At 60.9% G+C, this 56365-nt stretch carries 56 protein-coding genes (1 of these 56 cut by a window edge); 26 read left to right on the plus strand and 30 right to left on the minus strand.

Translation table 11 applies throughout. From position 1 onward, the window contains the following. Positions 1-77: 77 nt before the first annotated feature. The 6 genes from tsaB to NW846_RS07190 all read left to right on the plus strand — a co-directional run bounded on the left by tsaB (position 78) and on the right by NW846_RS07190 (position 4065). Positions 78-761, plus strand: coding sequence for a tRNA (adenosine(37)-N6)-threonylcarbamoyltransferase complex dimerization subunit type 1 TsaB (gene tsaB, locus NW846_RS07165; RefSeq protein WP_414346320.1), 684 nt, complete (start codon positions 78-80; stop codon positions 759-761). Positions 762-797: 36 nt separating this feature from the next. After that, positions 798-1355, plus strand: coding sequence for an elongation factor P (gene efp, locus NW846_RS07170; RefSeq protein ID WP_011430134.1), 558 nt, complete (start codon positions 798-800; stop codon positions 1353-1355). A 67-nt stretch (positions 1356-1422) separates the two neighbouring features. Beyond that, a complete protein-coding gene (gene accB / locus NW846_RS07175; RefSeq protein ID WP_011430133.1) occupies positions 1423-1902 on the plus strand; it encodes an acetyl-CoA carboxylase biotin carboxyl carrier protein in 480 nt (159 codons plus the stop codon). Positions 1903-2002: 100 nt separating this feature from the next. Next, positions 2003-3040: a DNA polymerase III subunit delta' gene (locus NW846_RS07180; RefSeq protein ID WP_228375473.1), complete on the plus strand. Its 1038-nt coding sequence runs from the start codon at positions 2003-2005 to the stop codon at positions 3038-3040. A gap of 24 nt (positions 3041-3064) precedes the next feature. Next, positions 3065-3676 carry a glycerol-3-phosphate 1-O-acyltransferase PlsY gene (gene plsY / locus NW846_RS07185; protein ID WP_011430131.1) on the plus strand — a complete coding sequence of 204 codons (612 nt, stop codon included), beginning with the start codon at positions 3065-3067 and terminating at the stop codon, positions 3674-3676. 29 nt (positions 3677-3705) lie between these two features. After that, positions 3706-4065, plus strand: a complete 360-nt coding sequence (locus NW846_RS07190) for a gamma-glutamylcyclotransferase (protein ID WP_041438264.1) — start codon at positions 3706-3708, stop codon at positions 4063-4065. On the opposite strand, the gene NW846_RS07195 is transcribed toward NW846_RS07190, so the two are convergent. The 11 genes from NW846_RS07195 to NW846_RS07245 all read right to left on the minus strand — a co-directional run bounded on the left by NW846_RS07195 (position 4062) and on the right by NW846_RS07245 (position 14195). Further along, positions 4062-6251, minus strand: a complete 2190-nt coding sequence (locus NW846_RS07195) for a cation:proton antiporter (RefSeq protein ID WP_414346325.1) — start codon at positions 6249-6251, stop codon at positions 4062-4064. The two genes, NW846_RS07190 and NW846_RS07195, sit on opposite strands and share 4 nt — an antisense overlap. A 233-nt stretch (positions 6252-6484) precedes the next feature. Next, positions 6485-6847, minus strand: a complete 363-nt coding sequence (gene minE, locus NW846_RS07200; RefSeq protein ID WP_011430128.1) for a cell division topological specificity factor MinE — start codon at positions 6845-6847, stop codon at positions 6485-6487. Positions 6848-6937: 90 nt separating this feature from the next. Continuing rightward, entirely contained in the window at positions 6938-7744 is an 807-nt protein-coding gene (minD, locus tag NW846_RS07205; RefSeq protein WP_011430127.1) for a septum site-determining protein MinD, read from the minus strand. Continuing rightward, positions 7741-8493, minus strand: a complete 753-nt coding sequence (gene minC / locus NW846_RS07210; RefSeq protein WP_414346330.1) for a septum site-determining protein MinC — start codon at positions 8491-8493, stop codon at positions 7741-7743. The genes minD and minC overlap by 4 nt, the downstream gene beginning before the upstream one ends. A 149-nt stretch (positions 8494-8642) precedes the next feature. Beyond that, positions 8643-9149: a hypothetical protein gene (locus tag NW846_RS07215; protein ID WP_011430125.1), complete on the minus strand. Its 507-nt coding sequence runs from the start codon at positions 9147-9149 to the stop codon at positions 8643-8645. Between the two features lie 104 nt (positions 9150-9253). Continuing rightward, positions 9254-10462, minus strand: a complete 1209-nt coding sequence (locus NW846_RS07220) for a VLRF1 family aeRF1-type release factor (RefSeq protein ID WP_414346333.1) — start codon at positions 10460-10462, stop codon at positions 9254-9256. Between the two features lie 87 nt (positions 10463-10549). Next, the gene (locus tag NW846_RS07225; protein WP_228375472.1) at positions 10550-11236 is read right to left on the minus strand and encodes a transglutaminase-like domain-containing protein; all 687 of its coding nucleotides are present in this window, start codon (positions 11234-11236) and stop codon (positions 10550-10552) included. A gap of 45 nt (positions 11237-11281) precedes the next feature. After that, positions 11282-11401: a transglutaminase N-terminal domain-containing protein gene (locus tag NW846_RS07230; protein WP_228375471.1), complete on the minus strand. Its 120-nt coding sequence runs from the start codon at positions 11399-11401 to the stop codon at positions 11282-11284. 694 nt (positions 11402-12095) lie between these two features. Further along, positions 12096-12266, minus strand: a complete 171-nt coding sequence (locus tag NW846_RS07235; RefSeq protein WP_011430123.1) for a hypothetical protein — start codon at positions 12264-12266, stop codon at positions 12096-12098. Between the two features lie 115 nt (positions 12267-12381). After that, complete coding sequence (gene pgl, locus NW846_RS07240; protein ID WP_414346337.1) at positions 12382-13113, minus strand: 6-phosphogluconolactonase; 732 nt, start codon at positions 13111-13113, stop codon at positions 12382-12384. Positions 13114-13187: 74 nt separating this feature from the next. After that, entirely contained in the window at positions 13188-14195 is a 1008-nt protein-coding gene (locus NW846_RS07245) for a phosphoribulokinase (protein WP_414346339.1), read from the minus strand. A 317-nt stretch (positions 14196-14512) separates the two neighbouring features. On the opposite strand from NW846_RS07245, the gene NW846_RS07250 reads away from it, so the two are divergent. The 4 genes from NW846_RS07250 (at position 14513) to NW846_RS07265 (ending at position 20889) form a co-directional block, all read left to right on the plus strand. After that, entirely contained in the window at positions 14513-15403 is an 891-nt protein-coding gene (locus NW846_RS07250; RefSeq protein WP_011430120.1) for a ferredoxin--NADP(+) reductase, read from the plus strand. A 128-nt stretch (positions 15404-15531) separates the two neighbouring features. Then, positions 15532-18153 carry a leucine--tRNA ligase gene (gene leuS, locus NW846_RS07255; protein WP_414346341.1) on the plus strand — a complete coding sequence of 874 codons (2622 nt, stop codon included), beginning with the start codon at positions 15532-15534 and terminating at the stop codon, positions 18151-18153. 298 nt (positions 18154-18451) lie between these two features. Continuing rightward, on the plus strand, positions 18452-19471 hold the full coding sequence (locus NW846_RS07260; RefSeq protein ID WP_414346343.1) for a hypothetical protein: 1020 nt from the start codon (positions 18452-18454) through the stop codon (positions 19469-19471). A 173-nt stretch (positions 19472-19644) separates the two neighbouring features. Beyond that, on the plus strand, positions 19645-20889 hold the full coding sequence (locus NW846_RS07265; protein WP_414346346.1) for an AI-2E family transporter: 1245 nt from the start codon (positions 19645-19647) through the stop codon (positions 20887-20889). 44 nt (positions 20890-20933) lie between these two features. On the opposite strand, the gene pth is transcribed toward NW846_RS07265, so the two are convergent. Beyond that, positions 20934-21611, minus strand: a complete 678-nt coding sequence (gene pth, locus NW846_RS07270) for an aminoacyl-tRNA hydrolase (protein WP_414346349.1) — start codon at positions 21609-21611, stop codon at positions 20934-20936. 158 nt (positions 21612-21769) lie between these two features. Here pth and NW846_RS07275 point away from each other — a divergent pair, with 158 nt between their 5' ends. Both NW846_RS07275 and NW846_RS07280 read left to right on the plus strand, forming a co-directional pair. Continuing rightward, a complete protein-coding gene (locus NW846_RS07275) occupies positions 21770-22990 on the plus strand; it encodes an HD domain-containing phosphohydrolase (protein ID WP_414346352.1) in 1221 nt (406 codons plus the stop codon). A 265-nt stretch (positions 22991-23255) separates the two neighbouring features. Then, positions 23256-24377 (plus strand): methyl-accepting chemotaxis protein, encoded by a 1122-nt coding sequence (locus NW846_RS07280; protein WP_099812180.1) that lies wholly within the window; start codon positions 23256-23258, stop codon positions 24375-24377. Here NW846_RS07280 and NW846_RS07285 read toward each other — a convergent pair. Then, positions 24374-24784, minus strand: coding sequence for a DUF4359 domain-containing protein (locus NW846_RS07285; protein WP_240527379.1), 411 nt, complete (start codon positions 24782-24784; stop codon positions 24374-24376). The two genes, NW846_RS07280 and NW846_RS07285, sit on opposite strands and share 4 nt — an antisense overlap. Positions 24785-25039: 255 nt before the next feature. On the opposite strand from NW846_RS07285, the gene prfB reads away from it, so the two are divergent. Then, a protein-coding gene (prfB, locus tag NW846_RS07290; protein WP_143596961.1) for a peptide chain release factor 2 occupies positions 25040-26168 on the plus strand; the annotation gives its coding sequence in 2 pieces (ribosomal slippage) (positions 25040-25111 and positions 25113-26168; 1128 coding nt in all). Here prfB and NW846_RS07295 read toward each other — a convergent pair. From NW846_RS07295 to NW846_RS07305, 3 genes are all read right to left on the minus strand, one after another. Beyond that, a complete protein-coding gene (locus NW846_RS07295; protein ID WP_011430112.1) occupies positions 26165-27166 on the minus strand; it encodes an o-succinylbenzoate synthase in 1002 nt (333 codons plus the stop codon). The genes prfB and NW846_RS07295 overlap by 4 nt on opposite strands. Before the next feature lie 575 nt (positions 27167-27741). Then, a complete protein-coding gene (locus NW846_RS07300; RefSeq protein ID WP_414346355.1) occupies positions 27742-28602 on the minus strand; it encodes a Tab2 family RNA-binding protein in 861 nt (286 codons plus the stop codon). A gap of 17 nt (positions 28603-28619) precedes the next feature. Beyond that, the gene (locus tag NW846_RS07305) at positions 28620-29099 is read right to left on the minus strand and encodes a VOC family protein (protein ID WP_011430110.1); all 480 of its coding nucleotides are present in this window, start codon (positions 29097-29099) and stop codon (positions 28620-28622) included. Positions 29100-29358: 259 nt separating this feature from the next. Here NW846_RS07305 and NW846_RS07310 point away from each other — a divergent pair, with 259 nt between their 5' ends. Continuing rightward, positions 29359-30486, plus strand: a complete 1128-nt coding sequence (locus NW846_RS07310) for an energy transducer TonB (protein ID WP_414346358.1) — start codon at positions 29359-29361, stop codon at positions 30484-30486. A 24-nt stretch (positions 30487-30510) separates the two neighbouring features. Here NW846_RS07310 and gloA read toward each other — a convergent pair whose 3' ends face one another. Beyond that, positions 30511-30945, minus strand: coding sequence for a lactoylglutathione lyase (gene gloA, locus NW846_RS07315; protein ID WP_011430108.1), 435 nt, complete (start codon positions 30943-30945; stop codon positions 30511-30513). A 66-nt stretch (positions 30946-31011) separates the two neighbouring features. On the opposite strand from gloA, the gene gcvT reads away from it, so the two are divergent. Further along, complete coding sequence (gcvT, locus tag NW846_RS07320; RefSeq protein WP_011430107.1) at positions 31012-32148, plus strand: glycine cleavage system aminomethyltransferase GcvT; 1137 nt, start codon at positions 31012-31014, stop codon at positions 32146-32148. Here the strand turns inward: gcvT and NW846_RS07325 are convergent. Next, positions 32132-33088 (minus strand): sigma-70 family RNA polymerase sigma factor, encoded by a 957-nt coding sequence (locus tag NW846_RS07325; RefSeq protein WP_011430106.1) that lies wholly within the window; start codon positions 33086-33088, stop codon positions 32132-32134. The genes gcvT and NW846_RS07325 overlap by 17 nt on opposite strands. 522 nt (positions 33089-33610) lie before the next feature. On the opposite strand from NW846_RS07325, the gene NW846_RS07330 reads away from it, so the two are divergent. Next, a protein-coding gene (locus NW846_RS07330; protein WP_414515396.1) for an IS630-like element ISSoc15 family transposase occupies positions 33611-34557 on the plus strand; the annotation gives its coding sequence in 2 pieces (ribosomal slippage) (positions 33611-33947 and positions 33947-34557; 948 coding nt in all). 218 nt (positions 34558-34775) lie between these two features. Here the strand turns inward: NW846_RS07330 and NW846_RS07335 are convergent. Further along, on the minus strand, positions 34776-36101 hold the full coding sequence (locus NW846_RS07335; RefSeq protein WP_414515653.1) for a hypothetical protein: 1326 nt from the start codon (positions 36099-36101) through the stop codon (positions 34776-34778). Between the two features lie 239 nt (positions 36102-36340). On the opposite strand from NW846_RS07335, the gene ccsB reads away from it, so the two are divergent. The 3 genes from ccsB (at position 36341) to tig (ending at position 39578) form a co-directional block, all read left to right on the plus strand. Next, positions 36341-37348, plus strand: coding sequence for a c-type cytochrome biogenesis protein CcsB (gene ccsB, locus NW846_RS07340; RefSeq protein WP_041438997.1), 1008 nt, complete (start codon positions 36341-36343; stop codon positions 37346-37348). Positions 37349-37432: 84 nt separating this feature from the next. Next, positions 37433-37816 (plus strand): lipopolysaccharide assembly LapA domain-containing protein, encoded by a 384-nt coding sequence (locus NW846_RS07345; RefSeq protein ID WP_011430103.1) that lies wholly within the window; start codon positions 37433-37435, stop codon positions 37814-37816. An 88-nt stretch (positions 37817-37904) separates the two neighbouring features. Further along, the gene (tig, locus tag NW846_RS07350) at positions 37905-39578 is read left to right on the plus strand and encodes a trigger factor (protein WP_011430102.1); all 1674 of its coding nucleotides are present in this window, start codon (positions 37905-37907) and stop codon (positions 39576-39578) included. A 69-nt stretch (positions 39579-39647) separates the two neighbouring features. On the opposite strand, the gene NW846_RS07355 is transcribed toward tig, so the two are convergent. The 6 genes from NW846_RS07355 to hisG form a co-directional block, all read right to left on the minus strand. Next, positions 39648-40772, minus strand: coding sequence for an extracellular solute-binding protein (locus tag NW846_RS07355; protein ID WP_099812185.1), 1125 nt, complete (start codon positions 40770-40772; stop codon positions 39648-39650). After that, positions 40744-41202, minus strand: coding sequence for a Holliday junction resolvase RuvX (locus NW846_RS07360; RefSeq protein WP_049749742.1), 459 nt, complete (start codon positions 41200-41202; stop codon positions 40744-40746). Before NW846_RS07360 ends, NW846_RS07355 begins: the two co-directional genes overlap by 29 nt. Beyond that, entirely contained in the window at positions 41199-42578 is a 1380-nt protein-coding gene (locus NW846_RS07365) for a DUF3084 domain-containing protein (protein ID WP_414346563.1), read from the minus strand. The genes NW846_RS07360 and NW846_RS07365 overlap by 4 nt, the downstream gene beginning before the upstream one ends. A 409-nt stretch (positions 42579-42987) precedes the next feature. Beyond that, positions 42988-43281, minus strand: coding sequence for a hypothetical protein (locus NW846_RS07370; protein ID WP_414515655.1), 294 nt, complete (start codon positions 43279-43281; stop codon positions 42988-42990). Positions 43282-43293: 12 nt separating this feature from the next. Further along, the gene (locus NW846_RS07375) at positions 43294-44088 is read right to left on the minus strand and encodes a photosystem II manganese-stabilizing polypeptide (protein ID WP_011430097.1); all 795 of its coding nucleotides are present in this window, start codon (positions 44086-44088) and stop codon (positions 43294-43296) included. 199 nt (positions 44089-44287) lie between these two features. Then, the gene (hisG, locus tag NW846_RS07380) at positions 44288-45037 is read right to left on the minus strand and encodes an ATP phosphoribosyltransferase (RefSeq protein WP_011430096.1); all 750 of its coding nucleotides are present in this window, start codon (positions 45035-45037) and stop codon (positions 44288-44290) included. A 262-nt stretch (positions 45038-45299) separates the two neighbouring features. On the opposite strand from hisG, the gene NW846_RS07385 reads away from it, so the two are divergent. Together NW846_RS07385 and NW846_RS07390 are read left to right on the plus strand one after the other, a co-directional pair. Continuing rightward, positions 45300-46421: a sugar phosphate nucleotidyltransferase gene (locus tag NW846_RS07385; RefSeq protein WP_011430095.1), complete on the plus strand. Its 1122-nt coding sequence runs from the start codon at positions 45300-45302 to the stop codon at positions 46419-46421. Next, the gene (locus NW846_RS07390) at positions 46399-47145 is read left to right on the plus strand and encodes a GvpL/GvpF family gas vesicle protein (protein WP_041438253.1); all 747 of its coding nucleotides are present in this window, start codon (positions 46399-46401) and stop codon (positions 47143-47145) included. Before NW846_RS07385 ends, NW846_RS07390 begins: the two co-directional genes overlap by 23 nt. On the opposite strand, the gene NW846_RS07395 is transcribed toward NW846_RS07390, so the two are convergent. Next, the gene (locus NW846_RS07395; RefSeq protein ID WP_041438250.1) at positions 47124-47516 is read right to left on the minus strand and encodes a hypothetical protein; all 393 of its coding nucleotides are present in this window, start codon (positions 47514-47516) and stop codon (positions 47124-47126) included. The two genes, NW846_RS07390 and NW846_RS07395, sit on opposite strands and share 22 nt — an antisense overlap. A gap of 192 nt (positions 47517-47708) precedes the next feature. Here NW846_RS07395 and NW846_RS07400 point away from each other — a divergent pair, with 192 nt between their 5' ends. Further along, on the plus strand, positions 47709-48350 hold the full coding sequence (locus NW846_RS07400) for an exopolysaccharide biosynthesis protein (RefSeq protein WP_414346569.1): 642 nt from the start codon (positions 47709-47711) through the stop codon (positions 48348-48350). A gap of 157 nt (positions 48351-48507) precedes the next feature. On the opposite strand, the gene NW846_RS07405 is transcribed toward NW846_RS07400, so the two are convergent. The 3 genes from NW846_RS07405 to NW846_RS07415 form a co-directional block, all read right to left on the minus strand. Then, a complete protein-coding gene (locus tag NW846_RS07405; protein WP_414346572.1) occupies positions 48508-49728 on the minus strand; it encodes an S-layer homology domain-containing protein in 1221 nt (406 codons plus the stop codon). 500 nt (positions 49729-50228) lie between these two features. After that, on the minus strand, positions 50229-51143 hold the full coding sequence (locus NW846_RS07410; RefSeq protein WP_011430091.1) for a S1 RNA-binding domain-containing protein: 915 nt from the start codon (positions 51141-51143) through the stop codon (positions 50229-50231). A 153-nt stretch (positions 51144-51296) separates the two neighbouring features. Further along, positions 51297-51737, minus strand: coding sequence for an RrF2 family transcriptional regulator (locus tag NW846_RS07415; RefSeq protein ID WP_011430089.1), 441 nt, complete (start codon positions 51735-51737; stop codon positions 51297-51299). A 129-nt stretch (positions 51738-51866) separates the two neighbouring features. On the opposite strand from NW846_RS07415, the gene NW846_RS07420 reads away from it, so the two are divergent. Both NW846_RS07420 and NW846_RS07425 read left to right on the plus strand, forming a co-directional pair. Next, positions 51867-52862: an AAA family ATPase gene (locus NW846_RS07420; RefSeq protein WP_011430088.1), complete on the plus strand. Its 996-nt coding sequence runs from the start codon at positions 51867-51869 to the stop codon at positions 52860-52862. A gap of 53 nt (positions 52863-52915) precedes the next feature. Next, positions 52916-53326 (plus strand): hypothetical protein, encoded by a 411-nt coding sequence (locus NW846_RS07425; protein ID WP_099812188.1) that lies wholly within the window; start codon positions 52916-52918, stop codon positions 53324-53326. A 58-nt stretch (positions 53327-53384) separates the two neighbouring features. Here NW846_RS07425 and NW846_RS07430 read toward each other — a convergent pair whose 3' ends face one another. Next, positions 53385-53816: a DUF1818 family protein gene (locus NW846_RS07430; RefSeq protein ID WP_049749741.1), complete on the minus strand. Its 432-nt coding sequence runs from the start codon at positions 53814-53816 to the stop codon at positions 53385-53387. Positions 53817-53882: 66 nt separating this feature from the next. On the opposite strand from NW846_RS07430, the gene NW846_RS07435 reads away from it, so the two are divergent. Next, complete coding sequence (locus NW846_RS07435; RefSeq protein WP_414515658.1) at positions 53883-55592, plus strand: SpoIID/LytB domain-containing protein; 1710 nt, start codon at positions 53883-53885, stop codon at positions 55590-55592. A 16-nt stretch (positions 55593-55608) separates the two neighbouring features. Then, a protein-coding gene (gene era / locus NW846_RS07440; RefSeq protein WP_414515660.1) for a GTPase Era crosses the window boundary here: on the plus strand, positions 55609-56365 show its 5' portion. Its footprint extends 356 nt past the window's final position; 757 of the gene's 1113 nt are visible here — the first part of the coding sequence; the start codon lies at positions 55609-55611; the stop codon falls past the right edge of the window.

A 56365-nucleotide genomic window follows, 5' to 3' on the forward strand; every position in this document is an offset into this window, starting at 1 on the left:
AGCGCGAAGATTGACAACCTAACCTTAAATCATCCGTTAAGTTCTGTCAACTACCTCGCTTGATCCTGAGAGAGGCCATGTCAGTTCCCCGCTGGATTTTAGGGATCCACACCACCACGCCTGTTCTGGGCTTGGCCGTGTTGCCGCTGGAGGAGAAGCTGGGGGAGAGCCGCAGCCGGAGTTGGTGGCTGGATCGGGAGATGGCGGCGCAGTTGCACCCTTGCCTGAAGGAGTTCTTGGCCGGCCAGGACTGGTCGCAGATGGCGGGGATCGCTGTCGCTCTGGGGCCGGGGAGTTTTACCGGCAGCCGTTTGGGGGTAAGTGTGGCGCGGCTGTTGGGCCAGCAGTTGCGCATTCCGGTGTTCGGCTACTCGACTTTGGCGGTTCTCGCCCGCCAGGTGTGGCAGGAGCAGGGATCCCCGCCTCAGCCGCTGACGGTGGCGGTGCAGATGGACGCCAAGCGAGGGGAGCAGTATGGTGGCGTGTACCGGCTGGGGCCAGAACATTGGGTTGCCGAAGTGGCGGATCAGATCTGGGAAGAAGCGGCTTGGCAGAAGGTTCTGCGGCAGTGGCCCCAGGCTCTGGTCGTCGATGCTGCCGACTGGGTGGATCCGGCGCCTGTGCTGGCGTTGGCGGAACTGGCCCGCGCCGACTTCCAAGCAGGCTTGCGCTCTTCCTGGCAGACGGTGTTGCCTCTTTACGGACGTCAGCCGCCCATTGATCTCAGAGAGCTGAATCGGAGTGCCCCGCAGCCGGGGTAAGATTGGGAAGTCTGAGCAACGGATCCCTGTGCTGACATGATCTCAAGCAACGACTTGCGCCCCGGCGTCTCTGTGGAAATTGATGGCGCTCCCTACAAGGTGATCGAGTTTCTGCATGTGAAACCCGGCAAGGGCGCGGCCTTTGTGCGCACCAAGCTCAAAAATATGCAGACCGGCAACGTTGTGGAGAAAACCTTCCGCGCCGGCGAGATGCTGCCCGCCGCCACTATTGAAAAAGTGAATATGCAGTATCTCTATTCAGAAGGGGACAATTTCGTGTTCATGGACATGGAGACCTACGAACAGGCTCCCCTCAGCGCTGCCCAAATCGGCTCTGCCGTGAAATACCTGAAAGAGAACATGGAGGTGGCCATCCTGCGCTGGAAGGGGCAGGTGATCGATGTGGAGCTGCCCAACACCGTTGTCTTGGAAGTGGTGGAAACCGACCCCGGCGTGAGAGGAGATACGGCAACAGGGGGAACCAAGCCCGCCAAGCTGGAGACCGGCGCTGAGATCCAGGTGCCTCTGTTTATTAAGGTGGGAGAACGGGTGCGTGTCGATACTCGCACCGACACCTATATAGGCCGCGAGTGATGGCTCCCCCTCTTCTTGCCGCTGGGCTGCCGTTGTGGACAGGTGATGCATCAGGAGTAATCTTCCCTTGGATGTTGTCAATTGGCAGGAAGTTCGCCTTCTGCTGGCCGCTCTGCAGGAGAGCGACGTTACCGAGCTAATCCTGGAGTACAAGGATTTCCGCCTCACCCTGCGCAAAGGGATCCCGGCTGGCCTTGCTGCTGCTGCCGCTGCTCCGCCCGCTGCCCCGCCGCCAGAACCCCCCCCTGCTTCCCCTGCAGAAGCTCCCCCTCCTGAGAGCGCTCCTAAGCCTGCCCCCAGCCACTGGGTGGAGGTGACGGCGCCGATGGTGGGCACCTTCTACAGCGCTCCTGCCCCTGGAGAAACGGATTTTGTGCAGGTTGGCCAACGGGTGAACAAGGGCCAAACTCTCTGCATTATCGAAGCCATGAAGCTGATGAACGAGATAGAAGCTGAAACGGCGGGCGTGGTGAGGGAGATTTTGGTGAGCAACGGCCAGCCGGTGGAATTTGGCCAAGTTTTAATGCGACTGGATCCCACCGGCTAACAACAAGGCTGGGGCAGAGATAGGGAGGGATCCCTTGGTGGAGGAGGGGCTGTGGCAATTTCTCTTGCCGACCTTTGCCTGCGACTAGGCAACTTTGCCGATGCTTCAGCCCAGAGCTGCCGAGATGGTTGAGGGAGTCACGGTTCTGCCCCCCCAGCACATCGTCGGGCAGGAGCTGGCGGCGCGGCTGCTCGTGGCGGCCTTGGAAAAGGGGCGGGTGACCTCAAGCTACTGTTTCTTGGGACCAGAAGGGGTGGGACGGAGCCTGATGGCCCGCTGGTTTGCCCAGGCCCTCTTCTGCGAGGCCAGCTCAGGGATCCCTTGCGGCCAGTGCTCCAACTGCCGTTGGCTCCTCGCAGGCACCCATCCCGATCTCCACTGGGTCAGCCCCACCTATGTCCACCAGGGCCGCCTGATAGCAGCAGACGCCCCGGAGGCACAAGCTCTGCAGCGGCGCTCCCCGCCGCAAATTCGCCTGGAACAGGTGCAGGAAGTGGTTCGCTTCTGTGCCCGTAGGCCAATGCACGCCCGCCGCTCGCTAGTTGTACTGGAGGGAGCGGAAACCCTGACAGAAAGTGCGGCCAATGCCCTGCTGAAAACCCTGGAGGAGCCTGAGCCGGCCCACATCGTTCTTATCGCCTCCCACCACTCGCCTACCCCCCCTCCCCACCCTTTGCCACCGACGCTGCTGTCCCGCTGCCAGATGGTGCCGTTTCGCCGCCTCAGCTCGGCAGAGATGGAGCAAGTGTTGACAGCTTTGGGCTGCCCGGAGCTGCCCGGGATCCCTCGCTCTGAGCTAATTGCCCTAGCCCAAGGCAGCCCTGGACGGGCGCTGGCCGCCCAGCAGCACCTGCAAAGCCTTCCGCCGTCACTGCTGCAGGACCTAAGACGCTGGCCCCACTCGCTGCGGCAGGCGCTGGAAGTGGCTAGGGCAGTGGCTGCTCTCGATTTGCCGGCGCAGCTGTGGCTGATTGACTATCTGCAGCAGCAGTTCTGGGCGCAGGGATCCCGCCAGGCCATCCGGCAACTGGAGCAGATTCGCCAACAGCTTTTGCAATTTGTGCAGCCGCGCCTTGCTTGGGAGGTCAACCTGGCCGGATTCGACAGCAGTGGCAACCCAAGCCCTGTGGCAAAGTGAGGAGAGAGCGTTCAAGACGTGTCTATGCCTGCATGGCTTTCCGCCCTCCTTGCCGCCCTTGGAGGCTACCTGCTGGGATCCATCCCCACCGGCTACTGGGTGGGCCGTTGCTGGGGTGGGATCGACCTCCGCCAAGCGGGATCCGGCTCAACGGGGGCAACCAACGTGTTGCGGACAGTGGGCAAGGGGCCGGCGCTGCTGGTGTTGCTGGTGGACGCTGCCAAGGGAGCGGCAGCGGTGGCGCTGGGATCAGCTCTGGGCTCGCCGTGGTGGGTGGTCGTGGCGGCCTTGGGGGCGGTGATCGGCCATAGCCGCTCCTGCTGGCTGGGCTTCAAGGGGGGCAAGTCGGTGGCCACCAGCCTGGGGATCCTGTTGGCCATGGCTTGGCCGGTAGCCCTGGCTACCTTCGGTGTCTGGCTGCTGGGGATCGCCCTCACCCGCATCGTCTCGTTTAGCTCCCTGCTGGCGGCGGTGGCGGCGCCGCTCTTGATGTGGGCTCTGGGCCAGCCTCTGCCGTATTTGCTGTTTGCCTTGGCAGGGGGGGTTTATGTCATTGCTGCCCATCGCCGCAACATCGAACGCCTGCTGGCCGGCTCGGAGCCGCGCATCGGCCAAAAATGGGCCCAATCCCCCTGATCCCGGTTGTCGAAGTTGCGTAGCTTTACATGGAACCCTCCACCGTGGTTTTTGTCTACGGATCCCTGCTGCGGGGCGGCCAGTACCACAGCCTGCTGCAAGGGGCAGAGTTTTTGGGCCCAGACAGCCTCAACCACATTGACCTCTACGATCTCGGCCCCTACCCGATGGCCGTTCCTGGCCGCAACCGGCTCTACGGCGAGCGCTACCGCATTCCCTTGGGCCTGTTGCCCCGCCTAGATGAGCTGGAAGACCACCCGCGGCTATACGAACGGCAGTGGGTGCAACTGGAGAGCGGCACCTTTGCCTGGGTTTATCTGGGTCGGCCTGAGCAGGTGCAGGGGTGTCCCCTCATTCCTAGTGGCCGCTGGCTGCCCTGGGACCCCTAGAGATCGAAGTGGAGCTTGACGCCCTCAACATACTGGGGCAGTAGCTCGGCTGAGGGTGGATCCCATTCTGGGGGATCCAACTCTCTGGCAGAGGGAGCAACGGCCTCTACGGGGCTGGACGTGCGCTCCAGGTAGTAGATGCAATCTCCGCGTCGCCAGATGCCCGGCTCCGGCAGGTAGAACAGCCGACCGACCTGGGACGACTTGCCCTTCTCCCCAAACCAGCCTCCCAGACGCTGCGGACGCACCAGCAACAAAGGCAGGCAGAGATCGGCTTTGATGCGGTAGGCGAACTGATCCCGCAGCCGCTCCAACGTGGGATCCTCTAGCCCCATCTGGGCCGAAAAAGGGTTGAGCAGCGCTGAGCGCGCTGCCGCGATCGACTCCTGAGCCGAGGCCGCGGCGGATTGGGGGGGCTTCAGGCCCAGGTCCGCCAGGGTGGGCAGGGTGATCGAGCGCAGCTCGGCCCGATTGGCCTCCAGGTAGCTGGCCCAGCGCTGCAGTTGGGAAAAAGGGATCGGCAGGGTGCGGATCCCTTCCGAGATGGGCATCTCCGGCAGCAACACCGTCCAGATGGCGGCAGAAACCGAAAGCTTCACCATCAGCTCGGCAATGGCCCAGTTCACCTGCGGATCCAAAGTCAGGATCAACAGAGTTTCCGCATGGTCGATATCGGCCTTCAAGAAGGCTGACTCGCTCAGCACGGCTTCCTGCAAAGATCCGGGCAGCACCTGGCCAGGTTCCTCTGAGGACTCCGTCCCGCTGACGCCAACCGGCAGGGCTTTGGAGCTGCCATTGCCGCTGGCGGGGTGGGTCCCTGAGGTATGGCCGGCTTTGTGGCCGTTGAGCTCGGCGGGAAGATTGGCGGTGCGCTCGCGCAGACGGGATCCCGACGGCAGCGGCAGCACCTCCACCGCCTGGTTGAGGGAGCGCAGCAACTGGGCCAACTGGCCGACCAGCGGATGGTTGCCGATGATCACCGTAGAACTCCCCTGATCCAAGCCCAGCCAGCGGGCCACCCAGGCAGCGGTCAGCCCCTGCACCGTCACCGTGACCGAGATGGTCAAAAACACCAGCGCCTTGAGGGCATCCCCCCCGGTAATGCCCCGTTCTGTCAGCAGAATGGCAAACAAGGAGGCCACCGAAGCCGCCACAATGCCCCGAGGAGCCAGCCAAGCCACAAACAGCTTCTGCCGCCAATTCAGGTCGCTGCGCCAGGTACACAGCCACACGCTCAAAGGACGCACCACCAGCATCAGGCAGAGCACCGTGGCCAAGGCTCCCCACCCCAGCGCAAATACCGCCTTGAGCGAGAGGGTGGAAGTCAGCAGAATAAACAACACCGAGATGGCCATCACCACCAACTGGCCGTGAAACTGGCGCACGCTCCGCTCGGCAATGGCCGCCTTCTGCCGCACCACCAACCCGGCCATCACCACCGCCATTAGACCCGCCTCGGAGCGCAGCGACTGGGCCAGGGCAAACACCCCCAGCGCCCCCGCCAGCACCACCGAGTTGCGCAGCTCCTCCGTCAAAAACTGCCGCGACCAGAGCAGGAAGGATCCCATCAGCCAGCCCCCCAGCGCCCCCACCGCCGACCCAATGGCCAAGCGGCTAGATAGCTGCTCTAGGGCCAGCAAGAAACTGGGGTGGCCGGAGAGCACCACCTGCAGCACCACCACCGCCAAGATGGCCCCCACGGGGTCGATGAGCACCCCTTCCCCCTCCAGCAGGGTGCTGACGGCGGAATCGACCCGCACCCGCTTCAGGATGGGGTTAATCACCGTCGGCCCCGTCACCACCACCAGGGATCCAAACAAAAAGGCCAGGGGCCAGGGAAACTCCCCCAAATAGTGGGCCGCCAGCGCTCCCCCTCCCAAGGTCAAAAGGGATCCCAGCAACACCAGATTGCGCAAGCTGTCGGAGACCTGGTTAAGGCGTTGCAGCCGCAGGTTCAGCCCCCCCTCAAACAGGATCAGAGCCACCGCCAACGACACCAGCGCCTCCAGGCCAGATCCCATGATTTGGGGACGAACCCAGCCCAGGCCATCTGGCCCCAGCAGCACCCCAAACAGGAGCAGGAAAACAATGCTGGGCACTTTAACAAAATTGGCCAGGACTTGAGCCGCGATCCCGGCCACCAAGGCCAGCGTAAACAGGATCGTCAGCTCAAAGGAGTTTTCCATGCCGAGGCTCAACCTCCCTTAGCGCGAACTCCGTCCCGGCGACTTTGTCCTGGTCAGCATTGGGGCCACAGACGGTTTACCATGAGCAGGCTGCAAACAGCTACAAGGCACCCCCGGCCGGGACAGACACAAGTGGGAGCAAAGAGAAGGCATCTTGGCGAACGGACGCAGCCTAGGCGGATGTAACACTCTATGTAACACCTTGAATTACTGCTCCCTGAGTCTAGGGTAGCTCAGGGAGAAGGCGAGCTCAAATGGCCGCCCTCGGATGGGGCCGCTCCGGGATCCTGTTGTGGGTTCTCCCCTTCACAGGAATTGAGGCGGGCCTCCGCCAGGGGCTTGACACGGCGAATGGGGAGGTTGGCGATCAGGGCCGTCGTCCCCCCTTCTGCCGCCAAGTGAAACTGCATCCCCTCCGAATCCAGCTCCACATAGCGAGATACTACCCCTAAAATCTCCAGGCGCATCGCTTCCAAGGCTGCCGGGGTGAGGTCGGCGCGGTCGTGGGCCAAGATCAGTTTCAGGCGCTGCTTGGCTTGCTCGCGGCTGTTGCCGGAGTGGCGGGAAAAAAGCTGATCCAAGAAATCGAGAAGCATGGGCTTTATTGAAGGTGCATAGCAGGGAAAGCAAAGACTCCAGGCAAAGAGGATGATCCCGTTGAGATGGAGCTCAAGAGCCGTTGAGATTCAGAGCACCTTTTGGCTGAAAAACCGCTTGGCCTTTTCCCAGAAAGACTCGCCCAAGCTGGCCAACTTGGGAAATTCCACCGTCTCCCCTTCCAGCCGTCGGGCAATGCGCTGGATGGCCTGGGCAGCCTGAGTCGGGTTGGCCGAGAGGACTAGGGGCTCCCCTTTGTTGGTGGAGACGATCACCTCCCGGTCTTCTGGAATGATACCCACCAAGGGGATGGCCAGCACCTCCACCACATCTTCCACTGCCATCATCTGGCCAGCGGTTACCATATCGGGGCGCAGGCGGTTGACGATTAGCTGGATAGAGGAAATCCCTGCCGCTTCCAACAAGCCCACCACCCGGTCTGCATCCCGCACCGCTGCTACTTCGGGCGTAGTTACTAGCAGGGCTGCCGTTGCCCCCGCAATGGCATTGCGAAACCCTTGTTCAATTCCCGCCGGGCAGTCGATCAACACGTAGTCATGGCTGCTGGCAAGCTTTTCCATCAACTGCCGCATCTGATCCGGGCTGACTGCCGTTTTGTTGCGGGTTTGGGCCGCCGGCAGCAACGCCAAATTGGGGGTGCGCTTGTCCTTCACCAATGCTTGTTCAAGGCGGCATTCCCCCGCAATCACCTCCAAAGCCGTGTACACCACCCGATTCTCTAGCCCCAGCAACAAGTCCAGGTTGCGCAGGCCAAAGTCGGCATCCACCACCACCACCGAGCGACCCAAGCGCGCCAAGGCAGTGCCCAAATTGGCCGTTAGGGTGGTTTTCCCCACTCCCCCCTTCCCAGAGGTGACGACGATAACTCGGCTCATACCCCCCTCCGCAGAAAATCCTGAAGGCTGGCAATGCAGATGACACCCTCCTGCAAGTAAACCACCTCTGGCGTGTTGGGAGGGGATCCGCCCTCGGGTGGACGGGCCACCTGATCGGCAATGCGCAACTGAGTTGGCTCCAACTGTAAGGCCAAGATCACCGCGCCTCTATCCCCCTCAGCACCAGCATGCACCAGCCCTCGCAGCCGTCCCCAGACCCAAATGTCGCCGCCGGCAATGATCTCGCCGCCGGGGTTGAGATCCCCCAGCAGAAAAACCGAGCCACGGTGGCGCACCGACATCCCCGACCGCACCGTGGACCGCAGGTAGAGGGGAGTAGTATCCGGGGAGACGGGGGGAATCGCCTCCAAGGGGGAAGATTGTTCCACAGAATAGCCTAGGGTCGCCGCCGCGATCGCCGTCCCTCGGGATCCGGTTTGGACGCGCCACAAGGACAACCGATGCCGCGACAACAAGACGGCCAGAGTTTGTAGGGTGGGCAAGTCCAGCTCTCGCTCTTGGCACCACAGGGTCAGGGGGGCCACTCCTGCCCAGTAGGGTTTGCGGCTGCGCAATTGCCACACCAAATCGTCCCAGACTTCTTCCCAAGCCAGGGTGGCGGGCAAATGCAGATGGATCCCTTGGGCATCGCATCGAAAATAAACACCCCTTTCGGATCCCCGCGGATTAGAGGATGAGGTCGGCGAGACTGCAGAAATTTCCGGGTTCCATGCCGGGGATCCCATCATGGCTGCCCAACGATTTGCCTCAATACAAAGCCTTATCCTATTCCATTCGCCCAACGTCGGGAATGCGCTGCAGTCTATGTTGAGCTATCGGGGCCTTCTACACTGCTACCCTCGGGGCAAAAGGTTGAGAGCAGTGAGCTGCAGTCCAATCAGTCAAAATAGAAGAGCGTAACCACCTTGTGTTGCTCCTCAGCGTGCCTGCAGGCCTCCAAAAGCGTGACGCTGTCGTGGAAAACAAAGCAGATCAACTGCTGGCACTTGCTGACGATCTCTAGGTTGCACAGGCGGCTGGCCTCCGCCAGGGGCAGGTGGTCATTTTCGGGGTGCTCCACCAGATGCAGCACCTGCTCCAGGCTGGCCCGCGACTCTGCCGGCTGTCGCTCCAGGCTTTGGGGCAGGATCACCGTCAGGGATTTCATGTCCGCCCGCATGGCTCCGCGAATCACAGCCAGGTTGGTGCCAATGGCCCCGGACGTGAGGATGCGGTTGCCGGTAAGGGCCAAAGCGTAGCTGAGGGTTTCGATGAGGTACTGGTGGGTGATGGGCACATGGCGACTGCCCAGAATGGCTATCCGCTTTGGCCCCACTTGCTGAATCGCAGCCAGCTCTTGCAAAAACGTATCAACGCTGGTGGGAAGATCAATAGACTGGGTCAACGGGATCCCTCAGAAAACTTTTCAGAGGTGGGCTAGGCTATGTTAGCCTACACTGCGGCTTCAGGATCCAGCCAGAGAGCTGCTCGACCCGGTTGGAGCGGCCTCTACCAGCGCAACAGCGCGGCTGCTCCTTGAAACTCGTGGAGCAAGCGGTCTTCGGCCTCGCCGCGGACAAACTCCAGCCTAGCGCCGAAATCGCGGGCCAGCACCCAGACCTGATCCCGCAGCGCCACCGGTTGCGGCTCTGGGCAGAGGAGCTGGGCCATCTCTGGGGTTCCTCCCACCGAGCCGTCTGGGCAGCGCCAGATGGTGGCCTCTAGCCTCCAGGGCAAGACAAGGATTTCCACCCGGCCTAGCTGGAGGGCGTCCAGCACCGCATCTAAGCCCCAAGCGCCGGGCTGCTCTCGAATCCGCTCCAACAACGCCAGTTCCCCTCGGCGCTCAGCGGCCTCCAGGACGGGTACCACTCGGTCGAGGATGTCTTGCGGCGTCGGTGTGTGAAGGTTGGCGGGGTGCCCCACCCGGGCGACGATGCGGTTGCGCAGGCCGCGGTTGAGATAGCCCTCGAAGTGGGACACCTGCCAGGCTTCGCCCATGAGCACCAGCCGCTCAATGCCCAGGCGATCCACTGCCTTATCCAGGGCGGAAGCCAGGCGCAGGTAGAGCTTGTGCATCCAGAGGCTGACCTTGGCCGCCTCCCGCTCCTTGGGGGAAAGCTTGTCGAAGGTGCCACCGCTGCGGGCGCGACGTTCGGCAACGGCATTTTCAATGCGGCCGGCCAGCTCCTGCAGTTCCTGCCATTCCTCGGCGCTGATGTTGGCAAAGATTTCCGTGTCCTCTCGCAGTTCCCCCAAGAAGAGCTCGTAAAAGCGCCACCTGTTACCAGACAGGTGCAACACCCCACCCCGCTCGTATTCATCAAAGGCAAAGAAAAGGGGCGTGAGGTAAGGTTCCCCCCAGCGGGCCTCCACCCGCCCATGGGCCAGATCCACCACCGGCAGCTCCACCTGCAGGTCGATTCGGCGCAGCACTGGCTTGCCGGCGGGATTGCGGCTGGCAAAAAGAACCAGGGTGCGGGCCGAAGGGCGCTCCTGCTCCACTAGAGCAAGGACTTGCTCGCAGAGGGAGTTATCAGGCTTGCTCTCCTCCCTCTCCAGCAGCTCCTTGAGGGTATTCTTGATGCGTCTCACCCAGGCGCGGCCAGCATTTTCGGGACGGGCAGGGTTGATGTCGGCGTATAGCGAGAGCACCGGCGTGCTGCTGTCGCTAAAGGCAGCTTGCAGATCCTGGATCAGGGTGTTGAGTTCGTCCATGGTTTTCAAGAGAGGGCTCGGTTAGAACTAGAAGCTAGCAGAATATCACGGCAGGAGAGACGCTGACAGGGTTCTCAAAGGATCCCGCTAGGATATGGGGCTCAGTTGGGCTTGGCTCTGCAGGGCGGATTCCGCCTCGATGTGAATGGTGTAGTCCATCTTGCTGTGAACGCCTCTGCCCAGCCAGTGGCCGTAGATGGGGCCGGCATCTTTGGGGTAGGCACTGGCCGCCAAAGCCACATGGCCATCGGCCACGGCCAGCCCTTGGGTGGGATCGAACCCCCGCCAACCGGCCCCCGGCAGATACACCTCTGCCCAGGCGTGCAGGTGGCGGCGGACAGGCTCTGCGGGCTCTTTGCCGGTTGTGCCCTGGAGTTCCAGGTTCTCTTGCAACGGCGGGCCGACCTGGTAGCTGCTGACAAATCCTGCCGCCAGACCTACTGCCCGACAGGCCTCCATCAACACCAGCGTCAGGTCACGGCAGGAGCCGGTTTTGCGCTGCCAGGTCAAGCCGGCGGGCGAGGGATCCCCCTTTTCCCGCAGGATGTGACGGCACTCGGAGTAGATGCGTTGGTTGAGCGCCGGCAAAAAAGCCGTCGTCTCCCCCTGCACCTGATCCCACAGCTCCCAGGCCAGGCTTTGGATGCCAGCATCCGCCTGCGCCGTCCGATAAGGCTGCAATTGAGCTGCCAGCGTGCTGGGATAGTCAATCGGAAGATGGGTAGCCCAATCGCAGAGCAGATAGTCAAAGGGATTCTCCCGCAGGGTGAGCACCGTGGCCTGAGTTTGGACGCGCAGATGTTCGGTGGGATCCCCAAACTAGAGCTGAACCGCCGCGTTGCCATCCAGATCCACCAGCTCCGATTGGCCTGCCGGCGGTGGATCCACCCGCAGCTCAAAGGCCAAGAGGGTTTGGATCCCGTTGCAACGGGGCCGCAACCGCTTTGAACTTGCACAGGCTTGCCCCAGGACGGTCAACAGACAGGTTTTGTCGCAAGTCTTAGTCGCTCGTCTGTGCTACAGTTACCCAAAATTGGCGATCAAATATAGGTGGGGCTTTGCCTTGGGCAAGTGTGCAGGGGCGCATTGACGGTGCCTTGGAGGTTTGCTTGTGGCCTGGGTGTCGGGTCAGCAGGACGGAGGTTTTAGCTTCTGGGGGTGCGGAGGTGGATAAGCCCCGACTTGTACCCCCCTACTGGGGGGCAGTCAGGGTCGGGATACAGCCACCCCCGCAAAAATATCGTAGAATCAGATTGGCTATACAAGACGGCATTGCCGGAATCTGGTATAGCCCCGCGCTAGAGCATTCCGCGGCTGCATGCCTAACGGCACGGCACAGCCGGACGCAGAAGGTTCTCGCAGTAGCTCCCCGTTCGCGTCAGCGGCGCGGAGCGCTTTAGGGTGAGAGACGAGAGTATGTCACTCGGTGAAGGCGTCACCCTACCTTCGAGGAGCGGCGGTTGGCAAGGGCGTCGTCCGAGCTGGGGAGGCAGCCAAAGCATCTGAGGGAGCCTGCCGGAAAGCTCTCCTGCTGGAACTCCTGTAGCCGTCCGCTGCTCAAGCGACCAGACTGCCACAGGAGGCTGGGCTAGGCTCTGGCCTGAGGATTTGGCGAAGCGGTGCAGCTTTCCTCTCACTCGAGCTGGACTTGCCCCTTCAGCAAAGCCAAGATCAGCCGATCAATTGCCTCCAGATCCAATTCGTCGTAAAGCCGCTCCTGGAGGAAATGGCAGATTTGGGATTCTTGGCGGCGGCTGAGGTAGGTGCTCTGGAGAACCGATTCGACAATGAGTCGAATGGACATGGGGCAGCGCTCCAAACTCAACTACCCCCATCAAATTCGAAGGGAAGGGATGCAGCGGTGATCCAGGTCAAATCGCCATCTTCAGCCAGCGCTTTTTCGGCAGCAATTGGCCGGACTAGCCGAGCAAGGCCACCGCGGGCAGGGGCAGTTCAGCCGCTGCCGCCGCATCCAGCAGCCATAGCAGCCGTCCTTGGGGGTTGAGGCGCTGGCAGGGCAGGTGGGCCTCCGTTGTCAGCGCCTCCTTGACGATCGCGGCTTTGCTGGCCCCCGTTACCAAAACCACCACCTGAGCCGCCCTGTTCAAGACAGGGTAGGTCAGAGTCAGGCGCGGCTCCTCCCCTTTTTGGCCCACCGTCACCCAGCGGTGTTGCACCTCCAGGGCGGCTGTACCGGGAAATAAGGAGGCCGTGTGGCCGTCTTCTCCCACTCCCAGCCAGATCAGATCAAAGGCAGGGCATTCGGTGCCGAAAATCTGCTGCAGGGTCGCCTCGTACTCCGCCGCATCCCGTAAGGGATCTCCTGAGTGGGTGGGCATGGGAAAGACTTGGGAGGCGGGAACCCCGACCGTATCCAGCAGGATCCGCCGTACCATGCCGTAGTTGCTCTCGGGGTGATCCGGGGGAACGTAGCGCTCATCCCCCCAGAACAACCAGGTTTGCTGCCAAGGGATCCCTGGCGTCTGGGTTAAAGCGGCATACAACTTTCGCGGGGTGTTTCCTCCTGCCAAGGCCACCGTAAAGCGGCCCCGTTGACGGATGGCCGCCGCGGCCTGCTCTTGCCAGATCTCGACCGCCCGCCGGAAAAAGGCTGTTCCCTCCGGCCAGATTTCCAACTGGAACCCTTGCATGGATCGCCACCTATCGCCGCTTGCCCAACTGCCCGAGCCAGGTCAAGGGATCCCCTTCACGCAGAGGCCAAACCTTAGGAAGCAACCGCCAGCTCTTTGGCTTCCGCCTGAATCTTCTCGTAGAGGGCCCGCAGCTTCAGGCCCACGATTACCTGGATGAGTCCAGAGCCATTGCGGGATCCCGGATATTCGGGGTGCTTGCGCAGCAGCTCCGTCAGCTCGCCGTAGTAACGGGTCGACAGGTTGCTCAGGTGGTTCTCGATGTAGATAACCTCTTCCAGCTTGTCGAAGGTGCCGTCAATTTCCAACACCGAAACCGGCTGGTCGAAGTAGGTGGAAGGGCCGTAGTGCAGGCGAATGCCTGGGTAGGAGCAGGTCAGCTTTTTGCCACAAGGGATCCAGTCGATGGTGGAGCCTTCGTCGAAGAGGTAAACATGGTCGAAATACCTCACCCCCTCCTGCTGGATCATGCGCACCCGCAGCACCTTGTGCTCCGGATCCAGCTCCGGCAGCAGCTTGGTGGGCAGCACCTCGATGACTACATCGGCATAGCGCTTCTGCACATCGACGTAGGCCTCGAAATCGGGGCGGCGGGCCTCAATGGAGCGCAACACATCTTCATAGGTGTGGCCCCGCTCGGCCATGTCCCGCTTCACCTTCCAGGCAATCTTGATCTCCGGCGCCAGATCCAGATAGACCTTGAAGTCCAGCAGCTCCCGCACCCGCTCGTCGTACATGGGGTGAAGGCCCTCCAAGACGATGATGGGGCTGGGATCCACCCGCTCCGGCGGGTCAATGAGCCCTGTCTCGTGGTTGTAGATGGGCTTCATCACGCTCTGGCCATTTTTGAGCGCCTTGGCCTGCTCGTACATGAGGTCGAAGTTGTTGGCGCGGGGATCCAGCGCCGTAATGCCCTTCTCTTTGCGCTGGTAGCGATCCAAGGAGTGGTAGTCGTCCAGACAAATGGTGGTAATGAGATCCCGGCCAAACAAGTCCCCCAACCGCCGCAAGAACGTGGACTTGCCACAGCCAGAATCTCCGGCAACACCGATCATTACAATACGTTCAGGACTGCTTGCCATGGGAACTCCTTGGGGATGGGCAGGGCAAAACTGAGAGGAAGCCTCTAAAAAAGTTACTGTTCTTTATGGTCTTGCATATTACCACAAGACGCTCCCCCACAACCGAGCTTGAGGCCAGAGAGGCGGGCGGCGTCAAGGAACAATTTAACAAAAACTGCCTGTTTCCCGGCGACGACTGAGGAGAAGAGAAGTTTTCCGGGCGGGCTTTCTCAGGATCGGCCTGGGGTGTTCCCCTCCGGCAAGTTCCCTTCGGGCGGGCGGGCTGCTAAGGTGTTTGCTAGAGAGTTTTCTCCCATTGCCAGGAGCAGATCGCCGTTATGGTTGCCAGCGCCCAAAAGCGAGAAGTTGTTGTCAATCTGTACCGTCCCAACGCGCCCCTGATCGGCCAGTGTGTAGAGACCTACTCCCTTGTGGGGGAAGGGGCACCCGGCCTGACCAAGCACATTGTGCTCAGCCTGCCGGATCCCAACTACCGCTACCTGGAGGGCCAAAGCGTTGGCATTATTCCTCCTGGCGTAGATGACAAGGGCAAGCCCCACAAGCCCCGCCTCTACTCCATTGCCTCTACCCGCTATGGCGACGATGGCGAGGGGCGCACCGTTTCTCTGAGTGTGAAACGGGCCGAATACGTGGATAAGGAGACAGGCCAGCCGGGGGTAGGGGTCTGCTCCGGCTTCCTCACCGATCTCAAACCCGGCGACGAGGTGATGATCACCGGGCCCTCGGGGAAAACTTTTTTGCTGCCGGAAGATGAGAACGCCAACCTGATTTTGATTGCCACCGGCACCGGCATCGCCCCTTTTCGCGCCTTCATCAAGCACCTGTTTGAAGAGGATCCCAACTATCAGGGCAAGATCTGGCTGTTTTTTGGGGTGCCCACCACGTCCACCTTGCTCTACCACGGGGATCTAGAGGCCTGGAAAGCCCAGTATGGGGATCGCTTCCGCGTCGATTACGCCATCAGCCGCGAACAGCAAACCCCCGACGGCAAAAAGATGTACGTGCAAAACCGCATGGCCGAGTACGGCCCCGAGCTGTGGGAGATGCTGCAGCAGCCCAACACCTACACTTACATCTGCGGCCTCAAGGGAATGGAGGACGGCATCAACAGCGTCATGGCCCCCCTTGCCGAGCAAGCCGGTCAAGACTGGAGCAAGTTCCAGAAGGAGCTGAAGAAGGCCAACAGGTGGCACGAGGAAACCTACTGAGGGGATCCCTTTGGGTTAACTGGTTTCCGGTGGATCCCGTCGGCGCCGGGGATCCGCAAAACATGCCAAAATGCTGGTATCTTAGCCCACCTGAAGCCGAGAGCTGTTCTCCCCAGGAGCCCTAGACTGTGGACGCGCGCTACAATCCTCCGGCCATCGAAAGCAAGTGGCAGGCCCACTGGCGTGAACTCGGGTTGGATCGCACGCCGGAGCTGACGGCGGAAAGCCGCAAGTTTTATGCCCTGTCGATGTTCCCCTACCCCAGTGGCAGCCTGCACATGGGGCATGTGCGCAATTACACCATCACGGATGTGATTGCCCGCCACAAGCGGATGCAGGGGTACGCGGTGCTGCACCCCATGGGGTGGGACGCTTTTGGCTTGCCGGCAGAGAACGCCGCCATCGATCGGGGGATCCCGCCGGCCAAGTGGACTTACCAGAACATTGCCCAAATGCGGGATCAACTGCAGCGGCTGGGGCTTTCCTACGACTGGGAGCGGGAGATCACCACTTGCGCCCCCGACTACTACAAGTGGACGCAGTGGCTCTTCCTGCAGTTTTTCAAAGCGGGCCTGGCCTACCAGAAGGAGGCGCCGGTGAACTGGGATCCGGTGGACCAGACCGTCTTGGCCAACGAGCAGGTAGATGCGGAAGGGCGCTCCTGGAGATCGGGAGCTCTGGTGGAAAAGCGCCTCCTCAAGCAGTGGTTTCTCAAGATCACGGCCTATGCCGACCAACTGCTGGCTGACCTGGAGAAGCTCTCCGGCTGGCCGGAGCGGGTGCTCACCATGCAGGAGAACTGGATTGGCCAGTCGGTAGGGGCTAGAGTTCTCTTCAAAACCGAAACAGGGGAAGAGCTGCCGGTGTTTACCACCCGGCCTGATACCCTCTGGGGAGCCACCTTCATGGTGCTGGCGCCGGAGCATCCTTTGGTGGAGAAGCTCACCACCCCCAAGCAGCAGGCTGCCGTCACAGCCTACCGGGCCGAGGCCGCTGCCCGCAGCGAGATCGAGCGCAGCGCTGAGGATCGGGAAAAGACGGGCGTCTGGACGGGATCCTACGCCATCAACCCCGTCAACCAAGAGCGCATCCCCATTTGGATTGCCGACTACGTGTTGATGGGCTATGGCACAGGAGCCATCATGGCCGTGCCGGCCCACGACCAGCGGGACTTTGAGTTTGCCCGCAAGTTTGGCCTGCCCATCAAGCTGGTGGTGCAGCCGCCTCAGGGTGGGGTGGAGACTGCTGAAGATCTGCAGGCGGCCTGGACAGGGGAGGGGGTGTTGATAAACTCCGGCCCCTTGAACGGAATCCCGGTGGGCAAAGGCCCGGGGCAAAGTGTAGAAAGGGCCATCGCCTGGCTAGAAGAGCAGGGGCTGGGAGAACGGCAGGTCAACTACCGCCTGCGGGATTGGCTCATCTCGCGACAGCGCTACTGGGGCTGCCCCATCCCGGTCATCCACTGCCCCCATTGCGGCATTGTGCCGGTGCCGGAAGAAGATCTGCCAGTGCTCTTGCCAGAAGATGTAGAGCTGACGGGGCGAGGCGGATCCCCATTAGCCCAACTGGAGGAGTGGGTGAAGGTGAAATGCCCCACCTGTGGTGCGGAGGCCCGCCGGGAAACGGACACCATGGACACCTTCATCTGCTCGTCCTGGTATTTCCTGCGCTTTAGCGATCCCCGCAACGACCGCGAGATCTTCCGCAAGGATCTGGTCAACGCCTGGCTGCCGGTGGATCAGTACGTGGGTGGCATCGAGCACGCTATCTTGCACCTGCTCTACGCCCGCTTTTTCACCAAAGTGCTGCGGGATCTGGGGTTGCTGAATTTCGATGAGCCCTTCTCCCGCCTGCTCACCCAGGGGATGGTGCAGGCGCGCACTTACTACAACCCCAACAAGTCCGGCAAGGATCGCTGGATCCCTACTGCATTGGTCAAGGATCCCAACGACCCGCGGGATCCGGAAACCGGCGAGCCCCTGCAGGTTATCTACGCAACTATGTCCAAGTCCAAGGGCAACGGCGTGGATCCGGAAGAGGTGCTGGCCAACTACGGGGCAGACACAGCCCGCATGTTCATCCTCTTCAAGGCGCCGCCGGAAAAGGACTTGGAGTGGGACGATGCCGATGTGGAAGGGCAGTTTCGCTTTCTCAACCGCGTCTGGCGGCAGGTGTACGAGTTTGTTGTTCGCGGTAGCGGGACGGAGTCCTTGCAGGGCAAAGCCGCCGAGCTGCTGCAGGCCAAGGTTGAAGCAGGATCCCTGACCAAAGCGGAAAGGGATCTGCGCCGCGCCGTGCACACGGCCATCAAAGAAGTCAGCGAGGACTTGGAGGAGTACCAGTTCAACACTGCCATTGCTGGGCTGATGAAGCTGAGCAACGCCCTGGCTGAAGCCGAGATCCCGGACTCGCCAGTCTATGCGGAAGGGATCCGCACCTTGGTCTTGCTCCTAGCCCCCTTTGCCCCCCACATGGCTGAGGAGCTGTGGCAGGCCCTGGGCGGCACCGACTCAGTGCATCGCCAGGCTTGGCCTACCTATGACCCGGCGGCCCTAGTGGCCGATACGGTAACGATTGTGGTGCAGGTCAACGGCAAGCTGCGCGGCTCCTTTGAAGCCCCTGCCGATGTCACGCCCCAGGAGCAGGAGCGGCTGGCTCTGCAATCGGAGGCGGCGCAGAGGTATCTGCAAGGGATGACGCCGAAGAGGGTCATTGTGGTGCCGAAGAAGCTGGTTAACCTGGTTGTCTAACTCTCATAAACTACCCCACTGTATGGACGGGTGGGGTTGCCCCGCTTACCTGACGGCAAGGCTTTTGTCTCTTCCTCTGCCCCAGTTGCCTCATGGATCCCGTGTGGGGCTCTCAGCTCCTGTAGCCAGCAAAGAATCGTCGCGTGGAGTTGGTCGATCTGGCCGGCGGCAGGATCCCCTGGGGGGAGTTTCCGAGTGGTGGCGCAGGACGGGCATTGCCGAAAGTCTGGACACTGCGGCTGTGGCGAACTAGCTTAGAGGCAACTCTTTTTTCAAGCTATTTCGTGGGGTGGGATCCATGCTGAGGCCCAGTCTTTTGTTGTCCGGATCGGCGCTTTTGGGTTTGCTGTCTTGGCTGTGTTTGAGCGGCGAATGCGGCTGGTTGGCTTCCCTGCGCAAGGGACGGGGCGCTGTCCCTGAAGTTGCCTCGGCGCCAGCGCAGAGTGTTCAAGTGACGGCATTTGCCGATGAACCCGATCCTGAGCTCCTGCTCAGGCAACAAGCCCAACTGCAAGCCCAAGTACGGCAGCTTGAGCAGCACTCTCAGGCGCATCAGTTGCTGGCGCAGCGGGGGATCCCTCTTTCCACCCAGGCTGGCGAGCGTTTTCACTTGGATCGCGTCTATCTGGCGCGGCTAGCTCAGTTTCTGGAACAAGAGCCGGGGAACGCGCAGCTCTATCTGCAGCGGGCTCAATACTTCTGGGATCGGTTGCAGAGCGATCCCCTGGCCTTGCCCGAGCCGGAGCAGGCGGCTGTCGTTGATCACCTGATGCGCAGAGCGCTACAGGATCTGGACATTGCCATTGCTTTGGATCCCTATTTGCCTGAAGCTTACTTGCTCAAGGCCAGAATACAACACGAGTATTTTGGGGAGCTGCAGCAGGCTTTGGCAACTTTGTCCCCTCTGGATCGCATTGCCTATCGCAACCCCCAACTCCACTTGTTGCGCTCTCGCATCTGGGCCGAACAGGGACATCTGGAATCGGCGTTTGATGTGTCGCACCTGGCCATCGAGCTGGCCAAGCAAAACCAAAGCTCTGCCGATCTTTTCGATGCTTATGTCCATCGCGGCCTGATGTGGGCCAGCATTTGCGACTTCAACTTGGCCGTTCAGGATTTCAGCCGAGCTATCGAGGTGCAGCCGCAGCAAGCCGAGGGCTACTACCACCGCGGCATGGCACGCGCCTATCAGGGAGAGGATAGGGCCGGTGCCGCTGCCGATCTGGGCCGTGCTTTGACGCTGTGGCAGGCTGCAGGCAGAGGATCCCCAGAGCTGCTGGAATATGTAGAAGCAGTACGGATGGAACTGTTGCGGTAACTCCACTGCTAGCTGGTTTTCTGCTGCGGATCTTTGTCTGGGCTATTGAGTAGAGAGGTTGCGGGTTTGGCGTCTTTGGGCAAGGGGCGTTTGGCAAGTTCGGCTAAGAGGATGGTAGAGCCGTCTGTTACCCCGGGGGACTGAAACGCCCCCCTTGAAGAGAGCCCAGCCAGATGATGAGCCGAAGACAGCTGACCCTCTCCGTCTCCTCCATAGCCCTGGTAGTGGCCACAGGGATGCTGCTGCTGTTGCTGTGGCAACTGCGCAACCTGGTGGTAACTGTGATGATCGCGGTGGTGGTGGCGGCGGCGCTGGCTCCCCTGGTGGATCTGGCGGAGCGGATGCGGATCCCCCGTTGGCTGGGGGTGGTGGTGGTTTATCTGAGTTTCATTGCCGGGATTGCCGGCTTGGCTCTGCTCATGGGTCCGACGGTGGTGACCCAGACCCAGCGGCTGCTGGCAAGGTTGCCCTCTTACCTGGAGCGGCTCCAACTGTTAGCAGACACCTGGATTGCCGATCTGGCAGGGGTGGATCCGACGGCGCTGGACTACTTGAACCAGTTGCTAGATCCGCAGTCGCTGATGAACTGGGCAGTTCGCTCAGGACAACAGTTGCTGGTGCAGTCCTTCGATTTCACCCGCGGTCTGCTGGGCGGCCTGTTGACCGTAGTGCTGACCCTCTTCATTTCCGGTTATATGCTGGTGAGCGGCTCTGACCTAGTGCAGGGCCTGGTGGAGCTGTTCCCCTACCCCTGGAATGAGCGGTTGGCCCAGCAGGTGCAACCGATGGCGCAACGTATGGGGGGCTACATCCAGGGGCGGGTCTTGGTCTCGGCCATTTTGGGGGTGATGATTGCCGTCTCGCTCCGCTTTTTGGGCCTGTCGGAGTTTGCGCTGGCGCTGGGGGTAATCGCCGGGTTTACCAATCTGATTCCCTTTATCGGCCCAGTCTTGGGATCCCTGCCGGCTTTGGTGGTGGCCATCGTCCAAGGGGGCTGGACTTTTTTGTGGGTGCTGATCCTGTACGTTGCCGTGCAAAACCTGGAAACCTATGTGTTGGATCCCTTGTTGGTGGGATCCTCGGTGCGGGTGAAGCCCTTGTATCAATTGCTGGCGGTGCTGGGGGGCACTCAGTTGTTGGGCATTGTTGGGGCGGTGATCGCGCCCCCCTGGGTAGCCGGTATGGCGGTGCTGCTGGAGAACCTTTATCTCAAGCCCAAGCAGGAGGCAGAGCTGCGCGCCAAGCTGTGCGCTCAGGCCGCCGAAGCCTCCGGTTCTCTGGCTTGGCGAGGGATCGGTAGCAACCTGGAGGGATCCTTGCCCTCTCCTGCCACTGGGGAAGCCGACTCCCTGACGCGGCCAGGCGGTTCTGAGGAATTGCCGCGGGTGGAAGATCGCGTGGCCGGACGCAGTCCTTGATGAGGCGACTTTGCTTAGTCAGACAGCGGGGCGGGATCCCGGCATCAGCTTTCTCCGGGCGCAGTCTTGGCTGGGTTGAGAGGAGCTGGCTGATCTTGCCGATCTGGCCCAGAGAAATCCAAAGGGTTGAAGCGGTTCATGGCCGTCTTCAATCCTTCTTGCAAGCAACACTCCACCGCTGCCACTGCCGCCCTTAGAACCCGGTCCAGCACTGCCTGCTCAGCGGGTTCAAAGCTCCCCAAAACATGCCCAACCCTGTCTTGGTGGCCTTTGGGCTTGCCCACGCCCAGGCGCAAGCGGGGGAAGGCTTCGCTGCCCAAGTGCTCAATGACAGACTTCATGCCGTTATGTCCGCCGGCGGAGCCAGATCCCCGCAGCCGCAGGCGACCCAGGGGCAAGTCCATATCGTCGTACACCACCAGAACCGAGGCAGGATCCAACTTGTACCAATCCAACACCGCCCGCACCGCCTCGCCAGAGCGATTCATGTAGGTCTCCGGCTTGAGCAGGCGCCGCTTGCCCCCCAGGGCAAAACCTTCTCCGTAGCTGCCTTGGAACCGCTTTTCCAGAGCTAATGGGATCCCCCAGCGCTCTGCCAACTGATCCACCACCATAAAGCCGCAGTTGTGCCGGGTGTTGGCATACTGCGGGCCAGGATTGCCTAGGCCAACGATGAGCTGGAGGGCAACCTCATCTGGCTGCTGGGTCTTGACCTGGGTCACAGCGTCTCTTGCCTCCCTAGGTAAAGTAGAGTAGCAGAGTTCCTTTGGATAGGCGGCCCTAGCCTCATCGGAGCAGCGGCAGGATCCCTGCTAGAGCTCTGACATCGCTCCATTGGGAACGCTTCTGAGAACACTCGTAACCCGGTGGAGGACAGGTTATGTCCCATGGGCCTGCTGCCTTCGATCTCTGTCTTGGCGAAGCTGAATTCGAGGCCGTTGCTGCCTTGCGCTTGAGTCAGCGGCTGATCCAAGTGGGGATCGCCCTTTCTTCGGAAACGGATTTAAGGCGCCTGCTGGAACTGATTGTTGCCCAAGCCCGCGAGCTGACGGGTTGCGATGGCGCCAGCCTGTTCATCCGCGAAGGGGAGGAGTTGCGCTTTTTTGTAGTCAAGCGCAACGAGGAACTGCAGGATCTGCACCTGCCCCTTACTCCTTCTAGCATTGTGGGCTATGTGGTGCTCACCGGGGAGAGCTTGAATCTGCCGGACGTTTATCAACTGCCCCCCGACCTGCCCTACGCTTTTAACCCCCAGGTGGATCGGCAGACCGGATATCGCACCCGCTCCCTGCTCACTGTGCCGCTGCGGGATCCCTCAGGAAACATCCTCGGTGCCCTGCAACTGTTGAACCGCCTCAGGCCGGATCGCCCTGCTGACCTGGCGCCCGACCAGGTGGCTGACTGGAGCCAGCCGTTTTCTGAGCTGGAAGTCCAAGTGGCCGAAGCCCTGGCTTCCCAGGCGGCGGTTGCCTATCAAAATGTGCGCTTGCGGGAAGAGCTGAAAGCTGCTCACCTGGAAACGATTTTCTGTCTGGCCCAGGCTGCCGAATACCGGGATCAAGACACCGCCTTTCACCTCAAGCGGATGAGCCATTATTCCCGCATTCTCGCCAAAGAGTTGGGCCTCTCCAGCCATGAACAGGAGCTGATTTTCTACGCCAGCCCCCTGCACGATGTGGGCAAAATCGGGATCCCGGATGCCATCTTGCAAAAGCCAGGCCCCCTCACCCCCGAAGAGCGCCTGATTATGAACCGCCACCCCGAGATTGGCTACGAGATCCTCAGCCAATCCAACTCGGAGCTGATGAAAAAAAGCGCCATCATTGCCCTCACCCACCACGAGAAGTTCGATGGCAGCGGCTACCCGCGGGGCCTTAAGGGAGAAGAGATCCCGCTGGAAGGGCGGATCGTGGCTTTGGCCGATGTCTTCGACGCTTTGGCCAGCCGCCGCCCCTACAAAGAAGCTTGGAACCTAGACGAGATCTTTGGCTTTGTGGAGAGCCAAAGCGGTAGCCACTTCGATCCCCACGTAGTGGCCGCTTTTACCCGTGGCCGCGGCGAAATTCTAGAGATCTACCACCGCTACCAAGAGCCTCGCTGAGCTCAGAGCCGGCCAAATCGCGGATTTGGAGTATCCCCTCTTGCCGGGATCCCCACTCGGCAACGGGAAAAACCCGCCTTTGTCTTTTTTTTCAACCGATCCCCAGCCTGCGACCGTAGCCAGGGAACGAGATCCCAAGGCAAACTAAATGCAGTCGGCAGTAGTCTCCTGGCAAGCCGACCAGAGCCACTTTTGTGTGTTTCCCAATACATAGCACATCTACTGGCTACCTGTCTCGACCCAAGCTGCGCCGAGGATCCCTGTGATGGCTACCCTGACCAATCCGCCCACTCCCACCCTCTCGATCCACACCAAGCTGCGCGATCTGGCCCTGGTGGACTTTCAGGTGAGCGAGTCCACCCCTTGCGAGAACGTGGTGCGCCGCCTAGAGGATGACAGCAGCCTTTCGGGGGTGATCGTGTTGGATGAGCGGTCACAAGTGCAGGGGATGCTGACCCGGCGCGCCATTTTGGAGTGGATGCTGAGCAAGCCCTACGGCCTAGACGTGTTTTTGAAGCGGCCCATCAGCTCGATGGTGGAGTTCCATGGCCGGGGTTTTCTCCTTCTGTCCGGCGACTGCGATGTGTTGCAAGCGGCCAGCCAGGCCTTCCAGCGGCCCCAAGAAACCATCTACGACCCGGTGGTGGTGCAAATTGGCCCGCAAGACTACCGCCTTTTGGATGTGCCGGTGCTGTTGGTGGCCCAGTCCCAGGTATACTTGGCCACGCAGCAGAGGCTGCGGGAACAGCAGGAGGAGATGAAACGGCTCTTGGCCGAGCTGGAGCAGGAAAAAAACCGCAGCCTTCAGTATGCCCGCGATCTGGAGCGGCAAAAAGCCGAGATCCTCAGCCAAAACCTGGCTTTGGATCGGGAGCGGCGCCAAGCCCAGCAGCGCTCGGAAGAGCTGGCCCGCCTCAACGCCCGCATCATCGAGATCAGCTCGGTGCTCTCGGAAAAGGGCAAATCCACCTTTGCCGCCACCTTTGCCGGGGTAGAGGCGGTGCGCCGCCTATTTCAGGACATTGCCGACAGCAACCGGGAGCTCTCCCGCGAGCTCAAAGAAATCAACACCATCGTTGACTTGATCGTAGAGGTGGCAGGCTATATTCGCCTGCTCTCCTTTAATGCGGCTGTGGAGGCCAACCGCAGGGGTGGGGGCGGCGGTTTTGGTGCCATTGCCCAGGAGATCCGCAAATTGGCGGGGCGCACCACCGAAGCCAGCAACCGCATCCGCGGCTTGGCAGAGCGCATCCAACGCCAAAGCCAATCCACCCTGCAATCGGCTCAGGCCAGCGCCGAGATGGTGCAATCCCTTTACCAGCAGGCGCAGTCGGCCCAGGCAGCCCTGGAGGAATTGCAAGCGCTGTTGGAGCAGGCCCAGGTTTAGCCCTTTTGGGGAGTGGTTTTGCCCTCGCGGATCTCATAGGTATAGAATTGCCCTGCCACGGCCAAGGTTTCAAAGTGGTAGGTGGGCAGGGAGATCCCCAGCGGGCCAAAGTTAAGCAACGACAAATCGGTGCTGTAGAGGCTGAAGAGGATGAAGTTTTGCCGGCGGGTCTGGCGCAGAAACAGCTCCACCAGCTCTGGTTGCAGCTGTTGCACAAGGGCGTGACATTCCTCAATGAGGGTGGGCAAAAAAGCTGGGATCTGGGCGCAGTATTCCCGTGTAGCATAGGCAGCCAATTGGTCTCCTGCGTAGGCTCCGTACTCTTCCGGGGTGGGATTGGTGATGGCCAAAGCAGCCACCCCCCCAGCCAGAACCAGTCCGGAAAGCAAGGAAAAGACCCTCAGCATAGCGGCCTCCGAAACAAGATTTTCCATTCTGCTACGGGCTTGAGGTGCTCCGACAGGGATCCTTCGGCAAAAGCCATCGCCCAAGGCCGCTCTGTCGCGTCCTAGAGCCGGCGCGGGATCACCCAATTGGCCAGGAATGCGGTTCACAGTGTTGCAGCAAACCTGCAAAAGAGCTGGATCCCTTGGTTGAATTGCCAGCCTACAGGCTAGGATGAGAGCCGAAGCGCAGCTTGATGCTCTCTCTTGATGCTCTCTATGGAACTGGCCGATCTGAGACGCACCCTAGAATCGCTCACCTCGCGCCTGAGCAGTGCTCAGGACTATCTTTGACCTGCCCCACCTGGAGCAGCAGATCGCCATTTTGGAGCAGGAAGCAGCGCAGCCGCAGTTTTGGAACGATGCCGAGGCGGCCCGCCGCCACCTGCAACAGCTCAACAGCCTCAAGGCCTCCTGGGATCAAATCCACCGCTGGAAGGATCGCCTAGAGGATGCTGCCAGCGCCTTGGAGCTGCTGCAAGAAGACCCGGACCCGGAGCTGTTGGCCGAAGTGTCCGGATCCCTGGCGGCGGTGGAGCGGGAGCTCGGCCAATGGGAGCTGCGGCAACTGCTTTCGGGCCCCTACGACAAAAACGGCGCCATCCTCACCATCACCGCTGGCGCGGGGGGAACCGATGCCCAAGACTGGGCGGAGATGCTCCTGAAGATGTACACCCGCTGGGCGGAAAACCAGGGCTACAAGGTCACGCTTTCGGAATACTCGCAAGGGGCAGAGGCCGGCATCAAGTCGGCCACCCTGCTGATTGAAGGCCCCTATGCCTACGGGTATCTTTCCGCCGAGAAGGGCAACCACCGCATGGAGCGCATCAGCCCCTTTAACGCCAACGGCAAGCGCCAGACCAGCTTTGCCGGCGTTGAGGTCATGCCTATCCTGGAGGAGGACAATGAGTTCGAGCTGAGGATGGAGGATCTGGAGTTCGAGACTTCTCGTTCCGGCGGGGCAGGGGGCCAAAACGTCAACAAGGTGGAAACGGCGGTGCGGGTTATCCACAAGCCCACCGGCATTGCCGTGCGCTGCACCGAAGAGCGCTCCCAACTGCAAAACAAGGAGCGGGCCATCCAGATCCTGAAGGCGAAGCTGATCGAGCTTGAGGAAGAAAAGCGCCGGCAAAAGCTGGCCGAGATCCGGGGTGAGATGGTGACCCAGGGCTTTGGGGGTCGGATTCGCACCTACACTTTCGATCCCTACAAGTTGATCAAAGACCACCGCACCAACGCCGAAACCTACAATGTCGAGGCGTTTATGAATGGCGAACCGGAGGAGCTGATGCACTTTATCCAGGCCTACCTGCGGCAGGAACGGGCCAAGCAAGCCGCCGCCGTCTAGGGCTGGCTGTGGCGCTCCCACACCGCCTGCATCAGGGCTGCCCGCTCCTGGGCTGAGAGCGTGATCAGGGTGAGGGGATCCCCTTCCTGGAAAAACTCCCCCACCCCCCATCCCAAGGCTCTGGGATGGGCTGTTTTTGCCTGCAGGGATCCCGCCCAAACTAGGCCATGCCAAGCGCCGATGGGCGTTTCCAGGGCGGAGGAGAAGGCCAAATCTAGGCTAGGGTGTTGCCTGAGGTAGTCCCTAAGGGCAAGGCAGGAGCCAACCAAGGAGGGCTTGACCACCAGGATCCCTTTCCAGCCGGCTTGGTGGACAGCTTGCAACTGCTCCAGCCCAACCACGGACTCATCCAAGGCAATGGGAGTCTGAAACTCCCAGCTCAGCCGGCTTAGATCGGCGTGCTGCGCTGGTGGCAAGGGCTGCTCGAAAAACTCAATCTTGCCTGGCCACTCTTGGTTGATCCGGTCACAGAGGGCCAGCCAGCGCCGCGCCCCTTCCAGACTCAGCCCCCCATTGGCATCCAGGCGCAAGCAGGATCCTGCGGGCAACTGCTCCAGCCAGCTTTCAAGCTTTTTCACCTCCTGCTCGAGAGGCTCCACCCCCACCTTGACCTTGTAGGCGGGGTAGGAACCTGAGGGTGGGGTTTTCCCAAAAAGCCCACACCAGGAAAGCCCGGAGAGATCCCTTGCCAGCCAGCCGGGATCCCGACAGGCCAGCCAGGCGCATTCCAGCCCAAAGCGCGTGGCGGGCAAGGTTGCCGGGATCTTCTCGATCTCTGCTTCCGACAGCTCAGGGGGTAACTGCTGACAAAATGCCAGCGCTTCCTCTACGGTCTCGCTGCCCAACCAGGGGATGGGGGCAATCTCCCCATAGCCCTGACCTCCCGTCTCCGCGTCCGTCAGCCGAACCAGGATCCCTTCGCGGATAGACCACAGGCCGTAGCGCGTGCGCAAGGGCTGGCGGAAAGGCCGCCGGTATCGGCAAAACGCAAAGCGCATGTTCAACACCTGGGGATCCCCGCTGCTAGTTTCCCCCCAAGGAAGGGGGAGCCGCTTACTTGGCCAACCTACACCCTATCTAGGGATCCCCCGGAAGGGGGAACTTGAGGACGCGTGGCTAAAGCAAGCCCGGGAGTTCTTAAACTCCCTGGGCGTTTCCAATTTCTAGGGATCCCCCCGAAGGGGGAACTTGCTCATAGTGGACTTTTCCTGGAATCCCATAGAAGATGGTTTCCAATTTCTAGGGATCCCCCCGAAGGGGGAACTCTACCCCTATTAAACCCAAGCAGGGCAAGGAATGCAAGGCCTATTTGCGAGGGGGTCGGTCGAAGGTGGCAAAAAAGGGCCCCGAAGAGGGGGGGTGAGAGGCCTGAAAGCCTTGTGGCGCAAGGCATCGAGCGGGTCAACGAAAGAATCAGCCTTTGCGGGTTTTGGCGAGGCGCTCGCAGAGGCGTTGATACCATTTTTGTGTTGCCTCGCAAACATAGCTAGCCTGAGGATTCACGCAAGGGTTTGCTGGCTGCCCAGGCAACTGGGGCGGAGCGAGTGGCGGGGCAGACAGGCCGACAACTGTTCTAGAGAGGGTACTGCATCAGCCAAAAGCCGGCGAAGGACTGGGCCCGGAAATCGCTCTGGATGGCAAGGAAATGGATCCCTTGGGCTTGGCGTTGTCGCTGGGCAAAGCCTTCTGCCTCCGCCCGCAGCTTTTCATCTTTTTTTAATTGCGCAAACAGATAGCAATCGTTGAGGCCAGCCTCGAACAGCAGCCGTCCCTCGGCAACATGCAAATAAGCAGGCTCCATACCGCTCAGCCAAGCTGCTATGGGCAAAGCCCGCCGCGAGGCAATCACCAAGCCGGGAATGATCGTGTCCGGCGCCCAGGCCTCCCAGTTCACCGGGAACAGCTCGCCGAATTCCATTGGCCAGGTCTCGGCTTCCCGCAGATCCCTGGCCCGCAGCGTCACGAACGCCCAGCGCTCCCCCTGCAACTTATCCGGCAGGGGGATGGGATCCGGCGGCTCCGGCTCTACAGGGGGCTCAGGGCTGTAGGTGAACTGGGTTTCTTGGGGGTAAACCTGCTCTGCCCGCTCTCGCATCCAGGCCTTGAGGGCATAGACCCGACGGCTGGGCAGCATGGGGATCCCGGCGGCGTTGCAGGCCCGCTGCAAGATGGAGCTCATGCGGGCTCGGAAGACGCGAATGGCTGCAGGCGGCTGGGGGGCTGCCTCCAGATAGCCGCGCAACTGTTGGGCTACCCAGCTGCTATTGACCTCTTGGTTGCTGCAGTACTTGGCCTGGCGCAACTGGCCGCTGGCATCGCAGACCAGCAGCTCCCAAACCCGCCGCCCCTGCCCATCCCGCAGTGGGACGGCGTTGAAATCCATCTGCCAAATGGGGCCGCGCCCAGGGCTAGAGTGTAGGGGTTGAGTGGCCAAGGTGTTCCTCCCGTTTGCTACGCACTGCTGGGAGAGCGATCCGGAAGCTGTTGGCCTGAGGGATGGAAAGCAGTATCCCCGACCAAAGCCCATTCCCGCTCTCCAAAAATGGCGGCAGGGTAGCGGTAGTACTTAAACTCCAGCAGGTTGTAGAAGGGATCCTGCAAAAAGAAGGTGCCGTGCTCCAGGGGGGTGCCGACAAAGCGCCAGCGTGGCTCCTGATAGAAAAGCAATCCCCGCGTGCGGGCCCGCTCGGCCAGCGCCTGCCAATCTGCCTGGGCAGGGAAGATCAGGCCAAAGTGGCGGGGGTAGATGCCCCGCTGGGGCGTCAGCTTTTCCTGGGTGAGGTGGGCCACCAGTTGATGGCCATACAGGTTCAAGATGACGGCGGCAGGGGTTTCTCGACCGACCTCGCAGCCCAAGCCCTCGCCGTAGTAGGCCTTGGCCAAGGCAAGATCGGCAACCGGAAAGGCCAGATGAAAGCAGATGGGTTCCATGGGCTCTCCTGCAAATCGGGATCCCCGCTCTTTATCAAGGTAGGCGATTTTAGAACGGCTGCTGCCAGGTGGAATGCCGACTGTACGCCTTTGCGCAGGAAGCCCAACCGCTCGGATGCTATAACACTAGCTAGCGTGTAATCTGCTTGCGCCAGCAGTGCGGAGCACTCTCGCGTCAGCGAGACGGAGTCCTTTGGCCGAGTCTGCAGCAAGAGAACTCGGTGTGTTGAGAGGTTTGTAAGAAGGGGCAAGCTTGGTCATGACCAGCATCTGGGTTGAACAGCGCCGCCGCGAGGAAGAGGCGCGCGACTTTTTTTGGATGGTGGCGCTGTCCTTGCTGCTGCACGTGCTGGCGCTGCTGGCCTTGCTCTACTGGAGTCGATTTTGGCCACTTCGCCAGCAAGAACAAGAGGCCATTGAGTTTATCCTGCTAGAGCCAGAAGATCTCAAGCCGCCGGAAGAAGCAGAGCTGGTTTCGGAAGTGGATTCCCGCGATGGGGGCGAGCGGGCGGAAGCCCCCCCTTCTCAGGGCAGTCCACCCCAATCCCAGGCTGCTCCTCGCCAGGAGGCTCCCCCACCTCCTCCGCCGCAACCCCAGCCGCCTGCCCCTGTTCCACCCCCTGCTCCGGCGGAAGTTGCTCTGGCCACTCCTCGATCTACCCCACCCCCTACGCCAACTGCGCCTCCGGCTCCTCCTCGGCCCACTGCAACGCCGACTGCAGCGCCGCCTCCGCCCACCCCAGCTCCCCGACCCACTCCCACCCAGACTCCGCCACCGGTGGCGGCTGCTCCCCCTGCTCCGCCGGCTCCCACCCGCCCCCCCACTGCCGAGCCTCTACCCGTGCAGCCCAGGGAGCGGGACTCGGATCCCAGCCAATTGCAGCCTGTTGCGCCTGCTCCCCAACCGCCGACGGAGGTTCTCCCTGCCGAGCGGCCCTCCGATGCTTCCCAGTTGGGGCCGCCCCTCAGCGCTTCCGCTCCCAGTGATGGGGCCGGGATCCAGGGCAGAGGAGCCAGCGGCTTGGCCAACCCCACCCAATCGGCTCCCAACCCCCCCAGCGTGGCGGCGCGGGCCAATGTGGACTGGGGCCCTTGGCTGGCAGCTCTGCAACGCAAAGTGGAGCAGAATTGGATCCCTGGCCAGACCGGCACCTCCCGCCGCACAGTGGTGATCTTTACAGTGGGCCGGGGGGGCGAGCTGCAGAGCATTCGCCTGGCCCGCACTTCCGGCAGCCAACAAACCGACGACGCAGCGCTGACAGCAATTCAGCGGGCGGCGCCCTTTTTGCCCCTGCCTGAGGCCTATGAAGGCAACTCGGTGACGATCAACTTCACCTTCGACATCAACGTCTTGGGCCAGTTGACGGTGGGGGGATCCGCCAACTAGGTGGGGGATCCGCTTCTGGCAAGTTTAGGCAGAGGCGGCAGCTGTTCTTTCGGGGGCGGCACCCTGCTCCTGCAGGGATCCCATCTGGATCAGCTCGATTTTGTAGCCATCGGGATCCTCGACAAAGGCGATCACGGTGCTGCCGTGTTTCATGGGCCCGGGCTCGCGCACCACTTTGCCGCCGCGGGCTTTGATAGCCTCACAGGTGCTGTAGATATCCTCGACGCCGATGGCGATGTGGCCGTAGCCGTTGCCCAGCTCGTAGTGGTCGGTACCCCAGTTGTAGGTTAGCTCGAGCACCGCCGTTTCCGATTCGTCGCCATAGCCCACGTAGGCCAGCGTGAACTCCCCGCTGGGGTAGTCTTTTTTGCGGAGCAAGTGCATCCCCAGAACGTCACAGTAGAACTGCAAGGAGCGCTCTAGGTTGCCAACGCGGATCATGGTGTGGAGAAGACGCATGGGACGAGCTCCAAGAAATGGGCGACGTTGCGTTTATTCTAGTCCTTGACTCCTAGAGATCCGTGGATGAGCTCAACTCCCCTGCAACGCACCCCCCTGTTTCCCCTGCACCAAGCCTTGGGGGCGCGGTTTGTCTCCTTTGCCGGCTGGGAAATGCCGCTGCAGTATCAGGGGGTGGTGGCCGAGCATCGGGCGGTGCGGGAGCGGGCAGGCGTCTTCGACATCTCCCACATGGGCAAGTTCGACCTCTGGGGGCCGGAGCTGGGATCCCACCTCAGCCGTCTGGTGCCCAGCGATCTGGGCGCTGTGGCGGTGGGATCCGCTCGCTACACGGTTTTGCTAAACCCCCTAGGGGGCATTGTGGACGATGTCATCTTCTACCGGCACCCACCAGAAGGCGAGCTGGAGCACTGGAGCCTGATCGTCAACGCGGCCACCCGCCAAAAGGACTGGGAGTGGCTCCATCAGCAGGGGATCCCCGGCCTGGAACTTCAAGATCACACCGAGTCTCAGGTGTTGCTGGCGGTGCAGGGGCCGGCAGCCGAAGAGGTTTTGCAGCCTTTTTTGGCGGGATCCCTGAGGGCTTTGCGCCGGTTTCAACACGGGCAGTTTGCGACTCGAAAAGAGAGATCCTCAGGGGCAGGGGTCTTTGTGGCCCGCACCGGCTACACCGGAGAGGATGGCTTTGAGCTCCTGCTCGGCCCTGCCGACGGGCTTTGGCTCTGGGAGCAACTGGTGCAGGCGGGGGTACAGCCTTGTGGACTGGGCTGCCGCGATACGCTGCGCCTGGAGGCCGCTTTCTGTCTCTACGGGCAAGACATAGATGAGAGCACCACCCCCCTGGAAGCCGACCTGGGCTGGTTGGTCAGCAATCCAGGGGACTACATCGGCAAGCCTGCCCTCGAAAGCCAACGCCAGCAAGGGATCCCGCGCCGTCTGGTGGGGTTTCGGCTGTTGGAGCGAGCCATTCCCCGCCGCGGCTATGCCATCTACGCTCCCAACTCCCCTGAGCCGATCGGCCGGGTAACCAGCGGCACCCATTCTCCCACTTTGGGCTATGGCATCGGCCTGGGATATGTGGATTCAACTTGGGCTAAGGTGGGATCCCGGCTAGAGATTGAGATTCGGGGCCAGCGCCGTCCTGCTGAAGTGGTGAAGAAGCCGTTCTACAGAGGGCAGGCTCCAGTTAGCTTGGGGAGTTGAGCTGTCTGCCGGCCTTGGGGGTGGAGTATTCCTGCTGTAGCCGCCGCAATTTCCGCAGGGCCCGCCGCTCAATTTGCCGGACTCGCTCCCGCGAAAGACCGATGTGCTCCCCAATCTCCCGCAACGTCAGGCCCTTCGACCCATCCAGCCCATAGCGGGCCACAATTACCTGCTGCTCGCGTTCGCTCAGTTGGCTCACCAGGGCGCGCACTTCCTCGCAATGGGCAACCCGATTCAGATGTTCGATGGGATCGTTGTCCTCGTCAGGGATAAAGTGCTGCAGCTCGGTGCCGTCCTCGTCGCCTACCCCTACATTAAGGGATCGGATCTCGGCCATGTGGCGGGTGATCAGTTCGCGGTAGTTGTCGCCAATATCCAGCGAATCGAAAACTTCCTCTGCGGCAGGCCGGGATCCCTTCTCAGCGGACAGCTCGCGGTAGCGCCGCTTCACCTGGGAGACCTTCTCGTACATGTGGGCGGGCAGCCGGATCAGGCGCCCTTTGTTTTGGATGCCGCGGTTCACGCTCTGCCGGATCCACCAGGTGGCGTAGGTGGAGAACTTGTACCCCCGCGTGGGATCAAATTTTTCCACGGCGCGGGTGAGGCCAATGGTGCCCTCTTGAATCAGATCCAGGAACGGCAAGCCGCGGTTGCGGTAGCGCTTGGCAATCGACACCACCAGGCGCAGGTTGCATTCCACCATGCGCTTTTTGGCCGCTTCCCCCTGCCGCAGGATCTGCTGCAGCTCCTCTAAAGGGATCCCCAGCCGTCGGCTCCAATCCTCCAGCGACTCGTGCTGCCGCCGCTGCTCCAGAAGGGCCATCATCCGCTGCACTTGGTGGGCCAGATGCAGTTCTTCCTCAGCGGTGAGCAACGAGTAGCGCCCAATGATTTTTAAAAAACGCCCCACTGCGTCTTGCAGCTCAAGATTCTCCGCCATATCAAACCCCACACCATAAGTTGATGCCCTGTCAGAATCTTCGCTTCTGCTGTCGCATCAAGCTTGCTTCCCACAGTACGAAGCCGACCTTGCTGCAAACAGCACTTTATTCATACCAGTAGAAAAGCCTTTCCGTAAAGGTTTTGGCAACCTAAAATCCAGACTTTCAGCGGCTATTTGATTCACTAAATTTATTGAGTCTTGTCCTTGAGCTACCGCCAGCGGTTCCTCAGTTCCGGCCTCTGTCAGCTCGCCGATTTACGGGTAGATGTTACTAAAATAAGGCGATTCCGTTACTCAAAACTTAAATCAATAGGACAGAAAAAAGCAAGCAAGATCGGTCATGCTCTCTCAATCGTTAACCAGATTGTACTGAGATAAGAAACATGTTTTTTGATACACTCTACATCGCTACAGATGCCTATTTTGTCTGTAGAAATCTATCGGAGAGGCTGGCCCGGCAAGGTACAGCCTTTTAATTTAAAATAGGGTACAGGTATTCAAGAGGAAGGAGAGAAAGGAATGCCGACTCATTCTTTGGATTTGCGGCAAAGAGTTGTAGCAGCCTACCAGGCAGGTAACACCTCCATCCGCCAGGTAGCTAAACGCTTCATGGTGACCAAAAGAACAGTACACCGCTGGGTGCGACAGTACCAACAAACTCAAGATTTAGCCCCTAAGAAAGCAGGCACCAAGCGAGTGGGCATTTTGGAACAACATCGGCAGGAAGTGATGGCAATTATTACAGAACACCCAGACTTCTACCTGTGGCAGTATCAAGAACTGTTGCGCGAGCGCTTAGGAATCAATGTAAGCATCGTCACAATACATAATTTCTTGAAAAAGCAAGGAATGACTCTAAAAAAAAGACCTACCGCAGTGCAAAAGTCAAAGAAGAGGAGGTGCAAAGGGAACGACTAGCTTATAGTCAAGAAGTCAGGAATATTCCAGCAGAGGATTTGATTGCCCTCGACCAGACAGGGGTCTGGGAGGGAATGGAGCGGGGAGTATCTCGGAGTTTACGTGGTCAACGGGCTTATCATTACCGTCAAAGATACAAGGGGGAAAAGTATACGGTTATTGGAGCTATTTCCTTGAGAGGTGTAGTTGGCTGTCGTGTCATCAAGGGTGGGATGAAGAAAGAGGACTTTTTGGAGTTTTTGAGAAGCGAGTTATGTCCGAAGCTAGATGCGAGGAAGGTTGTGATTATGGACAATTTGAATATCCACAAGAGTCGGGAAGTTGAGGAATTGATTAGGGGGACAGGAGCACGAATCCTATACCTGCCTGTGTATGCGCCGGAGTTGAATCCCATTGAGATGATGTGGTCGGTGTTGAAGCATTTTATTCGGCAGCTTTGCAGAATTGGGAAATATAGCATGGAGCAGATAGTGAAGACTTCTTTACTACTGATCAATCCATCCTCCTTCCGAAGTTGGTTTGCTAAGTGCTGCTATTGTACCCCTTGAGCCCTTAACAGGCTGTATCAAACAGCCTGCTAATCCATTTCTGAAACCTTTTGAGGCTGATTTCAGAGAGAGTTGTCAATGAGCCTCAACCCCAAACCAGCCAAGGCAGATCCCAAGGAAAAGCCATCGTCTTGGCTGCCCCAAGTTTAGAGTAAATCAAGATAAATTTTGGATCTCAGACACTACCCATAGAGTCAAGTCTTCGAGCCGCCATCGTACTACAGGTTATCCGTCGAGTAGGGGCTATGGAGCCCAGGCGGGAAAAGCCGCAACCCCTGCTGTCGCACTCGCCGCTCCTGGAAGGGGATGGGGGTGACGCGCGGCAAAGGTGTAGCCACAGGCTGGGGAGTTGAAGTGGGGACAGGCTGCGGAGAGGGCTCTGGGCTGGGTTCAGGTTCAGGAGTGAGCCCTACGGGCGGTGGCGCGGGAACAGCCGGGATCCCTTCTGCGGTGGGACGGGAACGGTCCAGCTGAAAGCGAGGCTGGCGAGGCGGCGCGGGAGTGGGTGTCGGGGTGGGCGTCGGCGTCGGGGTGGGCGTCGGCGTCGGGGTGGGCGTCGGCGTCGGGGTGGGCGTCGGCGTCGGGGTGGGCGTCGGCGTCGGGGTGGGCGTCGGCGTCGGGGTGGGCGTCGGCGTCGGGGTGGGCGTCGGCGTCGGGGTGGGTGTCAGCGTCGGGGTGGGTGTTGGGGTCGGCGTGGGCTGAGGCTGCACAATGGCCAGGGCCTCTTCCGCTTTCAGCTCGCCGCGGATCAGCTTGGAGAGCGTGTCTTGGCCCCCGGGGGTGTAGGTGATCTCGCGGGCAGCGCTGTTGAACACATTGCGGATGGGATCCCCTTTGCTGTCCACCAGCTCCACCACCATCACGTTGCGACCGGGCCTCAAGCCCTTCAAGTAAAAAGACTCCCAGCGATCCAGCAGGCCGGACTGGCCGTTGAGGGTGTAGCGGATGCGCCAATCCCGCGGCAGGTCGGTCAGCAAACTTTCGCGCACCGGGGCGTTGGCCAGCCAAAAATCCACCAAGATCGGCTCGGCACCGTAGCTGCCGCTGGGCTGGTTGTAGGTGAGCAGGGGCAACTGCGGTTGCGGCACATATTCCGGTGTGGAGGCGAGCACGTGGAAGCTGACCTGGGCGTAGGCCTCGGAGTTTTTAAAGCTCTCGTGCCAGGGCTTGCCGGCAAACACCCGCAGAGTATGGGATCCCGGCTCCAAATCTTCGAAAACGAGGGGAGCATCGGCGTCGTAATGGGCGATGTAGGGCCGGTTGTCCAGCACCACGTGCAGATGGGGGCCAAGGCCCAGTTGCGGATCTTTAAAGAGCGGGTACCCCTGCACCGCAAAGCGAACGGTTACTTGCCGCTCCGACAACACCTCTCCGGGTTGGGGGCTGAGGATCTGTACTCGCGGACGGCAGTGCTCCAAGTAGGCATCCAGCTTGGCGATCTCCGGCGGCACCGGTACCCGCTCGAGCTGAGGTAGCTGTTCCTGGGGCTGTTCAAGCGGGGATCCAGCGCAAGCGACCAGCACAAGAGCCGCCACCAGAGCCATCCACCATCCCCATCTCCAGGTTCTGGCCTTTCCCGCGTGTCTTTGCATGAGCCTCACATCCCAACACTTTCGGTATCCTGCCGAGCTGCAGATAAGCCATCCCCACATTACCAGCATGTGTCCTTTGGGGAAGATCCCCTCCCCCGCCCTAGAATGGGATCAGCGGTCTGGCCCAAGCCAGGTCAGGAGAACTTCTGAGGTCAGGTATGGCTGTGTTGGCGATAACGGCCCTTGCAGGCCTGGATCTAGCTCAGTGGCAGGCTTTGCTCAACAACGTGGCCTTTGCCGTTTGCTTAGGGGCCATGCTGTTTTATTGGGGCGGGGCAGCGTTTCCCCAGGTGCAGCTTCTGTCGGAGCTGGGCTTGGCGGGGATGATCGGGGCGAACTTGACGATCGCCGCCCTGCTGACGGCCCGCTGGATCGATGCCGGCTATTTCCCCTTGAGTAACTTGTACGAGTCTTTGTTTTTCTTGGCCTGGGGGATCACCGCCTTGCATCTGCTGGCTCTCCACTGGACTCGTAGCCGTTGGGTGGGGGTGACGACCGCCCCGCTGGCGACGGGCGTTGTGGCCTTTGCCGCCCTGGCCCTGCCGGCAGATATGCAGGAGGCCCAGCCACTGGTGCCGGCTTTGCAATCCAACTGGCTGATGATGCATGTAACGGTGATGCTTCTGGCCTATGCAGCCCTCTTGGTGGGATCCCTTTTGGCCATCGCTTTTCTCATCGTCACCCGCGGCCAGGAAGTTCAGTTAAAGGGCAACTCCCTCGGCCTGCAATTTGGACCCTCCCAGCCTGCAACCCACCCCGAATGGACAGAAGCCACCCTGCCATCGCCCGCTGCAGAACTGGTCTACGCCGGGATCCGCTCCCCCCGACCGGCTGAACCCCCTCCCCAACCGGCACCCGAAGGGATCCCGCTGCAACGGCTGAGCCTGGCGGAAATCTTAGACAACACCAGCTACCGGCTAATCGGGCTGGGGTTCCCGCTGCTGACCATCGGCATCATTGCCGGCGCCGTCTGGGCCAACGAAGCCTGGGGCACCTACTGGAGCTGGGATCCCAAAGAAACCTGGGCCTTGATCACCTGGTTGGTCTTTGCCGCCTATTTGCACGCCCGCATCACCAAAGGCTGGCAGGGCAAGCGCCCCGCTCTCTTGGCCAGCTTGGGCTTTGGGGTGGTTTGGGTGTGTTATCTGGGGGTGAACTTTCTGGGCAAAGGCTTACACAGCTATGGCTGGTTCTTCTAAGATCTCTTGGGCCAACAAATCAACCCCCGTTTGTGGGTATTCTGGTGCTGGCAAGCCGTCGTGGATCCCTCTGAGGAGAAAAGCATGCGACTGTTCAACTACCTGATCCTGTTCTCGGCCCTCCTGGGAATCGCTCTTTTCGCCATGCAAAACGCCAGCCCGGTCACGATTACCTTTGCCCCCGGCGTCAGCGTTGAAAGCCCGCTGGCGATCGAACTGTTGGCCTCTGCCGGGATCGGGGCCGCCCTTGCCTGGCTCTATAGCCTCTGGATGCGTCTCCAATTCAGCATCGAAGCCCGCGAGAAAAATCGGCAGTTGCAAGAAAAGGAAGTCACCATTAGCGAGCTGAAGGAAATGGTGGTGGAGCTGGAAGCCAAAGTCAAGCAACTGCCCCCCAGCAAGCGTGCCGAGCCCCAGGAAGACATTCAGGACGTTAAGGAAGTCACCACAGAGGGATCCCCTGCCTAGAACTGTTCCGAACGGATCCCGTCGATCTCCAAGCAGTTGGGGTAAAATTGAAATTCTGCTTGCCTCTTCCACTAGCCCATCACTTCCTATGCAGGTCACACAAGAAAAACGTCCTGGCAGCCGGGTTGGCCTCAAGATCGTGGTAGAAGCCGACCAGGTTAAGCGCTCCTACGAAAAAACCTTGCGCCAACTGGAGCGGAATATCCAGATCCCCGGATTTCGCAAGGGCAAAGCTCCCCGCAACCTGGTGATACGCCAGGTGGGCCGCGAGCGCGTCATGGCCAGTGCCGTCGATGACCTGATCAACGAGGCCATCCAACAGGCGCTCAAGGACACCCAACTGCATCCCATCAGCCGCTTCGAGCTGGACGACAAGGTGGAGCAGCTTCTGGATCGCTTCAACCCGGAGGCCGACTTCAGCTTCTCGGGGTATGTGGAGGTGTACCCCGAAGCCCGTGTCGGCCAATACAAGGGCCTGACCGTCACGGCCACCCGCGTCACCGTCAAGCCCGAACAGATCGACCAGCTCATCGACCGGTGGCGGGATCAGCGGGCCACCCTCTTGCCGGTGGAGGATCGGCCCGCCCAGTTGGGGGATGTGGTGGTGATCGATTTTCAAGCCCGCGATGCCGAGGGCAATCCTCTGGAGGAAATCGCCGCCCAGGACTTTCAGTTGGAGCTCAAAGAGGAGAACTTCATCCCTGGTTTTGTGGCGGGCGTGGTCGGCATGCAGCTCGACCAAACCAAGGAGATCACAGCTACTTTCCCTGACGATTACTTCAGAAAAGAGTTGGCCGGGAAAACGGTTACGTTCACCGTCTGCCTCAAAGAGATCAAGACCAAAGAGCTGCCGGAGCTGGATGACGCCTTTGTGCAGGAGATCAGCGAGTTTCAGACGGTGGCCGAACTGCGGGAACACCTGCAAAAGCGCCTCGAGCAAGATGCCCTGCGGCAATCTGAGGAGAACCTGGAGACGGCCATCCTCAATGCCATCTTGGAAACCACCGAGGTGGATCTGCCGGAGACCCTAGTCGAGCAAGAAACGACACAACTGCTGGCCCGAAGCCTTCAGTCGCTGCAGCAGCAGCAAGGGGTCACGCCGGGAGAGATCCGCAAGTTCTTGTCCCAACTGCCGCCGGAAACTCTCAACCAGTTGATGGAGCGCCACCGGCCCGAGGCCATCAACCGGCTGCGGCGCACCTTGGCTCTGAGCGCTATCGTCCGGCAGGAGCAGATTGCTGTAGGCCCCAACGAATTGGAAGTCGAGGTGGAAGAGGTGATGGCGGCCTATGCGCAGCAAGGGCAGAAGCTGGATCGGGAGCGAGTCCGCCAAGCAGTCCACGAAGATCTGCTCGCCAACAAGGTGATGGCCTGGCTGAAGTCCCAAACCACGGTCAACTGGGTCGATAGCGAAGGCAACCCCACCGAACCGCCCACCCTCTCGCCCCGCTCTGAGGGTGAAGACCGGCAGGAGAGGTCTGAGTCGGCTAGGGCAGGGGTGCCGGAGACGGAGTTTGAGGCCGAGAAGCCAGAGGGATCCGCGATCCCCGAGGCAGTTGAGCCTCCTGTCGATGCGAAAGCTGAGGGGGAGGTTGCAACAGAGCCGCAGGCAGCTCTCCCTTCTGTAGAAGCAGAGGCGTCTGGGATCCCTGAGGCGGTTGAGCCTTCTGCAGAGGCGGCCACAGACCCTGCTGGCTTGCAACTGGAACAGGCCGTCGCGGAGACACCCAAAGCGGGCAAAAAGAGCAAAAAGGACAAGTAGAGGGTCCTGGTTGCCTCCCTAGACTTGCCGGTTCTCACACCTTGGCCGCCGGGGTCGGAAAAAGCCGGGCTACAAGAGGCCGCGCCGCATCTGGTCCCAGAGGCGGAGGTAGGACTCGGCTTCGGCGGGGCTCAGAGGCCGCCAAATCTCGGCGCGCTCCCAGGTAGAAGGCTGAAAGTCAGCCCTGCGACGCAGCCGAGGAGAGAGTTGGGCCAAATCCAGCGGCCAAACCGAAGGGATCCCGCTCAAGTTCACCAGGCGGGGGGCGAACTCTGGGGTTAGGACGAAGTCAATCCAGTCGGCCAGCAGGGATCCTTCCAGCTCTGGGGAAGCGTTGTGAGCTCTATGCGGCCGCACCCAGACATCCCACCAGATGGCGGATCCCGAAGCCGGGATCGCCACCTCCAGCTCGGGGTAGTTGGCCTGGGTGGCATAGAGATCCTGCGACCAGCCCACAGCCACCCAGCTATCGGCCAGGCGCAACATGGGCAAGTAGTCGGCGGAAGTATAGGCCAGAACCTGGCGGTGCAGGGATCCCAGCTCTCGCCGCAGTTCGGCCTCTTCGGGATCGAGGGGATCGTTGTAGGAGCGGCCCAGCTTTTTGAGGACGAGCCCGATCACCTCCCGGGGGTGATCTGGCAGGGTGAGTTTGCCGGCCAGCTCAGGCCGCCACAGATCCGCCCAGTCCCGGATGGGGTCGCTCACCCGGTCGCGGCGGTAGGCAATGGCCGTTACCCCCCAGCGCCAGGGCACGCCCCAGATCTGCCCCTCTCGCCGGGCAGCAGCCTGCCAGCGGCGATCCAAGTGCTGCCACCGTTCTCCCAAGAGGTCAGGTGGCAAGGGATCCAGCCAACCGGCAGCAATGGCCCGATCCAAGGCGTCAGCTCCCAACAGGCTCAGGGCCGCTGCTGGCGGCTGTCGCCGGAACCATCTCCCCGGCTCCCACCAGGCCGGCTCAGGCGGCTGGACGCTCTGCTGCAGGTAGGCCAGCAACTGGGCCCGCTCGTCCAACAGTTGCAGCCGAAAGCGAACCTGGGTGCGGCGGCGAAACTCGTTCACCAAGCTGGCCGGGATCCCCTGTTTAAGGGCAAGAATGAGGGGCAGAGAGCCCCTAGGCCCGCCACAGCCGGCCACCGCCAGCCCCAGCAGGAGCCCGTACAGAAATTCACGTCGGCTCAGCCCTTGCTTGCCCACGCCAGTACCGCTCCACCAGAATCAGGGCCACCAGATCATCGTAAGCCTTGTCCGGCACCCGCATCCCCTTGGGCAACAGCCGCTCCCATCCCCGCGGTGGGTAAAAATCCCAGTAGCGCCGCCGGGCTTCTTCTGAGCTGTGCCTCTCGTCCACCAGAACAATCTGTTGGGGTGGGAGGAGCGACTCCAGTTGCCGTTTCCAGCCTCGCGCCGTTGTCTGATTTCCCAGGATGAGCCGCTCCGCCCCAAACTGCTGCCAGAGGGCCTGCAACCTGGCCAAGGCCTCCCCGGCTGAGACCACCTCCCGATGCAAGACCTGCCACGCCGGCTGAACTTGCACCACGGCAAGGCCGCACTTGTCCCGCCCCGGGTCAAAACCCATCAGCACTCGCCCCTCTTCCAGCCCGCCCAGATGGAGTGGATCCCTCATCCCCCAATCTGCCCCGCCTGCTGAACGGGGGTGGTGCCCTGCTGGCCAGAGGCCTCCGCCATCAGGAAACTCACCCGCAGCGGCCCCGCCGTGTAGATGTCGGTGTCAGCAACCAGCTTCACATCCAGGGGGGTAGTGCTCTGGCGGAGATGCTGCACAACTTCCAAGAACTTCACCTGCGAGAATTCTCCGACAGTGCCGGTGATGGGATCCGAGAGGAGGCCTTCTGCCTGGGAGCGCTGATTGGCCTGGTTGAGGAGCTCCAGCAGCCGCTGTTGGATTTCGTTCTCGCTCAAGCCTGGCTGCATTACACCCTGCGCCAGCACGGATCCCCTGGCGAAGATGCGCTGGTTGGGGTAAATCTCCACCAGCACAGGCACAGGCTCTCCCTTAAGCCGATTGGTGAGGGAGAGGATGCGCACTGCCCAGCTACCAGGTTCCTTCAACTTTTCCAGAGCTTGGTCGGCCTCCTCGCGGCGGATGAGGATGGCGTTCTCCAGAGGGGGGATGGGCCGGGAGCCGAGGGCAAGGGCCCGCTGTTCTGCCTGGGCCAAAACTCGCTCAAACTGCCGCCGGACTGCCGCCGGGTCTGCCCCTGCTGGCGTTTGCACAACTCCTGTAGCCAGGACTTCTCCCGCCAGAATGGCCAGCTCTCCCCGCCGCAGCCGCACCGCTAACTGGTTGAGCTGCGCGATCTCCTGCTCAAGCTGCTTTTTTTGAGTTTCCAGTTGGCTCAGGGCCGTCTGCGCCGTATCCAGAGAGCGCTCCAGTTGATCCCGATCCAGTTGCAGAGCCTGCTTTTGCGACTCCAGATCGGCAATCATCTTTCGGGCCGCCTCCACCTCTGCCTTCACCGCCTCCAACTCCGCCTGGGCCCGCTCCAGGCCGGGCTGCACTTGGGCCAGTTGCTCGTTGGCTGCCGCCAGCTTCGCCTCCGCCTCTTGCCGCTCTTGTAGCGCCATAGCCAGTTGATCCCGGACTTCGCTCAGGCGTGTCTGGGCTGCCGATTGCTGACTGCGAAATTGGTCGAGATCCAGCTTGAGCCGGTCTCGCTCGGCTCTGAGAGTGGCATTCTCCGCTTCCAGCAGAGCTTTCTGGCGGTTGAGGGCCCGCAGCTCCTGCTCTGCCTGGGCAATTTGGTTGGTGTAGCTGAACAGGGCTTCCGAAAGAGAGCGGTTGAGGAGCAGCAGCGTGCCCAAGGTCAGCGCCGAGATGCTCACGCCGGTAATCACGGCTACCAAAACGGCCGTGTGGCGGGGACGCAGGTTAAACCAGGTGAGGCGCTTTTTGCCAATCCGATACCCGACCCGATCCCCGACAACGGCAATCAGGCCACTGACAAACAACATGTAAAGGATCAGCAGTACGCCTTGCATAGCCCGGGATCCCTGCCATGGAAATCTTAGCAAGGTTACCCTGAAGGTCTGGGAAGTTGAGGGCAGGCCGAGCCAGAGAAGTGCGGCCCCGCGTAAGCGGATGGGGTTGAAGGACTCCGTCCGGCTGACGCGAACAGTAGCCCTGAAGCATGCTCGCTTAGAGAGCAAGCAAGCCCCGAACCCCCCCGTATACGCGGGGCAGGGGGGCTGGTTTATAGAACGCCCCAAAAGGGCGGTAACCTTTGCACCGTTCAGGTCGGCGTCACCCCTCCAGCCGCAATGTCCACAAGAAAACCCTTCCTACAAGACTTGCCTGGCTCTGGGTGGATGCGCAGACACCTACCTGCCGCCGCTACCTGCTGCACATGAGCCCCTTGAGAAGGCTTCCACCTGCTCAGCTAACGTCCGTTTAGAAATATCGACGCCGCAATAGGAGTAGCCACGCCGAATCAGTCCCAATGCCCACCTCGAGAAAATAGGTCTCAGGAGTGGCTCCCCCTGTCGCCAAGATGGCATCGGCGATCTCTTCCTCTACAGCGGGGAAAAAGCTGCGGGTAGCATCGTAAAAGTCGGCAGCCCGATCAAAACAAACGCTGTGGGATCCTGCCATCGCCGCCCTCTTCCCCAACAGGCAAACCCAGACAGACAGAGTATCAACAGGAGTGAGCAGGGATCGACCGGATCCCTGCCCCCTCAAGCCCAAAATTTGCTCTCTTCAAGACTCCGGCGCCAGGCGGGCATAGAACAAGCCCTGGACACGGACGGTGCGGGGTTCCAGTGCCCCTTGCTCGGTGCTGGACTGCTGAATGCTAACGAAGGAGCCGCCCATCTCTCCCGTGCTGGGATCCACGCGGGCAATGCGCAGCGACAGTTTCCCCCGCGAAACCTCGTCCACCTTGCGGTTGGTGGCGAAGTCGTCCTTGGCCGCCTGTAGCCCTACGGCTGTGTCGTAGCCGGTGTTAGAGCCGCGCCCGCGCGCGTCGAGGAAGGTGCTGGTGTGGTAGCCGGGCACCAAGAACTCCCCTTCAAAGTCGGTCGAGGGGTCAATGGCGGAGCCCTGAGCTGTGGCCACCAAATCTTTCACGCTAAACAAAAATGGCACCAGCTCGCGGCGGGGCAACTGACCGGTGGTCGGCTGAAAGGTGATCCCGTCCACCACTTTGAGCTCCAACCCGCCGTCTTTGGGGGTGACCTCAGCCTTAATCGGCCCCAGCGTGGCTGCCGAGATCATGATGTTTTTGGCCTTGATAAACTCTTTTTCCCCGTTCCGTTTCTCTTCTTCCACCTCAATTTGCACCGGCTGGAAGCAGACGTCTGTCAACTTTAGGGATCCCCCCTTGGGCACCTCGATGCGGCCGCGGGCATCGTCCGAGACGGAAGGGCATATGGCCGCCTTGCCGGTGTTGCGGATCTGGTCGTAGGTTAAGGGGGCCTTGGCCGCCTCCGCCGGCAGGGCGAAGACGCTCAAACAGAGCGCCAACAGGATGGCGAGTAGTGGACGGTACCGCATAATCAACCTCGAAAAACCTGTTTTAATCTCAATGCTGCTGGGGAAAATAAGCCCGAATGCCCCTATTGTACGCAATAGTGATCCCCTCTTTGGCCGGGCTTGCAGAAGTTTCCTGGCCAGGCAGAGCTGTCGGGTAGCTGCGTTTTCCTACTTCTTGGATTGCCGACCCCTGCCCTTCTACAAAGACCTCGCGGCCCCCTCAAAGCGGGCCACTCGCCACCAGGGATCCCAGCCAGCGCTCCCGAATCTGGTTCACCAGCTCGCCGATGGGCTGTTGGTTGACGCGGTAGCTGGTGGGATGGGCGATCAAGCGGGCGGTGCTCTCGAAAAGGCAGTCCCGTTCCACCAGGCCGTTTTCCCTCAGGGTACGTCCGGTGGCCACCAAGTCCACAATCGCATCGGCCATGCCGGTGATGGGAGCCAGTTCCACTGAGCCGTAGAGGGAGATAATTTCCACCGGCAAATCCAACCGGTCAAAATACTCGCGGGCGCAGCCGACAAACTTGGAAGCCACGCGGGCATGGGGAGGCAACTGGGCCGCCGAGGTGTAGGGACTTTCTTGGCGAAGAGCCACCGACATGCGACAGTGGCCGAACTTCAGATCCAGCAGGTGGGCCACTCGCACCTCGCTGCCGGCATAGCGCTCCCGCAAGACGTCGTAGCCGACGATGCCCAGTTGGGCCTGGCCGTACTCCACATACACCGGCACGTCGTGGTTGCGCACCAGCAGCGCCTCGTAGCGTTGCCCGTTGAGCTGGGTGGGCGATTCAATCCGCAGCAGGCGGTTGCCGGGATCCAAAAAGCGACTGAAATCGATCCCCACCTGTTGCAAGCAGCGGATAGCGTCGGCCAGCAAGGCTCCCTTGGCCAGGGCAATGGTGATCGGCTGGCCGGCGGAACGGCAACCTGGGGTATCGGGATGCGGGGCGGGGCTGAGGCCGAAAGCCATCGACATAGAAGGATGTCCGGGATCCCTGCTCTTGCCAGGGCTAGATAGAGAGTAAAGCCTTGACAGCGGCAGAGCAGTTGCGGGCGTTGCTTTCCCTCGATTGTAGAGGATCGGCCTCTTGGCGGCGATTCCCCCCTCTATCCCCCCGTACACGGGGGGACTGGGGGGCCAGCCCAGAGCGAAAACCCTCTTCTGTTATCCAGACTGCCGATCCTGGGATGATAAAGTCAGGAGACGATAGACCCGGAGGAGAGAGGACGGCATGAAAGCCATGATCCTGGCAGCCGGCAAAGGGACGCGGGTACGGCCCATCACCTACATGATGCCCAAGCCGATGATCCCGATTTTGCACAAGCCGGTCATGGAGTTCTTGGTGGAGCTGCTGCGGGAACATGGGTTCGACCAAATCATGATCAACACCAGCCACCTCGCTCACCAGATCGAAGACTACTTTCGCGATGGCCAGCAGTGGGGAGTACACATCGGCTTTTCCTTCGAGGGCCACTTCGAGAACGGCCAGCCGGTGGCCGAACCCCTGGGATCCGCCGGTGGCATGCGCAAGATCCAGGATTTTTCCGGTTTTTTCGACAGCACCTTCGTGGTGCTCTGCGGCGATGCCCTGATCGACCTCAACCTGACCCAGGTGGTCAACTTTCACAAATCTAAGGGGGCATTGGCCACGGTGGTGTTGCGAGAGGTGGATCCCAGCCAAGTCTCCAGCTATGGCGTGGTGGTAACCGATGCGACGGGCCGGGTCACCGCCTTCCAAGAAAAACCCAGGCAGGAAGAGGCCCTCAGCAACACCATCAACACCGGCATCTACGTGTTCGAGCCAGAAGTCCTGGACTACATCCCCCCCGGCTGCCCCTATGACATCGGCAGCGATCTCTTCCCCGCCTTGGTGAAAGCCGGCGCCCCCTTCTACGGCCTCAAGGCCGACTTCCAGTGGGTGGACATTGGCCGTACCCCTGACTACTGGCTGGCGGTACAGAAGGTGCTGCGCGGCGAGATCAAGGGGGTCAAGGTGCCCGGGATCCAGATTCGGCCCGGCGTCTGGACGGGGATCAACATCCGCGCCAACTGGGATCGCATCCATATCGAGCCGCCGGTCTACATTGGGGCCAGCACTTACCTGGCAGACGGGGTGAAGCTCATCGGCCCCACAGCCATTGGCTACGGCTGTGTGTTGAACGAAGGGTGTACGCTGGATGGCAGCCTCATCTTCAACTACACCCAAATCGCTGCAGGAGTTACCCTGCGCCACCAGATGGTGATGGGTCGCTACTGTATTTCCTCCGATGGCAATGCCATCGACACGGAAGAGTCCAACCTCACCTGGTTGATCGGAGATGCTCGCAGCCATGCCAACGGCAAATCCCAATAGCACCCTCTATCTCTACGGGATCGTCGCTGCCCCCGGCCCGCGCCACCTGAATGTGGTGGGGCTGGACAAGCAGCCGGTGGGGATTCACGTGCTGGGATCTTTGGCCTTTCTCTATTCCCAGGCTCGCCAGGAGCGCTACTTGGCCAGCCGGGCCAATCTGCTGGCCCACGAAGCTGTCCTAGAAACCGTGATGAGCGAGGGATACCGCGCCCTGCTGCCGCTGCAATTTGGCCTGGTGGTGAGCGGCTGGGATCAGGTAGAGCAGGATTTGATCAAACCGCACCTGGCCGATCTGCTGGCCCTGCTGCAGCGCCTGGAGGGCAAACGGGAGGTGGGGGTAAAAGTCTTCTGGGATCCCCAGCAAGAGCTCCAATTGGGGCTAGAGGAAAACCCGGCCCTGAAAGCCCGGCGGGACGAGATGGCTGGCACCCCCTTGGGGCTAGATGCAGTAGTGGAAATTGGGCAGGCTCTGGAGCAAATGCTGGAGCAACGGCGCCAACACATTGCCCAAACCTTCACAGCCGCCCTCGGCTCTCTGGCCAGCGATCGCGTCGAGGGAGAGCTGCTTACGGAAAACATGGCCTACAACAGCTCGTTTCTCATCAACTGGGAAGATGAGCCGGCTTTTGCCCAAAAAGTGGAGGAGCTGGATCGAGCCTTTCAGGGACGGCTGCGCATTCGCTACAACAATTTCACCGCTCCCTACAATTTCGCCAAGCTTTGACCGGCCTGTACTCCCCCCCCTATATCCCCCCGTCTACGGAGGGACTGGGGGGCCAGCCGCTTGGGACAGGCAGCGCGGATGTGGGACTCGCTCAGGTCGGGCATGAGGGCCAGGGCCCGTTGGGGATCGATTTGCGCTTCGCACACCGCCTCCAGCACCTGCTCGGCCAGAAGGGAAAGGGGCATATCGGCGGTTTGCTCAGGATCGGTATCCTCTCTAATTTGTCGAACTCCCACCGGCGGGGGAGGCAACACCGGCGGCGCCGCCTGCGGGGGCAAGGTGGTGGAGGTACCCACCTCCAACTGCGCTTCGGCCAGGGCCACACCGCGCCCTGCCACCAACAGGGATCCCAGCAACAGCGTCCCCCCCAACCTGCCTATTCCCTTGCTGAGCGGAGCACGCTTCCCCAGACCTTCTCCAAGGCTACCGCTAGCCAACCTTTTGCCCAGCGCTTCGCCGCTCATCTTACCCCTCCAAGACCACCCCTTTGTTCAAGATATCCAACAAACCTTGGATTTGCAGTAGGCTATCGTTGGCTCCCAAACCGTTTGCAGCCCCCCCCTATGGCTCGTCTATCGCAAGAGCTGGCCCGATTTGCCTGCCTTCCCGCCCATCCAGAGCAGCCCGAGCCTTACCCAGAGGGATCCCTACCCATCCGCCTTGAAGAGATTCTCAAACTGGCGGGCGAGCGCAGCTTTGGCTTGTTTTTGGCGGTGCTCTCCTTCCCTTCTGCTCTGCCTCTGCCAGCTCCTGGCTATTCCACTCCCTTTGGCGTGGTTATTCTGCTGCTGGCCCTACAAATGCTGGCGGGGCGAACCACCCCCTGGCTGCCGCCATGGGTGCTGCAGACATCCATTGAACGGAAGCAATTTCAAAAGTGGGTGCAGGCCGGGATCCCGTGGTTGCAGCGCATTGAAAAAGTTGCCTGCCCCCGTTGGCAACCAGTCTGCACCAGCCGCCTGGGCCAGGTCTGGCTGAGCACCTTGATCAGCTTGATGGGTATTTCCATGATCATTCCCGTGCCCGGCACCAACACCCTGCCGGCGATGGGGGTCTTCGTCACCGCCTTTGGCCTCCTCGAAGAGGACGGGATCCTGTGCAGCTTGGGATCCCTGATCTGTGTGGCGGCGGGGCTGCTGACCACTTCCATTTTGGTGGGCCTGTGGCTGGGGGGAACGACTCTGTTGGATTGGCTGAGAAGATAGCCTTTTGCCCTCACTCCCAACCCCGGCCCCCCCTATATCCCCCCGTGTACGGGGGGATACGGAGTTGGGGATCGAGGCAACGCCCAGCTTCACCGATGGAAAGACGGTGACGAAGTTGTATCGCCTGTGTCTTGTTGCAACGGACACCCCCGCGCCGCTAGCGGGATTGAGGGACCAGCACCAGATCCTGGGTGAGGCGCAGCTCGATCACCTGGTTGGGATCCAAAACTACCACCTGTGGCGCCGTGACGTTGCCGATCACCGCTCCGGCCACCCCAGCCCCCAGCACTTCTTCTGTGGCAATGGCATTGTCGCCGGTCACCAAGCCGAGAATGGCGCCCGCTGCCGCGCCGATGGCCGCATCTTGGATGATTTTGCCCGTGGTGGTGTAGCGAGGATCCTTAACATCGTGGATCACATCCGATTGGGCAGCCAAGGGGAACAGTTGGTTGTTGGCGATGATGCTTTCTGCCACAAAGCGCGTGCCCCCCGGTGCCGGCTCAAAGCGGCCATCCACCCGCGAGCCGAAAGGCACCAGGATGTCCCCCTGGGCGTTGCGAATCGGGGTGCGGACGATCAAGGACAGGGGGCGAGTTTCGTTGGGGGCGATGAAGAGGCGCTCGTTGAAGGGGGTGGTGGTCTGCATCAGGGTGCCCGCCGCCAGCGTGGAAAGGCGCAGGTCAAAGCCCGCCGGGGGGGTGGAAACCCAACTGCTCGGGTTCTGGGCCACCAGGGATCCCCGATTGAGCAGGGCCTGGTGGGTAAAAGCGGCCACCTCGGCACGGGTGGCAGGGCGGTTCGGCTCCAAAAGCATAGGATCCGGGTAATTGACAATCAGGCCGGCACGGTTGGCGGCTGCAAGTTGTGCCAGGGCCCAGTTGGGAATGGCTGCCGCGTCGCGGTAGCGGCTGAACAGCTCGCTCGGCTGAGCCGCGGGGATGGCACTCGTGTTGCCAAGGGCGTTAGTCAGGATCACCAGCGCCTCGGTGCGAGTAACGGGCTGTTCGGGTCGGAAGGTGCCGTCTGGGAAGCCGGCCACCAAGTTGTTGGCTGCCGCCGTGGAGATAGCATTGGCCGCCCAGTGGCTGGGAGGCACATCCCGAAAGCCGATGAAGGTACCAGAGGTGTTGCGAAGGCGAAAGGCAGTGGTGACAAGGGTGGCAAACTGAGCGCGGGTCACCGGCTCGTTGGGACGGAAGGTGCCATCCGGGAAGCCGTTCAACACCCCTTGAGAGGAGAGGGTCTCGATATAGGCTTGCGCCCAGTGGCCAAAGGTGTCGCGAAAAGGAGCGGCCATGGCCACCTGGCAGTGGATGCCCAGTGCGGCTCCCGATAGGAGTAGGCCGGCTGTGCGTGGGGTCAACAGAGAGGGAAACATCGTGCATTCACCAAGTTGTCGTAGCGCTCATTGCTGGGTCAATAGCTACTCTTATTCTGGCTATTTCCTCAGTGGCGGCAATAGCTAAAACCCTTGCTGTGTCCTAATTTGAGCATTTCCAACCTAAGATTTGCATGGAAACGCAATAGCGGAGGATTGGTAAGGAAATCTCTTCATCTCTGTTGCGCCAGCATCGCGTATAGACAACACCCCAGCCTCAGTTGCTGTTCACGGCATTGCCACTCTGTACAAGTTTGAAACAGCCCCCCAGGGCTCCGCAGTGCCAGGGAGTTGATGCTGGCAGGACATAGGATCCAGCCCCCCTCCCAGAAGGAGAGGGAAGCTGAGCATCAGGGATAAGGGGTGCTGTTTCCACAGCCGGTGGCTACGAAAGGTCCCCTGCTGCTGGCGGGATTGGGGGATCGGCGCCAAGTCTTGGGTGAGGCCCAGCCCAGGGATCCGGAAGGCTCGCCCAGGAGCGCCTTGGCAGTCGGTATGGGTTAAATGACCTTGCCCTCGGACGTGATTCTCCCCTTCAGTTTGCCGGCCCGCTCTTCAGCTTCCTCGGTAATGAGGGCCAGTTGCTCTAACACCTCGCCGGGGTATTTTTCCAACACCCGCAGAGAGAGCGCTACCCGCCCTTTGGCCTCATCCACATCGATGACCACGGCCTTGAGCGGCTGACCGGGCTGGAACAAGTCGGATAAGGAGGCGACAAAGCTTTGGCTGACCTGCTTGATGGGCAACAGCCCGCTGCCCCCCTCCTCCAGCTCCACGAAAACGCCGAAGGGCTTGAGGGCGCTGACCTTGCCCCGCACCACCTGACCGGTGGTGTAGATTCCCAGGCTCTCAGCTTGTCGCGCTACTCGCTGGGAGAGCACCAGCTTGTTGGCAGCGGGGTTGACCTCCAACAAACTGGCGGTCAGCGATTGGCCCACCAGCTCTTCTAGATTTTCCCGTTGGTTGAGATGCGAGCGAGGAATAAAGCCCCGCAGCCCCTGCACGTCCACCAGAACCCCGCCCTTGTTGGTGCCGATCACCAGGGCAGTTACCGTCTGGCCGTTGGTCTGTTTTTCGGCCAGCTCCTCCCAAAGTCGCTTCAGCCGCAGCCGCCGCGCCGAGAGTACGATTTGCCCTTCCGAGTCCTCTCGCAAGATGAGAAAATCGGCTTCGCTTTTGAGGGGAAAAAGCTCGCTCAAATCCTCTCCTGAGCGGATCCCGGCTTCTTTCAGGGGCAAAAAGGCCGGCGACTTGCCGCCGATATCCACCAGCGCCCCATCGTTCTGGTGCTGGAAGATGCGGCCTCGCACCACCTGTCCCGGTCGAAAGTCAAGGCTTTGCGCCTCCAGAGCCTTGGCAAAATCTTCCGAAGAAAACGTATCGGCAGCCTGAGAGCGAGGGGAGCGAAAGGTCATGGAATGCAAAGGAAGCAATTCAAGAGGCAATGGGTTTCAGGATAACCCAAAACTTGACAGGGATCCCAGCCCCTCTCGTCCGCCTCGGCGGGAAGAGGTACTCACCCTCTTGAGAGGAGGCCAAGCCCAGGGCATCGACACCGGCAGCTTCCTCTAGATGTAGTACATCAACCTGGCCTGTTGCTGTTGCGCCTGCCGGTCGCAGAGGTCTTGCAAGGTCGTTTTTTGGAGAATGCCCACCGCTGCCGCCTGGGCATCTTGCCAAGCCTGCCAGAGCACCTGGCGCTCCGGCGAGAGATCGCCGCTGGGCAAGTCGCGGGGGCGGGTGAGATCTTCTCCCTCGATGGCCTGAATGATGTCCAATAGGGAGATCTGCCAGGGCGGTCGAGCCAGAGAGTAACCTCCTTTGGCGCCCCGCTGGCTGCGTACCAGGCCCTGCCTGCGCAGCGTGGCCAGCAACTGCTCCAGATAGCGGTCGGGAATCGACTGGTGGGCTGCGATCTCCTTAATCTGCAATACCCGGCCGTCATGGTAGTGCTGGGCCAACTCCAGAAGGGCCAGGAGAGCGTACTCACTTTTACAAGACAGTTCCAAAATACCCATCCTTCCTGCAAGGATCAGGTCTATGATACTCCGGTTTTCCACCGGGGTTTTGTGGGATCCCCTTTGGGTTGCCGGTGGGTTGGGCCTGTATGGTGGAATAGGCCCCTTTGGGAGTGGTTTATGGCAAGTGTTGGCACCCTGTCCGGTTCAGCGCGGATCCCGGCGGAGCGATTGCAAACTTTGCGGCAGCAGATCGGCAAGCTGATCGCCAACGTCGAGTCGGTGTTTCAAGGCAAGCCACGGGTGGTGCAGGCCGTGGTGACGGCCCTGGTGGCGGAAGGCCATGTCCTCCTGGAGGACGTGCCGGGAGTAGGCAAAACCACGTTGGCGCGGGCCATTGCCCGCAGCTTGGGGGCCAAGTTTCAGCGAATTCAATTTACCAGCGACCTCTTGCCGACTGACATTCTTGGCCTCACCCTTTTCAACAAAGAGAAAGGGGAGTTTGAATTTCGCCCAGGCCCCATTTTTGCCCATGTCATCCTGGCCGACGAGATCAATCGCACCTCTCCCCGCACCCAGAGTGCCCTGCTAGAGGCAATGGCGGAAAAGCAGGTTTCGCTGGACAACCGCACCTACCCGCTGCCCAGTCCCTTTATGGTGTTGGCCACCCAAAACCCCTTGGAGTATCACGGCACCTATCCCCTCCCGGAAAGCCAGTTGGATCGGTTTCTGGTGCGGCTGTCCATCGGCTACCCCAGCCCTGAGGTGGAGCGGGCTTTGCTGCTGCAGCGACAGCAGGCAGAGCCGGTGGAGGCTCTCCAGCCGGTGCTTTCCCTGGCGGAGCTGCGGGAGATCCAGGCGGCGGTGGATCAGGTGTACCTGGATGGATCCCTGGCCGACTATCTGCTGCAGGTGGTGCAGGCGACGCGTGCCTCCAGGCTGTTGCGGGCCGGCGTGTCCACCCGCGGGGCGTTGGCCTTGGCAAGGGCAGCACGGGCGCAGGCGTTGGTGAGAGGGCGGAGCTTTTGCCTACCGGAAGATCTGCAAGCTTTGTTTGTGCCGGTGCTGGCCCATCGCATTTCTTTGGCCGGATCTGGGGACATGACGAGCAACCGACGGCAGGAGGCAGAGGCCGTCATCCGCGACATCGTGGCAACGGTTGAGCCGCCAGTTTGAGGAGGGATCCCTTAGGCGATAATAGGAGCCAGCGGTCTTGGGCAGAACTGCGGATGTCGGATCCCAATCAAGAAATTAAAGACCTCATCCTGGCTTTGGACAAAAAGCTGGAGGGAATCGACCGCAAGTTGGAAATCCAGGTGACGGAGATCAAAAGCGAGATCCGGCTGGTCAAAACCGACCTGGAAGCCAAGATCGACCTCACTCGCAACGACCTAGAGAGCAAGATCCAAGGCGCTCGCAACGAGCTGGAAGCCAAGATCGACCTCACTCGCAACGAGCTGGAAGCCAAGATCGACCTCAGCCGTAGCAGCCTGGAAGTGAAAATCGCGGAGCTAAGCGGCAAAATGGATGGCTACAGCAAGCGGCTTGACCAACAGGAGTTCATCAGCCGCGGCGCGATCGTGGCCCTAGTCGTTGGGGTGGCCTCAGGGTTTATCAAGTATCTTTTCTTCAGCAATTGATTGGAGTTTGACCTGAGTTGCCTTGGGTTCCTCCCCAAAACCTGCAAGCGGCGGCGGGTCAGCACTCCTGGAATTGGTCGAGGGCACGACACAGCTCCGGGACAACTTCTGCTGGCCAGAAACCCTCACCCCGCCGGCCCTGGTGCAACTGGAGATAGAGGCCCCAAGCAGTGGCGCTGCCACTGGCAACCAACGTGAGGGCAGGAAAGGTCTGCTCCAGCGTAATGCTCTCCTCGGCCATCAGTTGGGAGGCGACAGCTTCCATATCCTGCTGCAGACGATACACCCCCTGCACAAATGCTTGCCATTCTTCTAGGGTTAGCTCCAACGCCCAAGTCTCTCCTCCCACCAGGGCCACAAAAGGGGAGCGCCCAGGATCCCAGCCCAACCGCCAGCCGGATCCCTTGCGTAGAGCAGGAGGAGGCAGGTTCGAGAATCCACCGTCGTTTCCGGTAAAAAGCAGGGAGGTAGAGGGGAGAGGAGCATCCATCGCTGCGGCTAGGCCAGAAAAGATGCGGGTACAATCGACAGGGTGTGTTGTCAGGATAAAGCGGCCATGGCCAGTTGTCAGTCTCCTACTGCCCAACCTCGCCGGTTTTTAAGGACTCCGCTCCGCTGGCGCAAACAGAGCAGCCTCATTTCCGGCTTGGGCCTGTTGCTGACAGCCTTGGTGCTCCGTGCCGCTGACGCGACCGGGGTTCGCAAAGAGGCCGAAGATCCTGTCTTGCCAGCGCAATTGTCTGCAGCAGCCACCCCCGAAAACCCGATCCTGCACGTGGGCATTGTGCAACGCTTTGGCCGTTCTGAGCAAGATCAGGTGGAGCTGGCAGCGCCGCTGGGGTCTTTCCTCACCCTGGAATTTGCCCAGGCAGACGGCAGCACCCAGAGGCAGCGGCTCCCACAAGTTACGGTTGGGATCGTCAACCGCGCCCTGGCCAGCCCGGAAACCGTGTACCGCCTCATCCTCAGCAGCCACAAAAGCTTCGAGAGCGCCGAGGCCAGCGCCAACTCCTGGGAATCTCTGGGCATCCGCACCGAGATCGCCCAACCGCAGGAATGGCAGGTGTGGGCCAGCCGCGCCTACACTCCCCAACAACTGATCCAGATTCAGCAGTATGCCCAGAAAGAAGGGATCCCTCAGGTGCGGCTGGAGGTGCAGGAGCGGCGCGAACGGGCGGAGCTGAGCTGGGTACATGAGCATTTTCGCTACCATCGCACCCGCCTGAGGGTAACCTCCGATGCCGGCTATCTGCGGGTGAACGACCGCTACTATGCCGGATCCATTACCATTCAGCCCAATGCCTACGGCAGCTATACGGTGGTCAACGCCGTGCCCCTGGAAACCTATTTACGGGGGGTGGTGCCCCATGAGGTGGGGCCAGGGGCCCCCTTTGCCGCCATGGCCGCCCAGGCAATTTTGGCGCGCACCTACGCCCTCAAGAACCTGCACCGCTTTCAGATCGACGACTACCACCTCTGTGCCAATACCCACTGCCAGGTTTACAAGGGGCTGAGCGGCACCCATCCGCGGGCCGACGAAGCGATTCGCCAGACCAGCGGCCTGGTGCTCACCTACAAGGGCGAGCTGGTGGATGCCGTTTATTCTTCCACCAACGGTGGCGTCTCGGCGGCCTTTGAAGATGTTTGGGACGGGGATCCGCGCCCCTACCTGCGCCGGCAAGCGGATATTGCCCATCAACCGGGTAAGCCCTTGGATTTGCGGCAGGAGAGCAGCTTCCAGGCGTTTTTGGCCCAACGAGAGGGCTTCAACGAAGCAGGGGTATCCCGCCTATTCCGCTGGGAGTTCTCCCTATCTTTGGAGGAGCTGAACACCCAGTTGCGGGCCGGCCAAGACTACCTAGGGATCCCGATGCCCACCTGGAGCAGCATCGCGGGGATGCAGATCCTGGAGCGCTCCGCCAGTGGCCGGGTGCAGGTGATGCAATTGGACTTGCAGACGGCAGAAGGGATCCGCTCGATTCTTTTGCGCAAGGATCAGGTACGCTTGGCTTTTCCTCGCCTGTACAGCACCCTGTTTCGGATAGAGCCTCTGAAACAAGGGGAGCGATTGGCAGGCTATCGCTTCATCGGTGGCGGCTTTGGCCATGGGGTGGGCCTGAGCCAGTATGGCTCCTATACCCTGGCTCGGCAGGGGTTTAACGCGGCACAAATCCTCGCTTTCTACTACCCCGGCACCACCTTGGCCCCGCTGGGATCCCTATCCTTGCAGTTGCCTGCCGCCTCAGCAGCCTACTCTATCCGCTAGAGGTTGGGTGAAAGTTATGGCCGTTCGCGACAGCGGGACAGAGCCTTTAGAAGAGCTACGAGAGCAGAGCGCCGTACATCCCCATTCTCCTTCAGACGGGAGGGATCCCTCCCCTGAGGGACAGGGATCCATTGGCGACGGCGGGACAGAGTCCTCCGCTGCTGCAGCAGAAGGGGAATCGGCGCCCGGTCGTGTCAGCAGTGGGGAACTATCTGCGATCCCGGCTGCCCCGCCAGGGTTTAAGTCGGGGTTTGTGGGGCTGATCGGGCGGCCCAATGTGGGCAAGTCCACCCTACTCAACGCCCTGGTGGGACAAAAGATTGCCATCACCTCTCCCGTGGCCCAGACCACCCGCAACCGCCTGCAGGGGATCCTCTCCCTACCCCAAGCCCAGATCATCTGGGTGGATACCCCTGGCATCCACAAACCCCACCACCGCCTGGGGGAAATCTTGGTACACAACGCCCAGGCAGCCATTGCCGCTGTGGATGTGATCCTCTTCGTGGTGGATGGATCGGTGCCGGCAGGACGCGGGGATGCTTTTATTGCCGAGCGGATCCCTGCTGCTTCCCCCTGCCTGATCGTCTGCAACAAAGCGGATCTGCTTCCTCGGGATGCTGCCGTGCGCCAAGCTCACCAAGAGAGCTACCAAGCCCTGCGCCCCGGCGCTCCTGTCGTTTGGGTGTCTGCCTTGGATCCCAGCAGTTTGACACCCCTGATCCAAGCCACCATCGATCTGCTGCCCACCGGCCCCTACTACTACCCGCCGGATC

The organism is Synechococcus sp. W60.3 (genome assembly GCF_047502615.1).
Classification (GTDB): domain Bacteria; phylum Cyanobacteriota; class Cyanobacteriia; order Thermostichales; family Thermostichaceae; genus Thermostichus.

Coding starts and splice junctions, on each gene's coding strand:
- NW846_RS07305 (WP_011430110.1), bottom strand. CDS start 29,099: ATGGAACCCATCTGCTTTCATCTGGCCTTTCCGGTTGCCGATCTTGCC.
- NW846_RS07405 (WP_414346572.1), bottom strand. CDS start 49,728: ATGTTTCCCTCTCTGTTGACCCCACGCACAGCCGGCCTACTCCTATCG.
- minE (WP_011430128.1), bottom strand. CDS start 6,847: ATGCTTCTCGATTTCTTGGATCAGCTTTTTTCCCGCCACTCCGGCAAC.
- NW846_RS07325 (WP_011430106.1), bottom strand. CDS start 33,088: ATGGCGGAGAATCTTGAGCTGCAAGACGCAGTGGGGCGTTTTTTAAAA.
- minC (WP_414346330.1), bottom strand. CDS start 8,493: ATGATGGGATCCCCGGCATGGAACCCGGAAATTTCTGCAGTCTCGCCG.
- NW846_RS07375 (WP_011430097.1), bottom strand. CDS start 44,088: ATGCGGTACCGTCCACTACTCGCCATCCTGTTGGCGCTCTGTTTGAGC.
- NW846_RS07420 (WP_011430088.1), top strand. CDS start 51,867: ATGGCAAGTGTTGGCACCCTGTCCGGTTCAGCGCGGATCCCGGCGGAG.
- tsaB (WP_414346320.1), top strand. CDS start 78: ATGTCAGTTCCCCGCTGGATTTTAGGGATCCACACCACCACGCCTGTT.
- NW846_RS07430 (WP_049749741.1), bottom strand. CDS start 53,816: ATGGATGCTCCTCTCCCCTCTACCTCCCTGCTTTTTACCGGAAACGAC.
- NW846_RS07285 (WP_240527379.1), bottom strand. CDS start 24,784: ATGCTGAGGGTCTTTTCCTTGCTTTCCGGACTGGTTCTGGCTGGGGGG.
- NW846_RS07250 (WP_011430120.1), top strand. CDS start 14,513: ATGGTTGCCAGCGCCCAAAAGCGAGAAGTTGTTGTCAATCTGTACCGT.
- NW846_RS07235 (WP_011430123.1), bottom strand. CDS start 12,266: ATGTCCATTCGACTCATTGTCGAATCGGTTCTCCAGAGCACCTACCTC.
- NW846_RS07190 (WP_041438264.1), top strand. CDS start 3,706: ATGGAACCCTCCACCGTGGTTTTTGTCTACGGATCCCTGCTGCGGGGC.
- tig (WP_011430102.1), top strand. CDS start 37,905: ATGCAGGTCACACAAGAAAAACGTCCTGGCAGCCGGGTTGGCCTCAAG.
- NW846_RS07220 (WP_414346333.1), bottom strand. CDS start 10,462: ATGGACGAACTCAACACCCTGATCCAGGATCTGCAAGCTGCCTTTAGC.
- NW846_RS07410 (WP_011430091.1), bottom strand. CDS start 51,143: ATGACCTTTCGCTCCCCTCGCTCTCAGGCTGCCGATACGTTTTCTTCG.
- NW846_RS07400 (WP_414346569.1), top strand. CDS start 47,709: ATGGCTCGTCTATCGCAAGAGCTGGCCCGATTTGCCTGCCTTCCCGCC.
- efp (WP_011430134.1), top strand. CDS start 798: ATGATCTCAAGCAACGACTTGCGCCCCGGCGTCTCTGTGGAAATTGAT.
- NW846_RS07390 (WP_041438253.1), top strand. CDS start 46,399: ATGCCAACGGCAAATCCCAATAGCACCCTCTATCTCTACGGGATCGTC.
- NW846_RS07265 (WP_414346346.1), top strand. CDS start 19,645: ATGATGAGCCGAAGACAGCTGACCCTCTCCGTCTCCTCCATAGCCCTG.
- NW846_RS07245 (WP_414346339.1), bottom strand. CDS start 14,195: ATGGCAAGCAGTCCTGAACGTATTGTAATGATCGGTGTTGCCGGAGAT.
- NW846_RS07385 (WP_011430095.1), top strand. CDS start 45,300: ATGAAAGCCATGATCCTGGCAGCCGGCAAAGGGACGCGGGTACGGCCC.
- NW846_RS07310 (WP_414346358.1), top strand. CDS start 29,359: ATGACCAGCATCTGGGTTGAACAGCGCCGCCGCGAGGAAGAGGCGCGC.
- NW846_RS07345 (WP_011430103.1), top strand. CDS start 37,433: ATGCGACTGTTCAACTACCTGATCCTGTTCTCGGCCCTCCTGGGAATC.
- gcvT (WP_011430107.1), top strand. CDS start 31,012: ATGAGCTCAACTCCCCTGCAACGCACCCCCCTGTTTCCCCTGCACCAA.
- NW846_RS07335 (WP_414515653.1), bottom strand. CDS start 36,101: ATGGCTCTGGTGGCGGCTCTTGTGCTGGTCGCTTGCGCTGGATCCCCG.
- minD (WP_011430127.1), bottom strand. CDS start 7,744: ATGAGCCGAGTTATCGTCGTCACCTCTGGGAAGGGGGGAGTGGGGAAA.
- NW846_RS07280 (WP_099812180.1), top strand. CDS start 23,256: ATGGCTACCCTGACCAATCCGCCCACTCCCACCCTCTCGATCCACACC.
- NW846_RS07425 (WP_099812188.1), top strand. CDS start 52,916: ATGTCGGATCCCAATCAAGAAATTAAAGACCTCATCCTGGCTTTGGAC.
- NW846_RS07365 (WP_414346563.1), bottom strand. CDS start 42,578: ATGCAAGGCGTACTGCTGATCCTTTACATGTTGTTTGTCAGTGGCCTG.
- NW846_RS07260 (WP_414346343.1), top strand. CDS start 18,452: ATGCTGAGGCCCAGTCTTTTGTTGTCCGGATCGGCGCTTTTGGGTTTG.
- NW846_RS07195 (WP_414346325.1), bottom strand. CDS start 6,251: ATGGAAAACTCCTTTGAGCTGACGATCCTGTTTACGCTGGCCTTGGTG.
- NW846_RS07275 (WP_414346352.1), top strand. CDS start 21,770: ATGTCCCATGGGCCTGCTGCCTTCGATCTCTGTCTTGGCGAAGCTGAA.
- NW846_RS07295 (WP_011430112.1), bottom strand. CDS start 27,166: ATGCGCTTTGCGTTTTGCCGATACCGGCGGCCTTTCCGCCAGCCCTTG.
- NW846_RS07180 (WP_228375473.1), top strand. CDS start 2,003: ATGCTTCAGCCCAGAGCTGCCGAGATGGTTGAGGGAGTCACGGTTCTG.
- NW846_RS07435 (WP_414515658.1), top strand. CDS start 53,883: ATGGCCAGTTGTCAGTCTCCTACTGCCCAACCTCGCCGGTTTTTAAGG.
- hisG (WP_011430096.1), bottom strand. CDS start 45,037: ATGGCTTTCGGCCTCAGCCCCGCCCCGCATCCCGATACCCCAGGTTGC.
- NW846_RS07360 (WP_049749742.1), bottom strand. CDS start 41,202: ATGAGGGATCCACTCCATCTGGGCGGGCTGGAAGAGGGGCGAGTGCTG.
- gloA (WP_011430108.1), bottom strand. CDS start 30,945: ATGCGTCTTCTCCACACCATGATCCGCGTTGGCAACCTAGAGCGCTCC.
- pgl (WP_414346337.1), bottom strand. CDS start 13,113: ATGCAAGGGTTCCAGTTGGAAATCTGGCCGGAGGGAACAGCCTTTTTC.
- plsY (WP_011430131.1), top strand. CDS start 3,065: ATGCCTGCATGGCTTTCCGCCCTCCTTGCCGCCCTTGGAGGCTACCTG.